The sequence below is a fragment of the Sanguibacter massiliensis genome (genome assembly GCF_900240335.1).
Taxonomy (GTDB): Bacteria; Actinomycetota; Actinomycetes; order Actinomycetales; family Cellulomonadaceae; genus Flavimobilis; species Flavimobilis massiliensis.
On record NZ_LT964979.1, the window covers coordinates 978,055 to 1,035,725 of the forward strand.

A 57,671-nucleotide genomic window follows, 5' to 3' on the forward strand; every position below is an offset into this window, starting at 1 on the left:
GCGGCGGCGAGGGCCGCCTCGACGCCTGCGGCGTCAAGAGGCGACAGGGGCGACGTGTCGGAGGTGGACATCCAGACCTTCCAGGGACGAACGGACGGCCGGACGCCAAGTTACGGCCCGGCCACCCGGACAGTCTAGTGACCGCGGACGGCCGCTCGTGCGGCCGTCCGCGCGCACACGACGCTCAGAGCGCCGCGATCCCCCACGTCACCGTGTGCGACGCGCCAGGCTTGAGGACGACGAGGTCTGTGCCGTCGTTGAACGCGCCCGGAGGGCACGTCATCGGCTCGACCGCGAGACCTGCACGGAAGTCCCCGGGGGCGAGATCGAGCCCCGCTGGCGTGTGGATCTGGACCCACGGGCTCGCCGCGTCGAACGTCATGACGACGCCCGTGCCCTCGGGGGCGCGCACCTCGACACGCGCGATCCCGTCCGCGCCGCGGGCCAGGCCGGTGTAGGCGTGGTCGATGAACGTCTCGCCGAGTGTCCGCTCCTCGCGGAAGTCGAGCGCGCCGCCGTCGTACGCCTCGACGTCCCGCACCGCGACCGGCACGAGCCGGTCGGGCGTCACCTCGAGCACCCGCGACGCCGGGAGCGTGAGGGCCCAGTCCCTGAGCGTGCCCTCGCCTGCGACGAGGTACGGGTGCGGGCCCGTGCCGTAAGGAGCGTCGCCGTCGCCGGTGTTCCTCGTCGTGATCGTCCACGCGAGGCCCGCGTCCGTGAGCGTGTACGTCGCGCGTGTGACGACGCGCCACGGGTAGCCGGCCTGCGGTGCGATCTCCGTCTCGAGCGTCACGGAGGACCCGGAACGCTCGACGAGCGTCCACACGGCCCAGACGGCAAGCCCGTGGAGCGCGTGCGACCGCGCCGGCTCGGTGAGCGCGAGCTGGTGGGCGCGGCCACCGAACTCGTAGCGGCCGTCCGTCACACGGTTGGGCCACGGCGTGAGCACCGCGCCACGGTAGTGCGGGCGCACGTCGTCGGCGTCGAAGGGGACGACGAGCGCGCGGCCGTCGTGCTCGAGGACCCTGAGGGTCGCACCGACGTCGGCGACGACCGCGCGGTAGGGGCCGTGCTCGATCTCGTACTGCGTGCCGGAGGCTGGGATGTTCACGTTCCCACGATAGGCGGTCGGCACGTCCTCAACGCGCACCGACGGGCCCGGGTCGGACGGCCGCGCCCGATGGTGCCCGACGACGTCCGTCGACCAGACCTACGGTCGTGGCACGGCGCGGTCGCGCTGCGCCCGTGCGCTGCCGTAGAGGCACACGGTGGCAGCCATCGCGAGGTTGAGCGACTCGGCGCGGCCCCGCAGCGGAGCGCGCACCACATGGTCGGCAAGCGCACGCTGCTCGTCCGTGAGACCGCGGGCCTCGTTCCCGAAGACCCACGCGGTCGGGGCCGAGAGGTCCGGGGTGCCCACAGGTGCGGCACCCACGACGTCGAGCAGGTCGTCAAGGTCGTGCTCCCCCGCGCCGTCGGCCGCGAGGACCTGCAACCCCGCGGCACGCAGCCGTGCGACGACCGCCGCGACCTCGCGTGCGTCGTCGCCCGCGACGACGGGGACGTGAAAGAGCGACCCGGCGGTCGACCGCACGACCTTGGGATTGTGGGGGTCCACGCTGCTGCCGGCGAGCACGACACCGTCGCCGCCCGCGGCGTCGACGGCGCGCACGACTGTCCCGGCGTTGCCGGGGTCTCGCGCCTCGACGAGGACCGCGACGAGCCGCGGACCCGCGGCCACGAGCTCGTCGAGCGACGTCGGGCGCGGCTCGAGGACCGCGAGGACGCCCTGCGCGTCGGGGCTCATCGCGTCGAGGACGTCCGGGGTCCCGGTTCGCAGCCAGAGCCCGTCGCACGCCGCGACGATCTCCGGGTAGCGCTCCGCAGCCGCCTCGGTGAGATACACCTCGCGGACAGCCTCGCGCGCGTGGACGACCGCCTCACGGACGCTCTGGGGGCCTTCGACGACGTAGCGTCCGGCCCGGAGACGCGCAGGACGCCCGGACAACGCCCGGATCCCTCGGACCCGCTCGGCGCGGGGGTTGGAGAGATCAGGCATCGTCCGGGCGTCCTTCAGATCAAGGGCTGCTCAGGGAGCAGGTGCTCTCAGGCAGCGTCCTTGGGCGCGTTGATGTCGGCCGGGAGGGCCTTCTTCGCGACCTCAACGAGCGCCTTGAAGGCGTTCGCGTCGGTGACGGCGAGGTCCGCGAGGACGCGACGGTCGACCTCGACACCCGCGGCCTTGAGGCCCTGGATGAAGCGGTTGTACGTCATGTCCTCGGCGCGGACCGCGGCGTTGATGCGCGTGATCCAGAGCTGACGGAAGTCGCCCTTGCGCTTCTTGCGGTCACGGTAGGCGTAGACGCCCGAGTGCGTGACCTGCTCCTTGGCCTTGCGGTACAGGCGCGAGCGCTGACCACGGTAGCCGCTCGCCTGCTCGAGGACGGAACGACGCTTCTTCTGGGCGTTGACTGCCCGCTTCACGCGTGCCACGTGATGCTCCTTGTGGGTAGGGGGCTCACAAGCTCACCTCGGGACGCAGATGCGTCCCACGAGGGTCACTTGCCGAGCAGCTTCTTGATCTTGGGGGTGTCGGCGGCCGAGACGACCTGGTCGGAGCTCAGGCGGCGCGTGCGGCGGCTCGACTTGTGCTCGAGCAGGTGGCGCTTGTTGGCCTGCTCACGCATGACCTTGCCGGAACCGGTGATGCGGAACCGCTTCTTGGCACCGGAGTGCGTCTTGTTCTTCGGCATGGCTGCCGTTCTCCTCGTGGTCGGTCGTCCACCGGGTGATGGACGACGTGGGCGGGACGGGACCGTTCACGCTGGTCGTCGCCCCTGCGTCAGGGCGTGCGGGTCACTCGCTCTTCTTCGGCCGCGGAGCGGCCGGCTTCGGAGCAGGCTTGGGGGCGGCGGGGCGCGCTGCCGGCTTCGGCGTCGCGACCGGCTTGGGTGCGGGCTTCGGCGTTGCGGCAGGCTTGGGCGCGGCCGCAGGCTTCACGGCGGCGGGCTCCGGCGTCGCGGCTGGCTTGGGCGCGGCTGCGGGCCTGGCGGCCGCTGCCTTCGGGGCCGTGGCGGGCTTCGGCGTCGCTGTGGGGGCAGGGGCGGCGACCGGGGCTGCAGCCTCGGGAGCCGCGACCGGCGCCGCAACGGCTTCGGCCACGGGCGCCTCGGCGACGTCCTCGAGAGGAACGTCGACGACGTCCCGCTCGGGGCGCGGCTCGCGGCGACGGCGGACCTCGCCCTTGACCTCGGACTTCTTCTTCGTCGGGCCGAGGACCATCGTCATGTTGCGACCGTCCTGCTTCGGCATCGACTCGACGAAGCCGAGCTCGGCGACGTCGTCGGCCAGACGCTGGAGCAGGCGCACGCCCATCTCCGGGCGCGACTGCTCGCGGCCTCGGAACATGATCATGACCTTGACCTTGTCGCCCGCGGACAGGAAGCGCTCGACGTGGCCCTTCTTGGTGCCGTAGTCGTGGGGGTCGATCTTCAGGCGGAAGCGGATCTCCTTGAGGACGGTGTTGGCCTGGTTGCGCCGGGCCTCACGCGCCTTCATGTCTGCCTCGTACTTGAACTTCCCGTAGTCCATGAGCTTGCACACGGGGGGACGCGCGTCGGGCGCGACCTCGACGAGGTCGAGGTCTGCCTCCTGGGCAAGGCGCAGGGCGTCCTCCACGCGGACGATGCCCACCTGCTCGCCCTGGGGGCCGACCAGGCGGACCTCGGGGACGCGGATCCGCTCGTTGATGCGGGGCTCGCTGATGTGAGTCTCCTCAGATCGTCAAACTGTCGGGTCCGGGAACGGAGAAGGCCTCCGACCCGGGATGCAGGTGGAGGCCTCACAGTCCGACGGCACGCACGACGAGCGCACATACCCGCCCGAGGGCGAATGTCGGACCAGACCTGTCTCCTGTCGGCACGAGGCCAGTCGGTGATCAGGTGGGAGGGAGCTCCGCTTGCGCGCCATGAGGATCTGCGATCTTCACGGCGGTCCAGCAGGAAACGATAGCACAGGCACGAGGCCCCCCTAGAACGACCGGACGTGCGTCGCGTCACCCCGAGCGACATGGCGTAGCACGAGGGACGGTCTGTAACGAACCCATTATTGGACTGGTTCCAGAAAGTGTGCAACACTGCAGGTCATGGCCATCGAGCAGGACGTCCCGAGCACGCAGGACGACGAGGCGCTGCTGCGCTCCGTCGGCCTCCGCGTCACAGCGCCCCGCCTCGCGACGCTCGCCGCGCTCACCGCGCGGCCCCACGCGAGCGCCGACCAGCTCGTCGCCGACGTCCGCGCACGGCTCGGCAGCGTCTCCGTCCAGGCCGTCTACGACGTCCTCCACGCGCTCAACTCGCGCGGGCTCGTCCAGCACATCGAGCCCGCCGGACACCCGGCACGGTACGAGCGTCGCCACGGCGACAACCACCACCACGTCGTGTGCCGCACGTGCGGCGCCGTTGGGGACGTCGACTGCGCGACCGGCCACGCCCCCTGCCTCATTCCCTCGAACGACCACGGCTTCACGATCGACACCGCCGAGGTCCTCTACTGGGGCACCTGTCCGTCATGCCGCACCGCCGGCTGACATCCACCCGCGGCGGGCCCGCACCCGTCACCCACCACCGCCGCGCACCGCGGCTCAGCACCACGCACGAGGAGAACCTGTGACCCAGCAGTTCACCACCAGCCAGAGCGGCGCCCCGATCCCGAGCGAGCAGCACTCGCTCACGACGGGCCCGGACGGCATCACCGCGCTCCACGACCACCACCTCGTCGAGAAGATCGCGTCGTTCAACCGCGAGCGCGTCCCGGAGCGCAACCCCCACGCCAAGGGCGGCGGCGCCTTCGGCCGCTTCGTCGTCACCGACGACGTCTCGCGCTTCACGAAGGCCGCGGTGTTCCAGCCGGGCTCCGAGGTCGAGACTCTCCTGCGCTTTTCCTCCGTGGCGGGCGAGCAGGGCTCCCCCGACACGTGGCGCGACGTCCGCGGCTTCGCGCTGCGCTTCTACACGCCCGAGGGCAACTACGACATCGTCGGCAACAACACGCCGGTGTTCTTCATCCGCGACGCCATCAAGTTCCCCGACTTCATCCACTCCCAGAAGCGCCTCGGCGCGTCGGGACTGCGCGACGCGGACATGCAGTGGGACTTCTGGACCCTCTCGCCCGAGTCCGCCCACCAGGTGACGTACCTCATGGGCGACCGCGGCCTGCCGCGCTCGTGGCGCCACATGAACGGCTACGGCTCGCACACCTACTCGTGGCAGAACGGCGAGGGCGAGAAGTTCTGGGTCCAGTACCACTTCAAGTCGCGCCAGGGTGTCGAGGGCATGTCGAACGAGGAGGCCGAGAAGCTCGCCGGCTCCGACGCCGACCACTACCGCCGCGACCTCTTCGAGGCCATCGCCCGCGAGGAGTACCCGGTGTGGGACCTCTTCGTCCAGGTCATGCCGTACGAGGAGGGTAAGACCTACCGCTTCAACCCGTTCGACATCACGAAGACCTGGTCGCACGCTGACTACCCGCTCATCAAGGTCGGCGAGCTCACGCTCGACCGCAACCCGCAGAACTTCTTCGGGGAGATCGAGCAGGCCGCGTTCTCGCCGTCGAACCTCGTCCCCGGCATCGGGCTCTCCCCCGACAAGATGCTCATGGGCCGCGTCTTCGCCTACCCGGACGCTCAGCGCTACCGTATCGGCGCGAACTACAACCAGCTCCCCGTCAACCAGCCACACGCGGCCACGGTCGTCAACTACCAGCACGAGGGGCAGATGCGGTACCACTACGCCGACGCCTCGATGCCGGTCCACGGCACGAACTCCTTCGGCGGCCCGGCGGCCGACGCGTCCCGCGCCGGCGAGGTCACGTGGGAGACGGACGGCGAGCTCGTGCGCGCCGCCCAGACGCTCCGCTCGGAGGACTCCGACTTCGGCCAGGCCGGCACGCTCTACCGCGACGTCTTCGACGCCGAGGCCAAGGCGCGCTTCGTCGCGACCCTCACCGGCCAGGGCCGTGGTATCACGATCCCCGAGGTCCGCGAGCGCTTCTTCTGGTACTGGGGTCAGGTCGACGCCGACCTCGGTGCGCAGCTCCGCGCCGCGCTCGAGGGCTGACGCCAGCCGCACACCGCCCCGTCCCCGGTCCGTCCGGGGGCGGGGCGGTCCGCGTCCCGGCCCCGTGCGGTCCGTACGGCGAGCATGCAGGATGATGGACCTATGAGCACCGAGCACACGCACGACGACGACGTCACCCATCAGGCCGTCCGCGACATCGCCGAGGTCAACGCGGTCGAGGTCATCACGACCGCCGCTGTCCACCTCATGAGCGCGGCCGCGGTCAAGCTCGGCCTCGCCGAGGGCGAGGAGCACCTCACCGACCTCGACGAGGCACGCAAGCTCATCACCGCGCTCGCCGGTCTCGTCGTGACGTCGGCACCCGACATCGGCAACCAGCACGCGCGCTCGCTGCGCGACGGGCTGCGCACCCTCCAGCTCGCGTTCCGTGAGGCGAGCATCATCCCCGACGCCCCCGGCGAGGGCCCCGGCGAGAAGCTCACGGGCCACGTCTCCTGACGTTCCGCACCACTGACGGTACGACGCCTCCCACCGCTCAGCGGTGGGAGGCGTCGTCGTCCGCGGCGGCCTCAGGCCTTGCCGATACGGATCTCGAGCGAGTCGACACGCTCGGAGATCACCGAGCTCGCGGCAAGTGCCTTGTTGATCCACGCGAGCACGCGGTCAAGACCCGCACGGTCGAGACCCGCGTCGATGCCGAGGACCACCGCGACCTCCGCGGTGCGTCCCGGCTCCGCGTCGGCCCGCACGACGTGCTGCGCCGGCAGGCACGCGGCCCGCACCGCCTCACGCACCTCGTCGTCGACCGTGCCGTCGACGACAGCAGGACGCCACGGCTTGCCCTGCGCGAGCGCCCACACCGCGGGCCTCGGCACGAGGACGGTCACCGGACCGCCGGGGTCGACGACGAGCAGCGCCCAGTCCTCCTGGACGGCGGAGAGCGCCGCGCGGTTCGCGAAGCCCGGCACGGGACGGGCGTCGGCGCGCCACGCCGTCATCGTCGCGACCGACGAGAACACGGGCAGGGCACGTCGACCGTCGGGGGCCTGGAGTGCGACGACACCGGCCGAGGCCTCCTTGTCCTCCTCGACGCCGTGCTCGGACGTGACGCCCGCCTCGAGCTCTGCGAGGACCGGCACGAGCACTCGTGCCGCGCCGAGCGCCGCGACGACCGCCTGCATCGTCTGCGACGACGGCGACGCGCCGTGCGCGTCGAGGGCCGCACCGAGCGCCGGGTCGACGGAGCCGTCGTCGCCCGCGAACGGGTTCGCGCGCAGCTCGCGGCCGCCCCACGGGACGCCCGCGGAGTCCGACGGGCCGTCGGCCCCGTCGCGCACCGACGCGACCTGCTCGGGGACCGCCCGCTGGTGACCGTGAGCGTCGAGGTCGCGGACGACACCGTCGCCGAGCGGCCTCTCGGCGCGCACTGGGCCCTCGTGGCCCGTGGTCACGGCCGACCTGCCACGTCGAGCGCCTCCGGCAACGTGAACGCTCCGTCGTAGAGGGCCTTGCCGACGATCGCCTGGTCGACGCCCGCGGGGACGAGCTCGCGCAGCGCGCGCAGGTCGTCGAGGCTCGAGATGCCGCCCGACGCGACGACGGGCGCGGCCGCGCGTCGCGCAACCTCGGCGAGCAGCTCGACGTTGGGCCCCTGGAGCATGCCGTCCTTCGTGACGTCCGTGACGACGTAGCGCGAGCAGCCGGCCGCGTCGAGCCGAGCGAGCACCTCCCAGAGGTCGCCGCCGTCCTCCGTCCAGCCGCGCGTCGCGACCGTCGTGCCACGGACGTCGAGGCCGACCGCGACTCGGTCGCCGTGCTCGCCGAGCACGCGCGCCGTCCACTCGGGCTTCTCGATCGCGGCAGTGCCAAGGTTGACGCGCGCCGCGCCCGTCCCGAGCGCGCGCTCGAGCGATTCGTCGTCGCGGATACCGCCCGTGAGCTCGACCTGGATGTCGAGACGCCCGACGACCTCGCGCAGCAGGTCGGCGTTCGAGCCGCGCCCGAACGCCGCGTCGAGATCGACGAGATGCAGCCACTCCGCGCCCCCGGCCTGCCACTCGAGCGCTGCCTCGAGCGGGCTGCCGTAGCTCTTCTCCGTCCCGGCAACCCCCTGCGTGAGGCGGACGGCCTGACCGTCGACGACGTCGACGGCGGGCAGGAGGACGAGGCGGTCAGACATGGGTGCTCCGTGGGTCGAGGGTGCGGCGGGGCCGCGGGTCGTGGCGGGGCTCAGCGCAGGGTTCCGAGCCAGTTGGTGAGGAGCTGGGCGCCGGCGTCGCCCGACTTCTCGGGGTGGAACTGCGTCGCGGTGAGCGGGCCGTTCTCGACGGCCGCGACGAAGCGGCCACCGTGGTCGGCCCACGTGACGAGCGGCGGCGCGAAGACGGTGTCCGCGGGCTCGTCCGTGCCGAGCGTGAACGTCTGCGCCGCGTAGGAGTGGACGAAGTAGAAGCGCTCGTCGGCGATGCCCTCGAAGAGCCGCGAGCCCGCGGGCGCGTCGACCGTGTTCCATCCCATGTGTGGGACGACGGGTGCCGCGAGCCGCTCGACGACGCCCGGCCACTGGCCGAGGCCCTCGGTGCTCACGCCGTGCTCGACGCCCTCGTCGAACATCACCTGGAGGCCCACGCAGATGCCGAGGACGGGCAGCCCGCCAGCAAGACGACGCTCGACGATCCAGTCGCCACGCACTCCGCGCAGACCCGTCATGACAGCTGCGTACGCGCCGACGCCCGGCACGACGAGCCCGTCCGCGGCCATCGCTGTCTCGCGGTCCGAGGTGAGCTCGACCTGCGCGCCGACACGCTCGAGGGCGCGCACGGCCGAGCGCACGTTGCCGAAGCCGTAGTCGAGGACGACGACGGAGGGAGCGCTCACCGCTCCTTCCGCATCTTCTTCGCGATCTTCTTGAGGGCTCGCACCGCCCCGAGGCGGGACATCGCGGTCGAGTCCGCGACGCCCGCGAGGTCAGCGACCGTCTTCTCGCCGAGAATGAGGTCCTCGAGGTCCTGGGGCGCCGAGTCGAGGAGGAGGCCCGCGGGGATGTCCGCACCGCGCTCGCCGCCCTCATAGCGGGTCGCGCTCAGCTGCGATCCAGCACGTGTGACGAGGACGACCTCGGAGCCCGTGAGGAGCGCGGAGACGGCAGCGGCCGCCTCGGCGGGAGCCGTGCCCGCACGCTCGCGGAGCACCGCGATCGCACCGATCCTGCTCGCGACGACGTCCGCGGCGACCTGCGCGAGAGCGCACACCGCGACGAGCGGCTCCGAGCCCGCGACCTGCGTGAGCAGGAGCGCGAGCGTCGGCTCCGTCCCGCCGCCGACCGCGTCGAGGCCCGAGAGGTCGTCCGGGATCTCGAACGAGAGGTCGTCAGGGAGGTCGTCGGACATCAGAGCGCGCCCTTCGTCGACGGGATGCCGTCGACGCGCGGGTCGAGCGCGACCGCCGCGCGGAGCGCGCGGGCGAGCGCCTTGAACTGCGCCTCGACGATGTGGTGCGGGTCGCGGCCCGAGAGCAGCGACACGTGGAGGCAGATGTTCGCGTGGTGCGCGATCGACTCGAGGACGTGGCGCGTGAGCGAACCCGTGAAGTGCCCCCCGATGAGGTGGTACTCCTGGCCCGCCGGCTCACCGTCGTGGACGAGGTAGGGACGGCCCGAGACGTCGACGACCGCGCGCGCGAGCGCCTCATCGAGCGGGACGAGCGCATCGCCGAAGCGTGCGATGCCACGCTTGTCGCCGAGCGCGACCTTGAGCGCCTCGCCGAGGCAGATCGCGACGTCCTCAACCGTGTGGTGCGCGTCGATGTGCGTGTCGCCCTCGGCGCGGACCGTGAGGTCGATGAGCGAGTGCTTGCCGAGCGCGGTGAGCATGTGGTCGTAGAACGGCACGCCCGTCGAGATCTCGGTGCGTCCCGTGCCGTCGAGGTCGATCTCGACGAGGACGCTCGACTCCGACGTCGTGCGCTCGATGCGCGCCGTGCGCCTGGTTGCGGTCACAGTCCTGCTACCTCCACGAGGGCGTCCTTGAACGCCGTCATCTCCTCGCGCGTGCCGATCGACACGCGCAGCCACCCCTCCGGGCCAGTCTCCCGGATGAGCACACCCCGATCCAGCAGGCCCTGCCACACGGCGTGCCTGTCGGGGAACGTCCCGAAGAGGACGAAGTTCGAGTCCGACTCCGCGACGTCGAGCGGACGTCCGTCGACAGTCTGCTCGCGGAGCCACGCGACCGTCGCGTCACGCTCCTCGCGGAGCTCGGCCACCTTGCCGAGCAGCGACGGCGCGTGCGCGAGCGCGGCCCGCGCGACGGCCTGGGTCACCGCGGAGAGGTGGTATGGAAGCCTGACGACGCGCAGCGCGTCGACGATCGCGGTCCGTGCCGCGAGGTAGCCGAGGCGTGCGCCCGCGAGCGCGAACGCCTTCGACATGGTGCGGCTCACGGCGAGGTTGGGGTACTCCGCGAGAAGCTCGAGCGCGCTCGGCACGCCGGCGCGCCGGAACTCCGCGTAGGCCTCGTCGACGACGACGACCGCCGGCGCCCCGTCGACGTCGACCTCGAGCGCGGCGTCGAGCACCGCACGGACCGTCGCGAGCGGCAGCGCCGTGCCCGTCGGGTTGTTGGGGCTCGTGAGGATGATGACCGACGGCTGCTCGGCCCGGACGACCTCGACCGCGTGCGCCGGGTCGAGCGTGAAGTCGGTTTCGCGACGGCCGACGATGTAGCGCGAGTGCGTGTCACGCGCGTACTCGGGGTACATCGAGTAGGTCGGCGCGAACGAGACGACCGTGCGTCCCGGCCCCGCGAATGCCTGCAGGACGTGGAGCATGACCTCGTTCGAGCCGTTCGCGGCCCACAGCTGCTCCGCGGCGAGGCTCACGCCCGACTCGGCGCCGAGGTACGCGGCGAGGTCGCTGCGCAGGCCGAGGAAGTCACGGTCCGGGTAGCGGTTGAGGCCCGACGCGGCCTCGGCGACAGCCTCCGCGATGCTCGCGACGACCTCGGGAGCCGGTGCGTACGGGTTCTCGTTGACGTTGAGGAGGACCGGGACGTCAAGCTGCGGGGCGCCGTAGGGCACCTCGTCGGCAAGCTCGGGGCGGATCGGCAGCCTCAGGGCGCGGTTGGGGGTCGTCACCCCGTGATCCTAGGACGCAGAGGTGGGACGACGGGACGTGATTCCACGCTCTGGGCCGCCCGCGGCGCACCGCGGGCGACGGCTGGCGCGGCGAGGCCTGACCACAGCGGCCTCGCGCAGCGGGGCGTCCACCGGGAGGGGTCGCAGGTCCGCGCATGTCGGTGACGGTCCGTAGGCTGGGAACCATGTCCGACGACCCGCAGCTTCCCGACGGCGCACCCCACGATCCCTCGCCCACACGGGACGACGGCACGCCCGAGCCCCCGCGGGGGACGCCCGGCCGTTGGGGCGTCGAGCCCGACTGGTCGCTCCTCGAGGGCAAGCCGCGTCGGCACGTCGAGGACACGGGCCCCGGCTGGGGCGCGAGCTCGCTCGACGCCCGGACGCTCGCCGACCGTGCGGGAACCGACGAGCCGTCGTGGTCGGCGGGCTCGACGCTCGCGCCCGACCCGGTGGTGCCGGCGGCAGTCGCCCCCGCCGTGACGCCGGCGGTCGTGAGTCCTGCGCCCGAGGCCGAGCAGGTCCTTCCTCACCCGGCACCCCCCGCTGCCGACGGCGACCCTGACGCCGCGGCGTGGGACGACGACGGCATCCCGTTCGCGGAGCCCCCGGCCGACTGGGACGAGATGCCCCCTCCGCCCGAGGACGCATGGGCCGCCCCCACGNCTACTGTGATGTTTCAGCTACGACCAGGCCCCCCCACGAGACCCCACCGAGGGGCGTCGTCGGCAGCGCCAGAGGTGTATAGGAGCCAGCAGGTGCAGCCTGCAGCACCGCGCGAGCGGCGCGCGAGCCTCGACGGCGCCGTCGGCCGCGACGCCGCCGAGACCGTCCTGCGCAGGCTCGTTGGCCGCGACGACGCACGCCTGCGCGAGGACCAGTGGACCGCGATCGAGGCGCTCGTCGCGCACCAGCGGCGTGTCCTCGTCGTCCAGCGCACCGGGTGGGGCAAGTCCGCCGTCTACTTCGTCGCGACCGCGCTCCTGCGCGAGGCGGGCGAGGGCCCGACCGTCATCGTCTCGCCGCTCCTCGCGCTCATGCGCGACCAGGTCGCGGCGGCCGAGCGTGCGGGCATCCGCGCGGTGACGATCAACTCCTCGAACGTCACCGAGTGGGACGACATCCACGAGCAGATTGCGGCGGGCGAGGTCGACGTCCTCCTGTGCTCTCCCGAGCGGCTCAACAACCCCGACTTCCGCGACACCGTGCTCCCCCGCCTCGCGGCGGACGCGGGCCTCGTCGTCGTCGACGAGGCGCACTGCATCTCCGACTGGGGTCACGACTTCCGGCCTGACTACCGGCGCATCCGCGACCTCGTCGCGAACCTCCCCGCAGGCATCCCCGTGCTCGCGACGACCGCGACCGCGAACGAGCGCGTCACGCACGACGTCGCCGAGCAGCTCGCTGTCCACGCGAGCGCGCCCGAGGGTGAGGACGTCCTCGTGCTGCGCGGCGCGCTCGACCGCGCCTCACTCCACCTCGCCGTCCTGCCCGTCACCGACCAGCCGACGCGCGTCGCCTGGCTCACCGACTCGCTGCGTGCGCTGCCGGGCTCGGGCATCGTCTACTGCCTCACCGTCTCGGCGGCCGAGCAGGTCGCCGAGCAGCTGCGCGCCGCAGGCCACGAGGTCCGCGCCTACACCGGCCGCACCGACACCGCCGAGCGCGAGCAGCTCGAGGCAGACCTCAAGGCCGACCGCGTCAAGGCGCTCGTCGCGACGAGCGCGCTCGGCATGGGCTTCGACAAGCCCGACCTCGGTTTCGTCATCCACCTCGGCGCGCCGAGCTCACCCATCGCGTACTACCAGCAGGTGGGACGCGCCGGGCGTGGCGTCGACCGCGCAACCGTCGTCCTCGTCCCGGGCGAGGAGGACCAGCGGATCTGGGAGTACTTCGGCTCGCTCGCCTTCCCGTCCGAGCAGCAGGTCCGCACGGTCATCGACACGCTCGCGCAGAACGGCACGATGTCGCTGCCGCAGCTCGAGACGCACGTCGACCTCAAGCGCGCACGGCTCGAGACGATGCTCAAGGTCCTCGACGTCGACGGCGCGGTCAAGCGCGTCCGTGGCGGATGGACCTCGACCGGCGAGCCGTGGGCGTACGACGCCGAGCGCTACCGGCGCGTCGACGAGGCCCGGCTGCGCGAGCAGCGCGCGATGCTCGACTACCAGCGCACCGACGGCTGCCGCATGGCGTTCCTTCGCGCCCAGCTCGACGACCCTGAGCTCGAGGCCGGCTGGCGCTGCGGCCGGTGCGACCGCTGCGGCACCGTGACGCTCCCCCCGCTGCCCGACCGCGCTGCGATCACGACGGCCCGCGAGCGCATGGACCGTCCCGGCATCGAGATCTCGGCCCGGCGCCAGTGGCCGAGCGGCATGGCGAACCTCGGCATCGAGCTGGCCGGGCGCCTGCCCGCCGACGAGCTCGCCGAGCCCGGACGCGCCGTCGCGCGCCTCGACGGCCTCGGCTGGTCGGCTCCCCTGCGTGAGCTCTTCGCGCCGACGACCGTCGACGGCGAGGTGCCGCGCGCGCTGCGCACGGCCGCCGCGCGGGCGCTCGACGAGTGGCCCGCGGCCCGCACGATCGACGGCATCGTCCTCGTGGCGTCCGCGACCCGGCCCCAGCTCGTCAGCCACCTCGCGCACGGTCTCGGCCGGTACCTCGGCAAGCCCGTCGTCGGCGAGATCGCACCCGCGCCCGGGACTCCTGCCGGACGGCACGACGTCAACTCGGCGCTCCGGCTCGCGAGTGTCGTCCAGCGGCTCCAGCCGCGCCTCAGCGAGGCTGCCCTCGCGGGCCTGCCCGGTCGGTCCGTGCTCCTCGTCGACGACTTCACGGAGTCCGGCTGGACGCTCACGGTCGCCGCGCGCATGCTCCGCCAGGTCGGGGCGGCATCGGTCCTGCCGTTCGTCCTCGCCCAGGCCTGACGTCGCGCGCGGACGTCGCGCGTCCGCGCGGGCTGCCGGCTCTCCGAGCTCACCGGCGGCCCGCGCAGCGTGCGCGGTCGTCCGCGCCACGGGCTTTCTCACGGCCTGCCCCGTGCTCCGCCCGTGCGTGCGCGCTACCGTCGGACCATGCCAGCACCCAAACTCGCCGCCGACGATGTCCGCCTCGCCGCGCTGCTGCGCGGCGTCAACGTCGGAGGCCGCAACATCCCGATGTACGAGCTGCGCGACGCCGTCGGGACCCTCGACGTCCGCAACGTCCGCACGGTCCTCGCGAGCGGGAACGTCCTGCTCGACGCGTCCGCGCAGACACCCGTCACCACGACCCGCGCACGGCTCGAGTCAACGATCGGTGAGCGCTTCGGCTACGAGGCGCTCGTCGCACTCGTACCGCTCACACTCGTCGGCGAGCTCGTCGCCGGTGCGCCCTGGCCCGACGACGCCCTGTGGCACACATACGTCGCGTTCTCGACGACGCCCGGTCTGCTGCGCGACGCGACGACCGCGACCGAGGAGAAGGTCACGGCCGACGCAGCTGCGGCCGATGCCGCTGGTGCGGCCGAAGCACCGCAAGCGTCGACCGATGACACACCGACCGTCAACGCCCCTGCCGCGGACACTGTCTCTAGCGCGTCCGCCGACGCTCCTTCGTCCGCCAACACCTCAGCCGACGACGCACCTGCGGGCACCCGACTCGCGGAGGTCCGCGCCCGCGCCGCGACCCGCAGGACGCTCTCCGAGCAGCTCGCCGCGAACGAGGAGGCGGCCGCACGCGTCACCGAGCTGCGCGAGCGCACCGGACGCACCGAGGTGTGCTCGGTCGTCGCCGCGAGCTTCCTCGTCGGCGGGGCCGAGCGCGACGCCGAGCGCGGCGACCTCGTCGAGAGCTGGCAGCACCCGGACGCGGCCCTCGCGGCCCGAATTGCCGAGGTCGGCCTCGACGCGCTGTGGTGGCGCTGCCCGCGCGGCTCGTCGCTCACGACCCCGCTCGCCCGCACGCTCGCCCGCGCGCGCTTCTCGGCGACGACCACCCGGAACGTGCGGACTCTGCGCCGCCTGTCCTGAGGTAGCTCAGGCGTCGGCGACCTCGGGTGGCCAGACGACCGTGAACCGCTCGGCGAGCACGACGCTGCTCCCGTCGAACGCGACCCCGGTGCGTGCGCTCACGCGCTCCCAGTAGGCGCGGTGACCCGCGCGCCACGCCACGAGGGAACCGTCGTCCTCGCCCTCGGCCCGTGCGAAGTCCTCGTCGACGGCGTCGAAGCGGACCGCGTCGACCGAGGTGGTCCTCAGGACGCAACGGGGGGCGCCCGCGCCGTCGCACATCACCCAGTGGTCCCCCACCGCCGGAGGCGCCTCGTCCGCGAGCTCGAGCTCGGCCACGAGGGTCGCCGTCGCGCGCTTGCGGCCCGCGAGCACGAGTGCGATGAGCTCGTCGGCGAGCGCCGGCCCGTCGCCGAACGCCTCGACACCGACGGGCAGCGTGCCTGCGGGCACTGCGCCGGCCGCGACGTACGCGTCCCACATCGCGCGGGCAGCGACGTCGTCGACGACCATCTCAGCGACCGAAGCGTGCGGTGATCGCCTCGCCGTGGGCCGGGAGGTCCTCGGCGTTCGCGAACGTGACGATCTGGCCCGCGATCTGCTCGAGGGCGTCGCGCGAGTACTCGACGACCTGGACGGCCCGCACGAACGAGTGGACGCCGAGCCCGCTCGAGTAGTGCGCGCACCCGCCCGTCGGCAGGACGTGGTTGGAGCCGGCCATGTAGTCGCCGAGCGGCACGGGCGAGTAGGCGCCGACGAAGATCGCGCCCGCGCTCGTCACACGGTCCGCGAGCGCGGCGGCGTCCGCCGTCTGGATCTCGAGGTGCTCGGCGCCGTACGCGTTGACGACCGCGAGGCCCGCCTCGAGGTCGTCGACGAGGACCGTCGCGGACTGGGGCCCGGCGAGCGCGGTCGCGACACGCTCGGTGTGCTTCGTCGCGGCAGCACGCCGGGCGAGCGCCGCGTCGACCGCGTCCGCGAGCGCAACCGAGTCGGTGACGAGCACCGAGGCCGCCATGGGGTCGTGCTCGGCCTGACTGAGGAGGTCCGCAGCGACGTGCTCGGCGTCCGCGGTCTCGTCGGCGAGCACAGCGATCTCGGTGGGCCCGGCCTCCGCGTCGATGCCGACGACCCCGCGCACGAGGCGCTTGGCGGCGGCGACGAAGACGTTGCCGGGCCCCGTGATGACGTCGACGGGCTCGGCGAGGACGTCGCCGTCCTGGGGCTCGGAGCCCACGGCACCGTAGGCGAACATCGCGACGGCCTGCGCGCCGCCGACCGCGTAGACCTCGTCGACGCCGAGGAGTGCGCACGCCGCAAGGATCGTCGCGTTCGGCAGCCCCTGCTCGTCCGCCTGCGGCGGGCTCGCGATCGCGAGCGACGCGACGCCTGCCTCCTGGGCCGCGACGACGTTCATGATGACGGACGACGGGTAGACAGCGAGCCCGCCGGGCACGTAGAGCCCGACGCGCTGCACGGGGATCCACCGCTGCCGCACCGTCGCGCCCGGGGCGACGGACACCGTGAAGTCGGCGGGACGCTGCGCCGCGTGGACGGCGCGCACGCGCGTGATGGTCTCCTCGAGCGCGGCGCGCAGACCAGGCTCGAGGCCCTCGAGCGCGGCGGTGATGACGTCGGTCGGGACCCGCAGGTGCTCGGGGCGCACGTGGTCGAACTTCTCGGCATAGTCGCGCAGCGCCGCGGCGCCGCGTGCGCGGACGTCCTCGACGACGGGGGCGACAAGCCGGCTCGCGTCCTCGACGCCCACCTCGGGGCGCGGGAGGACAGCGGAGAGCTCACGGGCGGACAGGGAGCGACCACGCAGGTCCAGACGGTTGATCACTCTCCGAGGGTAGCGGCGGCAGTGCGCAGCACGCAGGGAATTATCGCTGGGCGGACGCCCGCCCGGCGACGGTGCGGCGTCCGTCGACGCCGTGCGCCGTGAGGATCGCGCAATCGCATCGACGCTTTCCTGCATCTGCTCGGGAGCCGGAGTGCGGAACCACGTCACGGCTCCGACAGAGTTGCAGTCCGCGTAGAAGTCCGGGTTCGGCAGGTGCTCCTCGAACCACTTCAGCCGTCGTGCACGACGCGCGCCGCGCGGCGTCCGCCTGGGTGCGACACGACGACGACGTCGCCGGGGACGAGCTGGCGGCCGCGGCGCGTGTCGACCTCGCCGTTGACGGTGACCTCCCCGTCCGTGACGAGGTCGCGCGCCTCGGCGCCGGACTCGGCAAGGTCGGCGAGCTTGAGAAACTGGCCCAGGCGGATGGACTCGTCGCGGATCGTCACGTCGTGCATGACGCCATTCTCGCAGGCGTCGGCCCTGGCCGAGCGCGTCAGCGGGTCATGTAGCCCGAGCCGAGCACGCGGTCGGGCCTGACGTGGAGGACGACGCGCTCGGGCTTGGGCTCGAGCGGTCGGTACCGCACGGCGTAGCGACGCACGGCCTCGGCGACGTCGTCGGGGTCGTCCGAGACGGTCGCCGTGCCCTCGAACGTCAGCCAGCGGCCTCCGTCGACCTGGCACACGGCGACGCGCGCCCCGCCGCTGGCTGCGCCCGTGACGACGTTGCGTGCCTTAACGCTCGTCCGCTCCGTCGTGATGCGGACGAGCTGTGCGTCGGCGTCCCACGTGAACGCGACGGGCACGACATGCGGCGTGCCGTCGGCACGCAGCGTCGTAAGCGTGGCGAGGTGACGTTCGGTGACGAACACGGTCTGCTCAGGGGTGAGGGGACGCACGGGACGCTCCTGGGTCGAGACAGGGTCAGCCGAGGCAGCTGGGGCCGAAGAGGACCTTGAGGTCCCCGAAGAGCGCGGGCGTCCGGTCGACACGGAAGCGGTCGGCCGCACGCAGGAGCGTCGACCGTCCAGGACGCGTCACCCGGATGTGGACCTCGGAGGACCCCGGGTGCGCCCGCAGGATGTCGCGGAGTTTCTCGATGTCGCCCTGCGTGCATCGCGACTCGGGCACGATGACACGCACGGGGGCCTCGGGCCCAGCCGAGAGGTCGGGCAACGAGAGCTCCATCGCCTGGAGCGACATCGACTCGTCGCGCCGCCTCACGCGTCCGCGCAGGACGACGATCTGATCCTCCGCGAGCACCGTCGAGTACGCGGTGTACGTCTCGCCGAAGAACATCACCTCGATCGACCCCTCAAGGTCCTCGATCGTCACGGCCGCCCACGGGTTGCCGTTCTTTGACATCTTGCGCTGCAAGCTCGTGATGAGCCCCGCAATGACCACGGTCGAGCCGTCGGGCCGCGCCTCGTCCGCGAGGAGGTTCGCGACCGACGTCTCCGCGGCACGCTCGAGCACGTGCTCGAGACCCGACAGGGGGTGGTCGGAGACGTAGAGGCCGAGCATGTCCCGCTCGAACGCGAGCAGTTGCTTCTTGTCCCAGTCCGGCAGGTCCGGTACCTCGACGGAGAAGCCGACCGCGTCGTCCTCCTCACCGCCGAAGCCAGCGAAGAGGTCGAACTGGCCCTCGGCCTCCTTGCGCTTGACGCCGATGACGGCGTCGACCGCCTGCTCGTGCACCATGACGAGCGCGCGGCGCGTGTGCCCGAGCGAGTCGAAGGCCCCGCCCTTGATGAGCGACTCGATGGTCCGCTTGTTGCAGACGACCGCCGGCACCTTGTCGAGGAAGTCGGTGAACGACGTGAAGTCGCCCTTCTCCTCGCGCGTGCGGACGATCGCGTCGACGACGTTCGCGCCGACGTTGCGGATCGCGGTGAGGCCGAAGCGGATGTCCGGGCCGACGGCCGTGAAGTTCGCGGCCGACGAGTTGACGTCGGGCGGCAGCACCGTGATGCCCATGCGGCGGCACTCGCCGAGGTAGAGCGCGGACTTGTCCTTGTCGTCCTTGACGGACGTGAGAAGGCCCGCCATGTACTCGCCCGGGTAGTGCGCCTTGAGGTACGCGGTCCAGTACGAGACGAGCCCGTAGGCCGCGGTGTGCGCCTTGTTGAAGGCGTAGTCGGCGAAGGACTCGAGGACGTTCCACAGCGCGTGCTGCGCGTCCTTCGTGTAACCGTGCTTCGTCATGCCCTCGAAGAAGTCGGCCTGCTGCTTGTCGAGCTCGGACTTCTTCTTCTTGCCCATCGCGCGACGCAGGACGTCGGCCTGTCCGAGCGAGAAGCCTGCGACCTTCTGGGCCGCGGCCATCACCTGCTCCTGGTAGACGATGAGGCCGTACGTCCCGCCGAGGATCTCGCTGAGCGGCTCCTCGAGCTCAGGGTGGATCGGCGTGATCTCCTGGAGCCCGTTCTTGCGCAGCGCGTAGTTCGTGTGCGAGTTCACGCCCATGGGGCCGGGGCGGTAGAGCGCGAGGACGGCCGAGATGTCCTCGAAGTTGTCGGGCTTCATGAGTCGCAGCAGCGAGCGCATGGGGCCGCCGTCGAGCTGGAAGACGCCGAGAGTGTCGCCGCGTGCGAGCAGCTCGTAGCTGCCGACGTCGTCGAGCGGGAGATCCTCGAGGACGAGCGGCTCCTTGCCGTTCATGACGATGTTCTCGAGCGCGTCGTCGAGGATCGTGAGGTTGCGCAGCCCGAGGAAGTCCATCTTGATGAGGCCGAGGCCCTCGGACGTCGGGTAGTCGAACTGCGTGATGATCGCGCCGTCCTGGGGGCGACGCATGATGGGGATGATGTCGATGAGCGGGTGGTTCGACATGATGACGCCCGCGGCATGGACGCCCCACTGGCGCTTGAGGCCCTCGATGCCGCGGGCGAGCTCGACGACACGCTGCGCGTCGGGGTCGGCGTCGTGGAGCGCCCGGAACTCGGAGGCCTCCGCGTAGCGCTTGTGCTGGGGGTCGAAGATCCCCGAGAGCGGGATGTCCTTGCCCATGACGGCGGGCGGCATGGCCTTCGTGAGTTTCTCGCCCATCGCGAAGGGGAAGCCGAGCAAGCGCGAGGAGTCCTTGAGCGCCTGCTTCGCCTTGATCGTGCCGTACGTGACGATCTGCGCGACGTGGTCCTCGCCGTACTTCTCGGTGACGTACCTGATGACCTCGCCGCGCCGACGCTCGTCAAAGTCGACGTCGAAGTCGGGCATCGAGACACGCTCGGGATTGAGGAAGCGCTCAAAGATGAGGCCGTGCTCGAGCGGGTCGAGGTCCGTGATCCGCATCGCGTACGCCGCCATCGAACCGGCGCCCGAGCCACGACCCGGTCCGACGCGGATGCCCTGGGACTTCGCCCAGTTGATGAAGTCCGCGACGACGAGGAAGTACCCCGGGAAGCCCATCTGGACGATGACGTCGGTCTCGTACTTCGCCTGCGCCCGCGACGCCTCGGGGACGCCGCCCGGGTAACGGGCGGCGAGCCCGGTCTCGACCTCCTTGATGAACCACGAGGTCTCGTCCTCCCCCGCCGGGACGGGGAAGTTCGGCATGTAGTTGGCGTTCGTGTCGAAGGACACCTCGCACTGCTCGGCGACGAGCAGCGTGTTGTCGCACGCCTCGGGATAGTCCTTGAAGAGCCGGCGCATCTCGGCGGCCGTCTTCACGTAGTAGCCCGTGCCCTGGAACGCGAAACGGTTGCCGCCCTGCTCGTACGTCGGCTCGGTGAGCGCCGAGCCCGAGTTGATCGCGAGCAGCGCCTCCTGGCTCGCCGCGTCCTCCTCGCGCACGTAGTGGAGGTCGTTCGTCGCGAGCAGCGGGGCCCCGATCGCCTTGGAGAGCTCGATGAGCTGGGAGTAGACACGCGTCTCGATGTCGAGCCCGTGGTCCATGAGCTCGACGTAGAAGAACTCCTTGCCGAAGATATCCTGGAGCTCGCCCGCGACCCGCACGGCCTCGTCGTACTGACCGAGGCGCAGGCGCGTCTGGACCTCTCCCGACGGGCAGCCGGTCGACGCGATCATGCCGCCCGAGTAGCGCTCGAGCAGGTCGCGGTCCATGCGCGGCCACTTGCCCATCTGGCCCTCAAGAGACGCGTACGACGACGCCCGGAAGAGGTTGTGGAGGCCCTCGTTGTTGCGCGCCCACATCGTCATGTGCGTGTACGCGCCGCGTGCCGAGACGTCGTCGGACTCCTGGCCCTGCTCACCGAAGCGCACGCGCGTCTGGTCGAAGCGGCTCGTCCCCGGGGTGACGTACGCCTCGACGCCGAGGATTGGCTTGATGCCCGCGCGCGTCGCCTGCTGCCAGAAGTCGAAGGCCCCGAAGAGGTAGCCGTGGTCGGTCGTCGCGATGGCCTTCTGCTCCTGCCGTGCGACCTCCTCCATGAGGTCCCCGACGCGCGCCGCACCGTCGAGCATCGAGTACTCCGTGTGGACGTGAAGGTGGACGAAGTCCTCAGCAGTGCTCGGCATGCCCCCGAGTCTAGGCCGAGCAACGGACGTCCCGGGCCGCGCGCGGCACGACGCCACGACCTCGTCCGGCCTCAGCGCACGAGGTCGACGAACGCGTCCTTGTGCTCGATCCCCGCGTCAAGGTAGAAGTCCCCGACGACTGTGTAACCGAGCGACTCGTAGAAGCCGAAGGCCTGCCGCTGCGCCGAGAGAACCGATCGCACGCGCCCGTCGACCGCGTGGTCGTCGAGCGCGACGGCGTGCGCCGCACGCATGAGCACGCGGCCGACGCCCGCGCCGCGCGCGACCGCGCGCACCGCGACCCGCCCGACGTGAACCTCCCCCGGGTGCTCCGGGTCCGCGAGGACCCGTGCCGTGCCGAGCACCTCGCCGTCCGTGCCGAGCGCAAGCAGGTGCGTCGTCGTCGGGGCATCGTCGAGCGCGTCGATCTCCTCGGCGAGAGGAACCTTCTGCTCGTCGACGAAGACCTCGAGCCGCACCGCGAGGCAGTCCCCGCGCCGGGTCCCGTCGTCGAGCCGCACGACCGTGACGCTGCCCTCGACGAGGACGGGGCTCGTGCCGTCCGCGCTCACCGGTAGCCCTCGGCGACGACCTCGAGCGCGTGCGCGAGGTCCGCGGGGTACTCTGACGTCACCTCGACCCAGCGCCCGTCCGACGGGTGCGCGACCCCGAGCCGCATCGCGTGCAACCACTGGCGCGTCAGCCCCGTGCGCTCCGCGAGCCGCGGGTCCGCGCCGTACATCGGGTCACCAACGCACGGGTGACGCAGCGCCGAGAAGTGCACGCGGATCTGGTGCGTGCGGCCCGTCTCGAGGTGCACCTCGACGAGGCTCGCCGACGGGAACATCTCGAGCACCTCGTAGTGCGTCACCGACGGCTTGCCGTCGGCGACGACCGCGAACTTCCTGTCCGACGACGGGTGCCGACCGATCGGCGCGTCGATCGTCCCGACCGAGGGGTCGGGGTAGCCCTGGACGAGCGCGTGGTAGACCTTCTCGACCGTGCGCTCCTTGAACGCGCGCTTGAGGACGGTGTACGCGTGCTCGCTCTTCGCGACGACCATGAGTCCACTCGTGCCCGCGTCGAGGCGGTGGACGATGCCCTGGCGCTCGGCGGCGCCCGACGTCGAGATCCGGTAGCCGGCCGCGGCGAGCGCGCCGACGACCGTCGGCCCCGTCCAGCCGGGCGACGGGTGAGCCGCGACGCCGACGGGCTTGTCGATGACGACGACGTCGTCGTCGTCGTACCGGATGATCATGCCGGGAACCGGCTCCGGCGGCGCCGCCACCGTCGCGTTCGGGTCCGGGAGCTCGACCTCGAGGCACGAGCCGGGCGTGAGCCGGTCGGACTTGCCGACGGTCCGGCCGTCGAGCTGGACGCCCCCGGACTCGGCGATCTCCGCCGCCCGCGAGCGTGAGAGACCGAGCAGGCGCGCGAGTCCCGCGTCGACGCGCTCCCCCGCGAGGCCATCGGGGACAGGCAGGGTGCGCGAGGTCACGGCTGCGCGCCCTTGTCGGTCGCGGTCCCAGTCGCGTCCTCACGTCCGGGAGCCACATCCCCGCCGGCAACGCCGTCCGGCGCGTCGCCGGACACGGCACCGGCGGGCTCCTCGTCGCCGAACGGCACGCCGCGGAACGACAGCCAGACGACGACGACCGCGGCGCCGACGATCGCGATGTCGGCGACGTTCCCAACGAAGAATCCCGCGTAGTTGATGAAGTCAACGACGTGACCGTGCCCGAAGCTCGGCTCGCGGAGGAGCCGGTCGACGAGGTTGCCGACGGCACCGCCGAGGATGAGCGCGAGCGCGAACGCCCACGGGCGGGACGTGATGCGGCGCGACCCGACGACGATGACGACCGTGACGCCCACCGCGAGGAGCGTGAGCACCCACGTGAAGCCCTCGCCCATCGACAGGGCAGCGCCGGGGTTGAAGACGAGCTTCCAGCCGAGGAACTCCGCGAGGAACCAGTCGGTGGCGGCTCCCGGCTCGAGCCGTGCGAGCGCTAGCTCCTTCGTCGCCTGATCGATCCCGACGACGACGAGCGCGCCGAGGAGGATCGGCCACAGCAGACGGCGTGGGCGGGCGGGTGCCGCAGCACCCTCGGGCGTCATGGCCCCGGAGGGCGTCGTGTCGTCAGTCATGGCCGGACCAGTCTGCCACGGTCGCGGCCGTGCCCTGCGTGCCGCCGGTCAGCGCCGCTCGGCGAGCTGCTTGCAGCGGACGCACATCGCGGCGCGCGGGAACGCCTCGAGGCGCGCCTTGCCGATCGGGCCGCCGCACACCTCGCACGTGCCGTACGTGCCGTCCGCGATGCGCGCGAGCGCGCTGCGGTTCTGCTCGAGCAGATCCCGGGTGTTGTTGACGAGGGTGAGCTCCTGCTCCCGCTCGAGCGCGCTCGAGCCCGAGTCCGCCTGGTCGTCGCCCGCACCCTCACCCGAGTTGCGGAGCAGCTCCGTGAGATCCGCGTCAGCGGCCTCGAGCTCGATCTCGAGACGCTCCGACTCGGCGATGAGGCCGAGGGCAAGCGCCTTGACCTCCTTGGTCGTCCACGGGTCCTCGCCCTCGCGCACCTGGAGATGCTTGACGTCCTTCGCGAGCCGCGGGAAGCGCTCGGCGAAGGTGGGGGCGGGCGTAGCGTCCTGGATCGACATCGGCGAGCCTCTCTTCACGGCGGAAATGCTGAGGATAGACGTCGTGATCGGGACGGACAACTGCGCAGGAGTGCTGCAGCGTCCGTCCCGACCACGACGGGGATGCCCGCTCAGGCAGGCGGGGGCCGTCAGATGGAGCGGCCGGAGTCCTTGTCGCCGCCCGGCATGACCGCGCCACGGTTGTTGAGGTCCCCGAGAAGGTTCTCGAGGTAGCTCTGCAGACGCATGCGGTAGTCACGCTCGAACTGGCGGAGCTCGTCGATCTTCCGCTCGAGGAGACCACGCTCCTGCTCGAGCTGGCCGAGCGTACGCGCGGAGGTCTCCTGCGCCTCGCGGACGATGCGCTCGCCCTCGGTGCGCGCCTCGGTGACGAGCCGGTCGCCCTCCTCCTGACCGGAGCGGACGTAGTCGTCGTGGAGCTTCTGCGCGAGCTGGAGCATGCCCGTGGCTGACTCGGGCTCCGAGAGACGGGCGGGAGCCACCGGGGCAGGCGCGCGCTCGGGCTCGGGCGCCGGGGCCGGGGCCGGCTCAGGCGTGGGGGCCGGTGCCGGCGCAGCGGCAGCCGCCGCGGCCTGCGCAGCGTTCTGACGGGTGAGCTCGGCGACGCGGCGCTCCGCAGCGGCGAGCTTGCTCTTGAGGTCGCCGTTCTCGCCCTCGTACGCACGGAGCGTGTTGAGCACCTCGTCGAGGAAGTCGTCCACCTCGACGATGTCGTAGCCCTCGCGGAACTTCGTCGCCGTGAACTTCTTGTTCAGGATGTCGTCCGTGGTCAGCAGTTCCATCGGGTCACCTCTGTTGCAGTCGTTGCGGATCCTGACGGACCTGACGTCAGGTACGCCGAGGATCACGCTAGCGGAAAAAAGCGGGTCGGTCGTCATCGACCCCGTCGGTCAGGCTGCTCTCATCATGGACTGGATCATGGCCAGCACGTTCATGAGGAACGAGCAGGCAAGGAACAGGACGATGAACGACAGGTCGATCTGGACCCGACCCAGGCGCAGCGGCGGGATGAAGCGTCGCAGGAGCTTGAGCGGGGGGTCCGTGAGGGTGAAGACGAGCTCGCACAGAACGAGCACGGCGCCTCGAGGACGCCAGTCGCGCGCGAAGACCTGGATCCAGTCGATGATGACGCGCCCCAGGAGGACGAGAAGGTAGAGCCAGAGGACGAGCGTGAGGAGCGTCAGGACGAGATCCACGGAGGCGACGGCTCAGCTCTGGTTGAAGATGCCGGCGCGAGCGTTCTCGCCGCGGTCCTCGCCCGCGATCTCCACGTTCTCGGGAGAGAGGAGGAAGACCTTGTTCGTCACGCGCTCGATCGAGCCGCGGAGCCCGAAGATCAGCCCGGCCGAGAAGTCGACGAGACGCTTGGCGTCCGAATCGTCCATGTCGGAGAGGTTGATGATGACGGGCGTACCGGCACGGAACGCCTCACCGATCTGCCGGGCGTCGTTGTACGAGCGCGGGTGGACCGTCGTGATGCGTCGCAGCTCGGGCGCCGGCGCGACCGGCTGCACACCGCGGCTGATGGGGGTCACCTGCGCGTGCGTCTCGCTCACGGTCTCCACCTCGGGCTCGAAGTCCTGGTAGTCCTCGACGTACTCGTCGTGGTACTCCTCGGCATACTCCTGGCCGCCGCGGTCGTCCGCGAGGCCCAGGTACAGCATCGTCTTGCGCAGCGCTCCGGCCATCGCCATGCTCCTCCGTCGTCGTCCAGTGCACCCATGAGGGTGGATCCACGCTAACCGTCGCCCGCCGACGGATCTTGCAGCGACACGCCCGACGCGCTGGGTACACGCACCCGCTCGAGCAGTGTCACCGTGACACGTGTGCGAGGTGGACGACACCCGCGAGGCGGCCGGTCGTGCCGGGCCCCTCGTCCGCGGTCGCCCGCCGGTGCGAGAAGAGCGACGGGTCCTCGATCGTGCAGCGGGCGTCCCGCGCGACGTGCCCGACCCCGAGGGCGCGCAGGCGCGCGTCGACGGCTCCGGGCAGGTCGAGCGCCGCCGTCCCCCACGATGTCGTCGAGGAGGCCCCAGGCGCGCGTGCCGCGACCTCGTCGCGCATCGCGACGGGGACCTCGTAGCAGCGTCCGCACGCGCTCGGGCCGACGACCGCGCGCACGTCCGCCGTGGACGCGCCGAGCGTCCGCATCGCGGCGAGCACCGCGCCGACGACGTCGAGCTCGACGCCGCGCCGACCGGCGTGCGCGACGCCGACGACACGGGCGACGGGGTCCGCGAGGAGGACAGGGACGCAGTCGGCGACGAGGACAGCGAGCGCGAGGCCCGGCACGGTCGTCACGAGCCCGTCGGCCTCACCGACGGAGTCGAGGGTCGCCGCGGCCGGGTCGCCAACGTCGATGACGTCGGCGCCGTGCACCTGCGTCGCGTAGACGACCGGGACGCCGAGCGCCTCGGCGAGGAGCGCGCGGTTCGCGCGCACCCGTCCGGCGTCGTCGCCCACGTTGAGACCGAGGTCAAGGCCGGGGCCGTCGGGCGCGGCCCACGGGGCGGGCGAGAGACCTCCTGAGGACTCGGTGAGGACGCCGCGGACCCCGGCACCGAGCGCAAACTCGGTGAGCCGGGGTCCGCGTGGCGATCCGTTCACCGTGTCACTTGAGGAAGTCGGGGATGTCGAGGTCGTCGTGGCGACGCCTCGGTGCCTCCTCCTCGAAGACACGCGGGACCTCGAGCTGTCCGGTGGCCTGCGGCCCGTCGGCGTCGCCGAGGAACGCGGGCACCTGCTCGCCGGGTCCCGTCGTCGCGTAGGGCGAGGCGGGCCGGACGGGCTGCGGTGCGACCGGCTCGACGGGCTGCGGCTGGACGGCGCGCTGCCATGACGGGCGCTCGGCGTCGTCCTCGATCGGGAGGATCGGACGCACCTGCGAGTGCGCACCCGTCTGCGCCGAGGGCTCGCGGCGCACGGGAGCCACCGGGGCCTCGGCCGGGCGTCCGGCCGCGGGCTCGACCTGACCGAGCCCGCGTCCGTCCTTGCGCGGGAGCGGCGCACCGCCGTCGAAGCCGGCGGCGATGACGGTGACGCGCACCTCGTCGCCGAGGGCGTCATCGATGACGGTACCGAAGATGATGTTCGCCTCGGGGTGGGCGGCCTCGTGGACGAGGCGTGCGGCCTCGTTGATCTCCTGGAGCCCAAGGTCGGAGCCACCCTGGATCGAGATGAGCACGCCGTGCGCGCCGTCGATCGAGGCTTCGAGGAGCGGGGAGGAGATCGCGAGCTCGGCGGCCTGGACGGCGCGGTCCTCGCCGCGGGCGGAGCCGATGCCCATGAGCGCGGAGCCTGCGCCCTGCATGACGGACTTCACGTCGGCGAAGTCGAGGTTGATGAGGCCCGGGGTCGTGATGAGGTCGGTGATGCCCTGGACGCCCGAAAGCAGCACCTGGTCGGCCTGGTGGAACGCGCTGAGCGCGGAGACCGAGCGGTCCGCCATCGAGAGCAGCCGGTCGTTGGGGATGACGATGAGGGTGTCGACCTCATTGCGCAGCGCCTCGATGCCGGCCTCGGCCTGGTTGGCGCGCCGACGGCCCTCGAACGAGAACGGTCGCGTGACGACCCCGACGGTGAGCGCACCGAGCGAACGGGCGATGCGGGCGACGACGGGCGCGCCGCCCGTGCCGGTGCCGCCGCCCTCGCCTGCGGTGACGAAAACCATGTCGGCGCCGCGCAGGACGTCCTCGATCTCCTCCGCGTGGTCCTCGGCGGCCTTCTTGCCGACCTCGGGGTCGGCGCCCGCGCCAAGGCCACGGGTGAGCTCGCGGCCGACGTCGAGCTTGACGTCGGCGTCCGACATGAGGAGCGCCTGCGCGTCGGTGTTGATCGCGATGAACTCGACGCCCTTGAGCTCGACCTCGATCATGCGGTTGACGGCGTTGACGCCACCGCCACCGATGCCCACCACCTTGATGACGGCCAGGTAGTTCTGCGGTGTTGCCACGGGAGGTGCCTCTCGGTCGGTCGCAACCTTCACCCTCAGGTAGAGGGTTAGAGTTATGTCAGGTTCTGCTACGTCGAAGGTAGGTCGCACCGACGCGTGGACCAAGCACCTCGACGTCGCGTGTCGCGCGTGTCGACCGACGCGCCCGGCGCGTCCCGCCCCCGGGCACCCGCACGACCCCGGGTCAACGCGTGATCGGCGCCGTCGGGGCCGAGACGTCGAAGACCTTCGAGCCCTTCGTCTTCTTCGCCGACCGCAGGACCTCGACCACCCGCACCTTGAGCGCCGCGTCCGACTTGCCGCCCCAGAGAATCGTCGCTCCCCCGCGGAGCGTCATCCGCACGTCGTCCGGGCTCTCCGCCGAGATCGTCGCGATCTCCGCCGCGAGCCCCTCGGGCAGCGCATTGAGGAGGATGAGCGCGGACTCGAGGGTCCGGCGCCCCTCGTCCGCGATGTCGAACGTCATCGTCGGAAGCCCCTCGGGAGCAGCGTCCGCACGCCCGACCTGGACCCCCTCGTCGTCGAGCAGGACGACTCCCCCGCCCTGCGGGACCGCCGCGACCGGCTCGCGCGAGACGAGCTCAACCGTGAGACCCCGCGGCCAGTCGCGCGTGAGACGCACGTCCCGCACCCCGGGCACGTCGAGGATCCGTCCGCGCAGCGCCACCGTGTCCAGCCGCGGCAGCGGCACGTCGACGACCCCGTCGACGACCGCGACGACGTCGCCCGGCTCGATGACGGTCCCCTCCCCCGAGATGACGACCTCGTCCGCGTCGAGCGCGAACAGGGGCGAGAAGAACACACCCCAGACGAGCGCACCCAGGACGACGAACCCGGCCGCGACCCACGCACCCCGCACCCACCACCGACGACGACGCTGCGCGTCCCGTTCGGCGAGCCGCGCCGCAAGCCCCGTCGAGACCACCTGGCGCCGCTGGCCCGGGACGAGCGGCACGGCGTCCGTCTCCGGCACGACGAACGCGCTCGCCCCCGGGGGGCGGCCGCCGGCCCCGGCCGTCCCCTCGCCCGACGTCCGCGCGTGCCCCGCCGTGCGCGGGTGCACCGACGTCCCTGCGGCCGACGGGATCGACGGTGACGACGCCACGTGGCGGTCCACCCCCGCCGCGCTGCGCGACGTGGTGCCACGTCGCGCCGCACCGCGCTCGTCGCCACCCCCCGAAGCGCCCGGAGCCGGCACGTCACGCCCACGCGGAGCCGCCGCACGCGGAGCAGCTGGCGAGACGCGCGGTGCGGCCCGTCGACCCCGGCGGCCTGCCGGCTCCTCGTGAGCCTCCTCGGTGGCCCGCGACGGCGCGTCCGGACGCGCCGGCCGCGGCGCCCCGGGGCGCTGCGGCGGCGTCGGACGCGGACGCGCGGGAGGCTTCACGAACGGACCGCGAGGCTCTCGAGCACGACGGGCGCCAACTGCGTGACGTCGCCCGCACCCACGGTGAGGACGAGGTCCCCCGGGCGGGCGAGCGCCGCGATCGCGTGCGCCGCCTCGACACGGCCCGCGACGTGACGCCCACGCCCCGCCATGAGGTCCGTGATCGTCGCGCCCGTCACCGTCGGGTCGTCGTCCTCGCGCGCCGCATAGACGTCCGTGACGACGACCTCGTCCGCGAGCACGAGCGCGTCCGCGAACTCGCGCGCAAACGTGCGCGTCCGGGAGAAAAGGTGAGGTTGGAAGAGCACGAGCACGCGGCCGCCCGCGGCAGCCGGCCGCGCCGCGCGCAGGAGCGCCGCAACCTCCGTGGGGTGGTGCGCGTAGTCGTCGACGACACGCACGCCGCCGGCCGTGCCCCGCTCCTCGAAGCGCCGTCCAGTGCCGAAGAACTGCCCGACACCCGCGACCGCCGCATCCGCGTCGACGCCGAGTCGCAGCGCCACGACGAGCGCCGCGGCCGCGTCGAGCGCATTGTGGACGCCAGGGACCTCGAGGACGACGTCGAGCGTGCGGTCAGCCGGCACGAGGCCCGTCGCGGCCGGCACCTCAAGCGTGAAGCGCCCACCGTCGCCCTCGGCGACGTGGTCGCGGACCACGACGTCGGCGCCCGGCCCGCCGTACGTGAGCGCAGCACCGCCTGCGGCCCGGTGCGCACTGACGAGCGCCGCAGCACCCGCGTCGTCAGCGCACGCAACGAGCAGACCGCCCGCCCTGACGCGGCCCGCGAACTCGACGAAGGCAGCCTCGAACGCCGCGGCACTGCCGTAATGGTCGAGATGGTCGGGCTCGACGTTCGTGACGACCGCGATCTCGGGCCGGTAGTTGAGGAACGAGCCGTCGGACTCGTCGGCCTCCGCGACGAGCACGTCCCCCGCGCCGAGGTGCCCGCCCGGCACCGCTCCCGCAGGGGTGCGCACCGAGCCGCCGATCGCGAACGACGGATCCCGCCCCGCCTCGGCCAGGACGACCGCGATCATCGCGGACGTCGTCGTCTTGCCGTGCGCACCCGCGACCGCGACGGCGCGCGTCCCGTCCATGAGCAGGGCGAGCGCCTCGGACCGGTGGAGGACGCGCAGTCCGCGCGCACGCGCGGCCGCGAGCTCGGGGTTGGTCTCGCGCACCGCCGTCGAGACGACGAGGGTGTCCGCGTCGGCGACGTGGGCAGCGTCGTGACCCACCCAGACGGTGAGCCCCTCGGCGCGCAGCGCGTCGACGACGTCGGATGCGTGCGCGTCAGAGCCCTGGACCTGGACCCCGCGCGCAGCGAGGAGCCGCGCGACGACCGAGACGCCCGCGCCCCCGATCCCGACGAGGTGCGTGCGGCCGAGGTCGGCGAGCGTGCCTGCGGCAGTCATCGTGCACCTCCGGCCGCAGCGAGGACGAGATCGACGACCGCGGCCGTCGCCTCGGGACGGCCGACGCGCGTCGCGGCCGCAGCCATCTCCTCGCGCCGGGCACGGTCCCCGAGCAGCGGCAGGAGTGTCGACCCCACCCACGCGGGCGAGAGCAACCGGTCCTCGACGAGGAGGCCACCCCCCGCGTCGACCGCAGGCTGCGCGTTGAGCCGCTGCTCACCGTTGCCGATGGGCAGCGGCACATACGCCGCGGGGATGCCGAGCGCCGTGAGCTCGGCGACCGTGCCTGCCCCGGCACGGCACAGGACGAGGTCAGCGACCGCGAGCGCGCGCTCCATCTCGAGGAGGTACTCCGCGACGACATAGTCGCCGTCGAGGCCCGCCGCACCGACCGCTGCGCGCACGTCGGCGTCCTTGCCGCGACCCGTGAGGTGGAGGACCTGCGGCCGTCCTGGGCCGAGGTCCGCGAGCGCCGCGGCCGCACCGGCCATCGCAGTGTTGAGGCTCTGCGCGCCGAGGGAGCCCCCTGTGACGACGAGAATGGTGCGGTCCGGGTCGAGCCCGAGCGTCGCGGCCGCCTCGCGGCGCGCCGCGAGCGCGTCGGCGCGCCGGGCAAGCGCGAGCGTCGCGATCTCGCGGCGCAGCGGCAGCCCCGTGAGGCGCGCGCCACGCAGCGGGGTGCCCGGGAAGGTCACCGCGACGGCCGCGGCCCGGCGCGCGCCGAGCCTGTTGGCGAGGCCCGGGCGCGCGTTCTGCTCGTGGACGACGACAGGCACCCCCCGACGTCGTGCCGCGAGGTACGCAGGCGTCGAGACGTAGCCGCCGAACCCGACGACGACGCGCGCCTCGGCCTCCACGATCGCGTCCTCCGCGGCGCGCACCGCGGCACGCAACCTCGACGGCACCGAGAGCATCTCGGCCGACGGTCGCCGCGGCAGCGGGACGCGTGGCACGTGGACGAGCGTGTGCCCGCGTGCCGGCACCAGATCTGCCTCGAGGCCCTCGGCGGTGCCGAGCACGGTGATGCGGGTCGACGCATCCCGCGCCCGCAGCTCGTCGGCGACCGCGAGCAGCGGGTTGACGTGGCCGGCGGTGCCGCCGCCGGCGAGCAGGACGGACTCAGGCACGGGTGGATCTCCCCTTCCGGGAACGACGGACGGACCCGCCGACGACGGCGAGCGAGCGGCGGACGACGCCGGTGCGCGCTGCGAAGGCCTCGCGCGCGCCGGGCTCGTCGCGCGCAAACGAGAGGACGACACCCATCGCAGCCATCGTCATGATGAGCGCCGAGCCTCCCGCGGACACGAGCGGCAACGGGATGCCGATGACGGGCAGGGCGCCGATGACGACGCCGATGTTGACGAGGGCCTGGCCGATGATCCAGCACATGATCGCCCCCGTCGCGATCTTCACGAACGGGTCGGGGTGGCGCACGACGACGCGTGACATCGCCCAGGCGAGCGCTCCGAAGAGCAGGAGCATGAGAATCGTGCCCTGCAAGCCCAGCTCCTCGCCGACGACCGCGAAGATGAAGTCGTTGTGGGCCTCGGGCAGGTAGTGCCACTTCTCCCGGCCCGCGCCGAGCCCGACGCCGGTCCACCCGCCCGTGCCGAGCGCCCACAGGCCGTGCTTCGTCTGGTAGCACGCGTCGCCCACGCCGCAGTCACGGCCGAGCCACGCGTCGATCCGGCCGAGGCGGTTGTCGCTCACCTTGATCATCACGAGGCTGCCCGCCGTCATGAGCGCGCCGCCGAGCGCGAACATCCGTGCGGGGACGCCCGCGACCCACAGCGCCCCCGCGACGATGAGCATGAGGATGATCGCGGTGCCGAGGTCGTTCCCCGAGAGCACGAGGAGGATCGCGGCTGCCGCGACCGGCACGGCGGGCACGATGACGTGCCCCCACCTGCTGAGCAGCTCGCTCTTGCGCGCGAGGACCGCGGCGAGCCACAGCGCGAGCGCGAGCTTGACGATCTCTGACGGCTGGATCGTGAAGGTCGTGCCGGGGATCTTGATCCAGTTGGTGTTGCCGAGCGCGGACACCGACAGCGACGGGACGAAGATGAGCGCCTGGAGCGCGAACGAGCCCAGGAGGATCACCCACGCGAGCTTCTTGTAGACCACGGGACGCAGACTCGCGGTCACCCCGAGAGCGACGACACCGAGAACGGCGTAGACGGCCTGTCCGAGGAAGATCGAGTACGCGTTGCCCTCCCGCGCGATCGACCGGACGGACGAGGCGGAGAGCACCATCGCGAGACCGAAGACGACGAGGAGCACCGTAAGCCCGAGGATGAGGTAGTAGCTCGTCACCGGGGTGTCCCAGGACCCGAGGAGGGACCTGCGTCGGGTCGGCGGAGCGTCGCTGCGCCCCACCGTCTCGTTCGCCGTCATGCCGCTCCCCCTCAGTCGTCCTCCATGGTCCTTCCCGCGACCGCACGTGCGGCTGCGGCGAACTCGTCGCCGCGCTGCGCGTAGCTGCGGAACTGGTCCATCGATGCGCTCGCCGGCGCGAGGAGCACGGTGTCACCCGGGTGGGCGAGCGCCGTCGCAGCCTCGACCGCGCGCGTCATCACCGTCCCAGTGTCGGCCGGATCGATGCGGACGACGGGGATCTGGGGCGCGTGTCGCGCGAACGCGCCGAGGATCTCGGTCGCGTCGGTCCCGATGACGACGGCGGCACGCACGCGATCGGCGCGTCGCACGACGAGGTCGTCGAACGTCGCGCCCTTGGCGAGACCGCCGACGACCCAGACGACGGTTCCCGCGTCGAACGCGGCAAGCGACGCGGACGCAGCGTGGCCGTTCGTCGCCTTAGAGTCGTCGACGAAACGGACCGTCCCGCCTGTGACCTGCGCAGTCGCGACGGTCTCGATCCGATGGTGGCCTCCGGTGAAGGCGCGCAGGCCCGCGCGGACGTCGTCCGCCGACACGCCGTGGGCGCGGGCGAGCGCTGCTGCCGCGAGTGCGTTCGCGACCACGTGCGGCGGAACGCCCGCGTCTCCCCCGAGGTGGGCGAGGTCGCCGAGCGTCGCGAGCTCGTCGGCGCCCTCGTGCCGCGACGGGTCGTCCGCTGCGGTGTGGAACGCGCGGTCGACGAGCAGGTCGTCGACGACGCCGAGTTCCGCGCGCCCAGGGGCGCCGAGCGAGAACCCGACGGCCCGGCAGCCCTCGACGACGTCCGCGTCCTCGACGAGCCGACGCGTCACGGGGTCAGCGACGTTATAGACGCACGCACGCTGCGCGTGCGTGAAGATGCGGCCCTTATCGACCGCGTACCGCTCGAGCGAGCCGTGCCAGTCGAGGTGGTCGGGGGCCACGTTAAGGACCGCGGCGGCCTCGAGCGACGTCGTGCGCGTGAAGCGCAGCTGGAAGCTCGAGAGCTCGACCGCGAGGACGTCGACGGCCGGGTCAAGCGCAGCCTCGACGACCGGGGTGCCGACGTTGCCGACCTCCGCGACCCGCTCCCCCGCCGCCGCCAGGATCGACGTGAGCATGCCGACGGTCGTCGTCTTGCCGTTCGTGCCGGTGACGCCGAGCCACGGCGCGGGTCCGCGCCCGCCCGCGCGGTCCACGCGCAGCCGCCACGCGAGCTCGACCTCGCTCCAGACGGGAATGCCCGCGGCCAGCGCACCTGCGAGCAGCGGGTGGTCGGGGCGCCAGCCGGGCGACGTCACGACGAGGTCGACGTCCGTGAGGTCGACGAGGCGGCCGTCGGCGACGTCCGCGTCGGGCGCCGCGGCGTCGACCGTCGTCACGCGCGCCGTGCGACCCGCGAGAGCCGTGACGACCGCGCGTCCCGTGACGCCGAGCCCGGCGACGACGACGTGCGCCGACGCAAGCGGCACCGCGGGCTCGACGGCCTCGGGTGCCGCGGTCATGCTCCCGCCACCCACTCCGCGTAGAAAATGCCGAGGCCCACGGCCGCGGAGATCATCGCGATGATCCAGAAGCGGATGACGATCGTCACCTCGCCCCAGCCCGAGAGCTCGAAGTGGTGGTGGAGCGGCGCCATCTTGAACACGCGCTTGCCCGTGAGCTTGAACCCGCCGATCTGGATGACGTCGGAGAGCACGATGAGGACGAAGAGGCCGCCGATGATCGCGGCGAGCACCTCGGTGCGCGAGAGGATCGAGAGGCCGGCGAGCGCCCCGCCGAGCGCGAGCGAGCCCGTGTCGCCCATGAAGATCTTCGCAGGCGACGCGTTCCACCAGAGGAAGCCGAAGCACGCGCCCGTGATCGCGGCCGCAACGATCGCGAGGTCCCACGGGTCGCGCACGTCGTAGCACGCGGGGCCTGCCGACGCCGCCGCCGAGCAGCGCTGGTTCCACTGCCAGATCCCGACGAACGTGTACGCCCCAAACACCGCGAGCGAGACGCCGGTCGCGAGCCCGTCGAGGCCGTCGGTGAGGTTGACGGCGTTCGACCACGCCGTGATGAGGAAGTTCGCCCAGAGGACGAAGAGCACGAGGCCCACGGTGACCCCCGCGAACGCGAGGTCGATGCCCGTGTCACGAATGAACGAGATCTTCGTCGAGGCGGGCGTGCGGAAACCCTCGTCCGGGAACTGCAGCGCGAGCACCGCGAACGTGATCCCGACGAGGCCCTGACCGACGATCTTCCCGGCGGCCGAGAGACCGAGGCTCCGCTGCCGCGAGATCTTCGTGAAGTCGTCCGCGAAGCCGACGAGACCGAGGCCCGTCATGAGGAACAGCACGAGCAGCGCCGAGACGCTCGGCAGCCTCCCCGCGACGAGGCTTCCCGCACCGACCGCGAGGAGCGTCGCTCCGATGATGACGACGCCGCCCATCGTCGGCGTGCCACGCTTCATGAGGTGGGAGGTCGGGCCGTCCTGGCGGATGAACTGGCCGTACTGACGCTTCTCGAGGAAGCGGATGAAGAGCGGGGTCGCGAGAAGCGCGACGACGAGCGACGTCCCGCCCGCGACGAGGAGCGCGATCACGCGTCCACCTCCGTCGCTGCGAGCTCGTCACCGAGCCGCCACAGGCCCGTGCCATGGGAGGCCTTGACGAGGACGACGTCCCCGGCGCGCACCTCGTCCGCGAGGACGGCGCGTGCGGCGTCGACGTCGGCGACGTGGATGACCTCGTCGCCCCACGACCCCTCCATCATCGCGCCCTCACGGATCGCCCACGCCCCGTCGCCGACGACGACGGTGAGACGCACGTTGAGCCGGACCGCCAACCGCCCGACCTCGTCGTGCCGCTCGCGCGAGTCCTCACCGAGCTCGAGCATCTCGCCGAGCACCGCGATCGAGCGACGGTCGCGTCCCGCGACGACGGCCAGGGCGCGCAGCGCGGCACGCATCGAGTCCGGGTTGGCGTTGTAGGAGTCGTCGATGATCGTCACGCCGTCGGGGCGCTCGGTCACCTGCATGCGGTGCGGGCTCACGGCGCGCGCGGCGGAGAGCCGCTCGGCGACGACCTCGGGCGCGAGGCCGAGCCGGAGCGCGACCGTGGCCGCGGCGAGCGCGTTCGTCACGTGGTGCTCGCCGACGAGGCGCAGCGCGACCTCGGCCGTCATCTCCCCCGCGACGAGCGTGAACGTCGCACGGCCGGCACGGTCGATGCGCACGTCCTGCGCCCGCACGTCGACGCCGGTCACCGTGCCGAACGTCACGACAGGCCCGTGGGCCGCAGCGGCCATCGCCACGACCCGCAGGTCGTCGCCGTTGAGGATCGCGGTGCCCCCCGCGCGCACGCCCGCGACGAGCTCGGCCTTGGCCTGCGCGATCGCCTCGACTCCACCGAACTCGCCGAGGTGCGCCGAGCCGACGACGAGCACGACCGCGACGTCCGGCGCCGCGATGCCCGTGAGGTACGTGACGTGGCCGATACCGCTCGCCCCCATCTCGAGGACGAGGTAGCGCGTCGAGGCATCGGCCTCGAGGACCGTGAGCGGCAGACCGATCTCGTTGTTGAACGACCCCCGCGGCACGACCGTCGGGGCCTCGGCCGCGAGCAACTGGCCGACGAGGTCCTTCGTCGTCGTTTTGCCGACCGAGCCCGTGATGCCGACGACCTCGAGCGGCCCTGCAGCCCGCAGCCGCGCGAGAACCTCGCGGGCGAGGGCGCCGAGCGCCGCCTGGACGTCGTCGACGACGACCGCTGCCGGAGCGTCGACCTCGTGCGCGACGAGGACGGCCGCGGCGCCTGCTGCGACTGCCGTCGCGACGAAGTCGTGCCCGTCGACGTGCTCACCGCGGAGCGCGACGAACAGCGCGCCAGGGACGACGAGCCGGGAGTCGATGACGACAGGTCCCGTGACACGGGCCCCGGCGTCCCCGAGGACGCGCCCCGCCGTCGCGTCGGCGATCTCGTCGATGCCGAGCTCGATCATGTGGTTACCGTTCTCCCGTTCGTCCGCGCCGAGCGCGCGTGCATGCCAGTCAGTCGTGTGCGGCCGTCAGTCGGCTCGCGCGGCGAGCGCCGCTCGGGCCTCGACCCGGTCGTCGAGAGCGATGTCGACACCGCCGACATCCTGGACGGTCTCGTGCCCGCGCCCCGCGACGAGCACCGTGTCCTCCGGGGCGGCCTCGAGGACCGCCCGGCGCACAGCCTCCGCCCGGGGCGCGACCTCCAGTATCGCAGGCCGAGCCTCGGGAGCGCGCGCCAGGACGGCCTCGTGCGCCCCCGCGAGCACCGCAGCGCGGATCGGCGCAGGGTCCTCGCCGTGCGGGTCGTCGTCCGTGACGACGACGATGTCCGCGCCACGCGCCGCGACCGCGCCCATGACCGGGCGCTTGCCCGTGTCACGCTCCCCCGTCGCCCCGAAGACGACGACAAGTCGGCCGGGCGTCGTCGGGCGGAGCGTCGCGAGCGCGAGCCCGAGCGCATCTGCGTTGTGCGCGAAGTCGACGACGACGCGCGGGGCCGTCGCGAGCACCTCCATGCGTCCGGGCACTGTCGCGTCGAGCCCGTCCCGCGCGAGCGCCCCGGCGACGTCCGTGACGCTCACACCGGACGCAACGACCATAACGATCGCGAGGGCCGCGTTCGCGACGTTGAAGTCGCCCGGCATCGTCACGCGGGCGTCGAGCCGCTCCCCGGCGGGACCGACGAGCGTGAACCGTGAGCCCCCGACGCCAGCGACGTGGTCGACGACGTGCCAGTCGGCGTCCGTGCCGCGCATCGTCACCGTCGTCACGGGAACCTCCGAGCGCTCGGCGAGACGCCGGCCCGCGTCATCGTCGACGACGACGACCCCGCGCCGTGCCCGCGCCGGTGTGAAGAGCGACGCCTTGACGTCGAAGTACTCCTCGAGAGTGCCGTGGAAGTCGAGATGGTCCTGGCTGAGGTTCGTGAAGCCGACGACGTCGTAGACGACGCCGTCGACCCGGTGCAGCGCGAGCGCGTGCGACGAGACCTCCATCGCGAGCGCGTCGACCCCGGCCTCCGCCATCGCGGCGATCCAGCCCTGGAGCTCGGGGGCCTCCGGGGTCGTCAGGCGGCTCGGCACGTCGCGGCCCGCATACCGTGAGACGACCGTCCCGACGAGCCCGGGCCGCCGTCCGAGCTCGCCGAGGAGCCGTTCGAGCAGGAAGGTCGTCGTGGTCTTGCCGTTCGTCCCCGTGACGCCGAACGTCGTCATGCGCGTTGCGGGCTCGTCGTGCACGAGCGCCGCGAGACGGCCGAGGACGCCGCGCGGGTCCGCGTCGACGAGCAGCGGGACACCGGCATCCGCCAGCTCGGCAGCCCCCGTGACGTCCGTGAGGACGGCGCGGGCGCCTCGCCCGACAGCCGCGGGCGCGAACCGCGCACCGTGGGCGCGAGCGCCTGGGAGCGCCGCGAAGAGGTCCCCGGGGACAGCGCGCCGGTCGTCGAGGACGACCGACGAGACGACGACGCCCGGGTCGCCGCGGAGTTCGAGGCCGAGAAGCTCGGCGAGCCGTCCGACGGTGACCTCGGTGAGAAGGGAGGGCAGCGTGCGTGGGTCGTTCACGGGTGAGAACCTACCGGTCCCCCGGGGCCCGTCTTCTCGACCTGGGCCGTGGGGCACGTGAGAGGATCGTGCAGGCTCACCACTCGGTCGGGATCTTCGTCGCCTTCGAGCCGCTCGGCTCGACCCCGAGGTGCTGCAGCGCGAACGCCGTGACGTCCGCGAAGACGGGGGCCGCGGCCTCACCACCGTAGAGGAGCTTGTCGGAGTAGAGCGACACCGAGACCGCGATCCGCGGATCGTCGGCGGGTGCAATGCCGTTGAACGACGCCACGAAGTGGTCGTACGTGCCCGTGAGAGGGTTCGGGGCCTGGGCCGTACCGGTCTTCCCGGCGATCCGGTACCCCGGGACGGCAGCCTTCTTGCCCGTGCCGTCGGAGACGACCGTCTCCATCATCTGGAGCACGGTGTCGGCGGTCTCCTTCGAGACGACCTGCGTCGTCTCGGCCGGCTTGACGGCCTCGTACGTGCCGTCCTCGGACCGGTAGCCCTTGATGATGCGCGGAGTGTTGCGGACCCCGCCGTTGGCGATCGTCGCGAACACCTCGTTGCTCTGGATCGCCGTTACGGCGACGCCCTGGCCGAAGAGCACGTTCCAGCGCGTGCGTCCGTCCCACTTCTCGACCGGATGGAGGATGCCGGCGGACTCGCCCGGCAGGCCGATCCCCGTCTTCTGGCCGAAGCCGAACTTCGAGAGGTAGTCGTAGCGCACCTGCATCGGGATCTTCTCGCCGATCATCACGGTGCCCGTGTTCGACGACTCCGCGAAGACGCCCGCAAGGGTGAGCTGCTGGGGCACGTGCGCGTGCGAGTCCCGGATCGTCTGCCCGTTGTCCGTCACGTACGTGTCGGGCACCGTGAACTTCGACGTCGGTGTCCACGCCCCCGTCTCGAGAGCCGCGGCCATCGTGATGACCTTCGCGGTCGAGCCGGGCTCGAAGACGTTGGAGATGGCCCGGGAGCCCCAGTTCGCGGGGTCACTGCTCGCGAGGTCCGCCGGGTCGACCGTGCTCGTCTCGGCGAGCGCGAGGATCTGCCCCGTCCGCGTGTCGGACACGACGATGTTGCCGTACGTCGCGCCGTACGCGCGTGCCGCCTTCTCAATCGCGTCCTGCGCCTTCCACTGCAGGTCGGACTTCACCGTGAGCTCGACGTCACGACCGTCGACCGCCTCGACGCGCTCCTTCTCACCCGTCGGGATGAGCGCGCCGCGCGGGTCCTGCTCGAGGAGGTAGGAGCCGTTGGTGCCGCGCAGCTGCGTCTCCTGCGACTGCTCGACCCCGGCGGAGCCGACGCCCTCGGAGTTGACGAACCCCAGGATGTTGCCCGCGACGTTGCCGTTCGGGTACTTGCGCTCGGACGTCTCCTCCGCGCTGATGAACGCGATACGGAGCGCCTTGATCGCGCTCCACGTCTCGGGGAGCACGCCGCGCGAGATGTACTTGCCGCGGCGGTCGCCGACGAGGTCGGCCGCGAGTTCCGCGACTGGACGGTCGAGGATCGGCGCGAGGACCTCGGCGAGCGCCTCGGCGCCCTGGCCGAGGAGACGTCCGTCCTCGTAGCGCTTCCAATCCGGCACGAGAGTCTGGTCGACGAGGATGTCGTACCGGGTCACCGACATGGCCATAACCTTGCCGTCGGCGTCGAGGATGTCGCCGCGCTGCGGTACGAGTTCACCCGAGACGAGCCGGCCCCGAAGCGCCTCGGCGGCGAGGTCCGGCCCCTCGACGGCCTGGACGTAGACGAGACGCCCGGCGAAGACCCCGAGGATCGCGAGGACCCCGATGAGGAGCGCACGCTGACGGGCGTGCGGCGACCCGGTGCGTGCCGCGAACCACGCGGGCATGACGAGCGTGGGCGCCCCGGAGAACGCGGGGCGCACGTGGCGGTCGGCCGCGCCGCGGTCGACGGGACGACGACCGACGGTGCTGCGGTCGACGGGGTGACCGTCGGCGCGCGTCCGTGCTGCGGGCTGACGGGCCGACGCCCGTGGCACCACGCCACCGGAACGAGCCGCAGTCGTGCGGGCAGGACGCCGGGCTGTACCCAGGGGACTGCCGACACGGGTCGCGGCGCCAGCGCGGTTCGCGGAGGCCCCACGCGGCGCTGAGCTTGCACGTGTCCGGGCCTGCCGCGACGACGACCGTGCGGCCTGCTGAGGGTCCGCCGTCCGGGAGGGCGCGGGACGTCCGGCGGACCGCTGACCACCCGCCGCAGCAGCGCGAGGCATCCGCGAGGACGTCGCGGCGCGGGGTTCAGTGACACGCCGTTCAGAGGTGCGCGGCTCCCGGCCACGGACGGGACGTTCGCCCGAGGGCTGCCTCGTCGTCGAACGCGGAGCGCCTCGGTCGGGACGCCGGTCGTCGCTCATGCCAGACCTCAGTTCTTCGCCTGCGCCGGGGTGACGTCGCCGATGACCTTGCCGTCCTCGAGCCGCACGAACGCAGGAGTCGAGTCTTGCACCATGCCCATCCGCGACGCGTGCTCGGCAAGCGCGTGCGGAGACGAGGCCGCGTCGATCTGCGTGAGGAGCGCCTGCTCGACCTGCGCGAGCTGGGAGATCTCACGCTGGAGGCTGCGCTGCTCGTACGAACCGTGGGCCATCGTCGTGTTGAGGAGGAGCACGCCCGCGAGCGCGGTCGCGAGGATCGCAATGCACAGCAGGATGAACGGGACGCGCGACCGCGAGACGGCGGGCGTCGTCACGAGACGGATACGGCTCGCCGGGACGGGCTGCGTCCGCGGTGCCGCGGGCGCGACGGGACGCGGCGCGTACGCGGCGGGGGCGTGCTGTGCGCTCATCGCGCGGCCTCTCGGTTCGGTCGCAGGTGGTCAGGGGTCGGGCGGGTGCGGCGCGCGGCGCGCAGCCGGACGGACTGGGCCCGGGGGTTGTCGTCGAGCTCGGCCCCGTCGGCCTCCTCGGCCCCGCGGGTGAGGAGCTCGAGGTAGGACTTGTGCGTCTCGGGCTCGACGGGGAGCCCGGGAGGTGCCGAAGACGTCGCACCGCGCTGGAAGACGCGTTTGACGAGCCGGTCCTCGAGCGAGTGATAGCTCTCAACGACGATCCGGCCGTCGACGGCCAGTGCCTCGACCGCGGCGGGGACGGCGCGGTCGAGCACCTCGAGCTCGCCGTTGACCTCGATGCGCAAGGCCTGGAACGTGCGCTTGGCCGGGTGTCCGCCCGTCCTGCGGGTCGCCGCCGGGATGCACGCGCGCACGAGGTCGACGAGCTCCGCGCTCGTCGACCAGGGTCGCTCCTCGCGGATCCGGACGATCGAGCGGGCGATCTTGCCGGCGAAGCGCTCCTCGCCGTACTCGCGCAGGATCCGGGCGAGCTCACGCTCGTCATAGGTGTTGAGGACGTCGGCCGCGGTCTGGCCCGTCGTCGGGTCCATGCGCATGTCGAGCGGGGCGTCGTGGGCGTACGCGAACCCGCGGTCGACCTCGTCGAGCTGGAGTGAGGACACGCCGAGGTCCATGAGGACTCCCTGGACGCCGTCGAGCCCGAGGTCCGCGACGACGTCGCCAATCTCGTCGTACACCGCGTGGACCGCCGTGAAGCGGTCGCCGAAGCGAGCGAGCCTCTCGCTCGCGAGGGCGATCGCCTGCGGGTCCCGGTCGATGCCGACGACGCGCGCCGTCGGAACCTGCTCGAGGACGGCCTCGGTGTGCCCGCCCATGCCGAGCGTGCAATCGACGAGGACCGAGCCCGGCGCCGCGAGCGCGGGGGCGAGGAGGTCGACGCACCGTTGGAGGAGGACGGGGCGGTGGCGGTCGGACGTCTCCCGCTCGGGCTCGTGCGTCATGCGGCGTCTCCTCTCGGGGCGATGGTGCGGTCTGGACCGGTCGTGCTGGCTGGCGCGGAGGTGGCAGGTCGGGAGGGCTCTGGGCTTCCGCCCGACCAGGTCTCCCACCGCGACCCCGCTGGCGCCGGGGAAGTGCGCCAGATGGGGCGGGAGGAGGCCTCGTCGTACGGACGTGGACCCTCGGGTCAGAACGGGAACGGGGGCAGCACCTCCTCCGCGGTGTCGGCGTAGCCGGACTCCTGCTCGGCGAGGTACGCCTCCCAGGTCGGGCCGTCCCAGATCTCGACGCGCGTGCCCATGCCGATGACGGCGAGGTCGCGGTCGAGGCTCGCGTACTCGCGCAGCGGCGCGGGGATCGAGATGCGTCCCTGCTTGTCGGGGATCTCGTCGCTCGCTCCCGAGAGGAGGACGCGGAGGTAGTCGCGCGACTGCTTGCTCGTCACGGGGGCGAGACGGATCTGCTCGTACATGCGCCGGAACTCCTCCATGGGCAGGAGGTAGAGGCAGCGCTCCTGGCCACGGGTCATGACGAGGCCGGAGGCGAGCTGCCCGCGGAACTTCGCGGGAAGGAGCAGCCGGCCCTTGTCGTCGAGGCGCGGCGTGTACGTGCCGAGCAGCAGGCTCGGTGCCCCCGCGATCGTCTCTGCCATCCGGATACACCTCCCCTCCGTCCCCGGTTGCCCCACTGTACTCCACTTCCCTCCACCAACAAGGCACGCGGGCAGATCTATCACCCGCAGCACGGGTGTATGCGCAGGTCAGACACGGTGGAGCGGAGTGGAGTGAAGAATGGGAAAACAGCTCACGCGCCCCACGACACCGCACTCCCGCACCCCCATTCCAGGACGGCAAGATCCGCAGGATCCCGCGGGCCAGCCCCACCCCCGCCCCGCGCNTATGTTCGCACCATCAATGGCTGTGTCAATACTGCGATCATAGCTGATGCTATTTATTTTTTAAGTGAGACGACAAGACGAGGAGAAGACACAGAGTGGTGCGTCGACAGTGTCAGATGTGTATAATATTCAGGAACAAGGGCGGCGCGAGCGCTAGCCGTACGGAGTCGTCGGCAGCGTCTCATGTGTATAAGAGACAGGTGGGGGAAGTGGTCAGCGCGCACCTCCCGCACCGGCACGACCCGATGACCCGCCCGTCCCGCGCCCGGGACAGAGGTGATCCGGACCACTCCCGTCGTCTACGCTGCGACTCACGACCGAGGAGGACCCGTGAGGACGACACCGCCGACGCCCGTCGAGCTCGACGAGATCACCAGCACCTGCGACGCGATCCGCGACCGGCTCGCGCACGTGCTCTCGGGCAAGCCCCAGGTCGTCATGACGACGATCGCCGTGCTCCTCGCCGAGGGACACCTCCTCGTCGAGGACGTCCCCGGCGTCGGGAAGACCACGCTCGCCCGCGCCCTCGCCCGGACCATCCGGGGCACCGTCGGCCGCGTGCAGTTCACGCCCGACCTCCTGCCCGGCGACCTCACCGGCATGACGATCTACCGCACCCACGACGGCACGTTCGAGTTCCGCCCCGGACCGATCTTCGCGAACGTCGTCATCGGCGACGAGATCAACCGAGCCTCCCCCAAGACCCAGTCCGCGCTCCTCCAGTGCATGGAGGAACGTCAGGCGACCGTCGACGGCACGACCCACGAGCTCCCCCGGCCCTTCCTCGTCGTCGCGACGCAGAACCCCGTCGAGATGGAGGGCACCTACCCCCTCCCGGAGGCTCAGCGCGACCGCTTCACCGCATGCATCTCCGTCGGGTACCCGTCGGCCGACGCCGAGCTCGAGATGCTCGAGCGCCGCGAGACCACCGACCCGCTCGACGAGATCGAACCCGTCACCGACGTCGCGACGCTCGGACGCTTCATCGACGTCGTCCACCGCGTGTTCGCCGCCGAGGCCGTCAAGCGCTACGCGATCGACCTCGTCCGCGCGACCCGCGAGGACCCCGACGTCCGACTCGGGGCGTCTCCCCGCGCCTCCGTCCAGCTGCTCCGTGTCGCACGCGCCGTCGCCGCGCTCAGCGGCCGCGAGTACGTGACGCCCGACGACGTCCAGCGGCTCGCCGCACCCGTCCTCGCCCACCGGCTCGTCGTCAACCCGTCCGCCCGGGCCTCGGGCCGCAGCGCCACCGACATCGTCGACAGCGTCCTCGCACGCGTCCCCGTCCCCACGCCCGCCCGCCGATGACGGCACGCCCCGTCACCCGCACCGCCCGCCTCACCCACCGTGGGACCGGGCTGCTGCTCACCGGGGTCGTCCTCGTCCTGTCCGGGTTCGTCGCCGCGCTCACCCCGGTCGTCCTCCTCGGGCTGCTCCTGTGCATCCCCGTCGCCGCGACGACGATCGTCCTCGTCGCCCTCCACCCGTCCGGACGGTTCACCGTCACCCGCAGTCTGCGGCCAGCCCCCGCCCACGTCGGCGACGAGGTCACCGTGACGACACGCGTCGCTCCGCGCCACCTCACCGCGTGGTCCTCCGACCTCCTCCACGGCTTCGGCCTCGCCGAGGAGGTCCCGCCAGCGCTGAGGTCCGGCACCCCCCTCCGTGCGCTCGTCCGCGCACGCTACGAGGACGTCCACCTTGACTACGTGCTCCTCCCCACCGTCCGCGGCCGCTGGCCGCTCGGCCCCCTCGAGGTCACCCGGGTCGGCCCGCTCGGGCTCTGCCGCGCCACGTCGACGCTCGGCGAGGCGACCGCCGTCGCCGTCCGCCCCCGGCTCCTGCCGATGACGGGCAGTTCCGCGCTCGCCCAAGCCGGCATCTCCCCCATGCAGGCCGGCGCGAACGAACCGAGCGACGAGGACGCGTCGCTGCGACGCTACGTGCCCGGCGACGACCTGCGCCGCGTGCACTGGAAGAGCGCCGCCCGCCACCGAGAGCTTCACGTCCGCGTCGACGAGGGCGCGAGCCTCACCCCCGCGACCGTCGTCGTCGACCTCCCCGCAGCTCGAAGGACGGCGCACGACATCGTCCTCGAACGCATCATCTCCGTCGGCGCGACCCTCGCGACCCACCTCGTCGAGACCGGGCACGCGGTGCGCCTCGTCGCCGTCGGCGACGCGGGCCCCGCCTCCCCCTCTGCCGGTGCCCGGGTCGTCGCGACCGACGACGCCGCCCGCGCGCGCATCCTCGACCCGACGATCGACCTCACCCCCATGCCCGTCGGCGCCGCGCGCACCGCCGCCCGCGCCGCCCGCCTCACCGAGGTCGTCGGCGGACGTCGCGGCGCCGAGCAGATCGTCGTCGTCCTCGGCGGTGACACCGAGGCCGCCGATATCGAGCTCGCCGCGTACGGCGACGAGGCCGCGACCTCCGCGACCCGCACCGCCGTCGTCGTCACCCGGACCGGCGGCCCGAACCCCGTCGCGAACCGTCTGCGCGACCACGGGTGGCGCACCGTCGTGCTCGCCGACGACAACCTCGACGACGCGTGGCAGCAGCTCCTGGGGGTCCGCGCGTGAACGGCTCGGCAGAGTACCTGCCCTCCCCCGGACGCATCATCGCCTCGGGTGCGCTCCTCGCGACCGCCGTGAGCGCCTCCGCATTCGGCCTCTCCGCCGTCATCACCCCCGGCGCGTGGCGCGCCGAGGTCATGAGCCTCGTCCTCCTCGTCAGCGCCGTCGTCGTGCTCGCGCGGCTCTCGTTGCGCGCATGGCGCGGCCCCGACGTCGGGACGTTCGCCGCCCTCGCCCCGACGTTCCTCGGTGCGGCCGTGAGCACGTGGCTCGTCCTCGGCCGCTTCGGGACGGCGACCGCGACCGCGACGACTGCGACTCCGTTCGACCCCGCCGTCGGCCCGTCCGACGCCCGCAACGTGCTCGACCTCCTCCGCACGATCACCGACCTCCTCGCCGCGCACGCCGCACCGGCCGACCCCTTCGAGCCGATCGTGCTCCTCGTCGTCCTCGGGGCGCTCGGCGTCCTCGCGCTCGCCGACGTCGTCGTCGCGGTCCGCGTGCCCGCGCTCGCCGGCGTCGCCGTCGTCCTCCTCTGGCTCCCGCCGCTGCTCATCGTCCAGGACATGTCGGCCGGGCCCGTCATCGTCGCCGGCCTCGCGCTCCTCGGTCTCCTCGCCGTCGACGACCCGCACGCGATCGTCCGCCGTTACCCCGCACCGCGCGGGAACCGGTGGGCCCAAGACCGCGAGCGGGCCCTGCGCACGTACGGCCCGCGGGCCGTCCGCTGGGGCTCGCTCACCGCCGTCACGGTCGTCGGGACGCTCGGGCTCAGCACGGCTCTCCCCCACGTCCCCGGCTGGGGCACCGTCGAGGCTCCCAACGTCCGCACGGGCGTCGGGCAGGTCGGCGAGAACCTCGACCTCGCACGCAGCCTCGGCGAACGGTCGCAGCGCAAGGCGTTCAGCTACACGATCACGTCACCCGCGGAGCGCGGCCCCCTCCGCACCGGCACGCTCTACGACTTCGACGGACGCACGTGGTCGTCGCAGCGCTCGCGCGCGACCGCGGTCACCGACGGCTCCGTGCTGTGGCCCGGAACGTTCACGGGCGCGCTCCGCTCTCCCGTGACGATCAACCTGCGCACCGAGGAGATGCGCGGCGGAACCCTTCCCGTGCCGCTCGACCCGCGCACTGTCGCCCGCGCCGGTGCGACGAGCGCGTACGACGGAACGCGGGACGTCGTGACGACGAGCCCGGACCTCTCCTCGGGCGACGTGGCCGCTCTCACCTTCCACCCGCGCGACCTCTCCGCCGACGCACTGCGGGCGGCATCGGCCCCTCGTCGGGGCGACGAGATCCCCGAGAGCGACGCACCAGCCGTCAAGTCGTCGTTCGACCTCCCCGAGACACCGGGCGCCGACGAGATCGCCGCGATCGCGTCCGACATCGTCGCCGAGGCCCCGACCGACTACGACCGCGCTGTCGCGCTCCAGGACCACCTGCGCAACGGCCCGCAGTTCCGCTACACGCTCGAGATTCCGGAGGGGACGAGCAGCGACGCAGTCCTCGACTTCCTCGAGGACGGACGCGGGTACTGCGTCCAGTTCGCGACCGCGATGACCGCGATGGCACGCTCGCTGGGCATGCCTGCCCGGCTCGCGGTCGGCTACCTCCCCGGACGCTCCGAGGGCGGCCGGTACGTGGTGCGGGGCCGGGACGCGCACGCGTGGCCCGAGATCTACTTCTCCGGGCTCGGTTGGGTGAGGTTCGAGCCGACTCCCGGAACGCAGTCCGGTCTCGCCCCCACCTACACGGCTCCCGAGCCCGACGAGACCGCAGCTCCGACCGAGGAACCGACCGTCGCAACGGCGACGCCCGGTGCGACCCCGACCGGCGCCACCGACAGGCCGAACGCCACGGCCACCGCATCCGCGCCCACGAGCACGACGTCCGACGGTGCCACACCGTGGCTCATCGGGGGCGTCGGGACACTCATCCTCGTCACGCTCGGCATCGCCGGCCTGTGGGTGCGGCGGCGCGCCGAGGCGCACCGCGACGTCGAGGCGGCCTGGCGTGCCACCCTCGGTGCGGCGCGGCGTGCTGGGCTCGTCCCGGGGTCGAGCGAGACGACACGTGCGTTCGCCGACAGGGTCGGCCGAGACGACGGCGGGCTCGTCGAGCTGGCGCGTGCGGTCGAGCGCGCACGCTACGCACCCGGCGCTCCCGTCCCGGACCCCGCCGCCGTCGCGCGCCTCGAACGGGAGGCGCTCGACGAGGTCGCGCGGCTCCGCGCCGAACGTTCGGGGAAGGTCACCGACGACGCGCCGGACGCAGCGACGGTCTCCGCTCTCGACGACGTCGACGCGCCGCGCCGCTGACAGCCGACCAGGTTCCGCCACGGTTCTGGTCCGATCCTGGGCGGTCCGGGGGCACTCCTTCCCTGTCCTGCCGGGGCGCTTTCCTTCCCTGCCCCTGCCCCTGCCCCTGCCGCTGCCGCTGCCGCTGCCGGGCACGCTGCCAGAGCTTGCTGCCGGGGCGCGGCGGCCGATGGCGGCCGGGGAGCGCGAGAGGCTCCGCGCGCAGTGCGCACGGAGCCTCTCGTCAAGATGGTGTGGTCGCCCCCGAGGGGCCGAGCCGCTGTCAGCGGCTCGTCGTCAGAGGCCGCCGTCCTTGCGCTTGTCCCAGCGGTCCTCCATGCGCTGCATGAAACTCTCGCCGCGTGCCTTGCCGCGGCCGCGCTGCCGCGCGTGGGGCGTGACGTGGCCGGAGTCGTTGACGACACCCTGGGGGCCGCTGCCCCCGGTGCCCGACGGTCCGAGAACCGCGTAGGTCACGCCGCCGAACATCACGAGGAAGCCAAAGATGCCGACGACGGCAATGCTCTGGACCACCCCGAGGACGAGGAGGAGCAGGCCGACGAGCACGCCGACCGTGGCGACGATGATCTTGCGTCCCGTGCGTCGGCGGGGCGTGGTGAGCGTCGTGGCGAGCTTCGGGTCGTCGGCGGAGAGCTGACGCTCCATCTGCTCGAGCACGCGCTGCTCGTACTCGGACAGTGGCATGGGCACCCCCGCTTCATCGATCGGGACAGGCGGTCAACTCTAGGATAGGTCGCTTCGCGCGGAAGTTGTACCCAGCGCCGACGTGACGGCCCGCACGGAGCGTGCCGAGCCCGGGGCCCCGGCGGGACGAGTGCCGGCGCGCGACGTCACCGGACGATCGGCGCAGCGCCCCGTTCGCTCCGCACAGCGCCCTGCTCGCCCCGCGCCGTGCCCTGCTCGCCCCGCGGCGCGAGCCGTGACGCACCCGGGCCGATCGCCGACGAGCCGAAGCGCTCCCGCACGAGGTCCATCGCGGCCTCGGCCTCACGCCGGCGTTCGACGGTCCCGTCCGCCGCTTCCTCGAGGGTCGTCTGGACGGCGGCTCCGTCGCGCACGACGAGCCCCTCGAGCCGGACACCGACGAGGCGGACCGGATGCCCCCGCAGGTCGACTCCGGCGAGCAGCTCGCGCGCGGCGAGGTAGATCTCGCGCCCGACGTCCGTCGGGGCGTCGAGCGTCCGGGACCTGCTGAGCGTTCGGAAGTCGCTCGTGCGGACCTTGAGCGCGACGACGCGACCCACCTGTCCGTGCTTCCTCAGGCGTGCGGCGACATGGTCGGCAAGCCCGAGGAGACGTGCCTCAACCTCCGTGAGGTCGGTGCGGTCGTGGTCGAACGTCGACTCGGCCCCGAGGCTCTTCTCGATGCGTGTCGGCTCGACGGGCCGAGGGTCTCGTCCCCAGGCGAGGTCATGGAGCCGCGCGCCTGCCGACCTGCCGACCGCGCCCCGGAGCACCTCAACCTCCGTGTCGGCCAGCTGCGCGACCGTCGTGATGCCGTAGCGGGCAAGACGCTCCTCGGTGCGCTCGCCCACGCCCCACAGCGCGCCGACCGGAAGGGAACGGAGGAACGGGATGGTCGCGCCACGTGGCACGAGGAGCAGGCCGTCGGGCTTCGCGTGGACCGACGCGAGCTTCGCGACGAACTTCGTCGACGCGATACCGACCGAGCACGTGATGCCGAGCGCGCGTGCAACCCGTTCGCGGATGCCTTCGGCGATGACGACCGGGGGCCCGAGACGGCGCCGTGCACCCCGGACGTCGAGGAATGCCTCGTCCACGCTCAGCTGCTCGACGAGGCTCGTGACGTCGCGGAGGATCGACATGACCTCGTGCGACACCTCACGGTAGAGACCGTGCTCGGGACGCACGACGACAGCCTGCGGGCAGAGCCGCAGAGCTGCGGCCATCGGCATGGCCGACCGCACGCCGAACGCGCGCGCCTCGTACGTCGCGGACAGCACGACGCCACGCTCGGCACCCCCGACGATGACGGGTCGGCCACGCAGCTCCGGCCGCCGAGCCAGCTCGACGAGCGCGAAGAAGGCGTCCATGTCGACGTGGAGGACGTTGCACCCATCGTCGTCGTCGCCCCACGAGCGGCCGCGAAGATCGGCCCGTGGACCCCGACTCATGAGCGTTCCCGCCCCGTCATGACGCACGCACGGCACGGAGCGCACGCGCTCCTCCGGCGGTGTCCCCGGTCGTGTCCTCGACGAGCGCGTCGATCGTGTCACGGAAGTCCTCGGCGTCCTCGAGCGCACGGTCCGCACGCACGTCGTCGACGAGGTCAACCCGCCCACCTTCCACCGAGGCGCGCACCCGAGCGGCGTCGGCGAAGACGGCGGCCCAGCCCGCGAGCTCGGGCACGCGGTCCGCAAGCTGCTCCCACGCCGACCGGTCACGGCCGCGGCCGCGCGGCGGCACGACCGCTGCCAACACCGCACCCGCAGCACGCAGCGCGGCGAAGTGCGCGTGGAGGAAGCGGTCGACCGGGTCCTGCGAGAGTTGCGCCGCGAGGATCTCGGCGTCGGAGCGCCGCATGAGCGTCGACTCCTGGACACCACGGAGCGCGAGCTGTCCCTCGACCGCGCGGCTCCTGCGCGGGGTCATCGTCGTCACTGTCATCTCCGCCACCTCCTCGCTCCATCATCGAACATCTGTTCGAGACCGTCAAGCCCTCCGGGGCCGTCTACGGTGGTCCCCATGGCCCGCCGCACCTCCCGACGTCGATCGAACACCGAGCCACCGACATTCGCGCTCCCGAACGGCCCCGTCGAGATCACGACCGGCACCGCAGAAGCGATCGTCGACCGCGACGACCCCCGCGGGGTCACCGTGCTCGTCAACGGGGTCCCGAGCTCCTACGTCCACGAAGACCCGAGCGTCCTCGCGTTCGAGTACATGGAGCACATGGCCGCCCTCCTCGACGCGGTCACCCCCGGGCCCGTGCGCGCCATGCACGTCGGGGCTGCTGGATGCACCCTGCCCCGCTGGATCGAGGCCCGGCGGCCGGGGTCGCGCCAGGTCGCGATCGATCCCGACCCGACGCTTCTCGAGCTCGTCCGCACCTGGTTTGACCTGCCACGCTCACCCGTCCTACGCCTGCGCGCGGAGGACGGACGAGCCGCCCTCGCGACGTCAGCCCCGGCCAGCGCCGACGTCGTCATCCGTGACGCGTTCGCCGGCGACACGACGCCCGCACATCTCACGACCACGGGCTGGGCCGACGACGTGTGCAGGGTACTGCGCCCCGGCGGCCTCTACCTCGCGAACATCGCCGACCGCGCGCCGCTGCGCCTCGCCCGTGCCGAGGTCGCCACCCTTCTCGAGGGGCTCGTCCCCGCGCCGGACGCAGGACCCGAGCCGACCCGCTGGACCTCCGTTGCCCTCGTCGCCGAGCCCGCAGTCCTCAAGGGACGCCGCTACGGCAACCTCGTGCTTGCCGCAGTCCGCGCAGGCGCGCCCGGCCCCGACCTCGGCGGGGCGCACGTCGAGCGCGCGCTTCGGCGGCTCGCCGTCCCCGCATCCCTCGTCGACGGGGACGCGCTCACCCGCTTCGCGGCCGGGGCGGCACCCCGTGAGGACCCCGCGCGGTGCGCCAGGCGCGGCGCCGACGAGCCCGTCACGAGCGAACCCGCGCTCGCCGAGCCTCGCGTGGAGGAGCCGGGCGACGTCTGACCGGCCGACGGTCCTCCGAGGTCAGCCCTCGTCGGGCCGCTGCCCGTCGTCGGGCGTGTCCTGCGCCGCGAGGAACTCCTCGAACGCCGCCCCGATCTCGTCGGCCGACGGGATCGCGACAGGCTCGGCGAGCAGGTTCGTCCCGCCGTTCGCCGCGACGAACGCGTCGTAGCGCCGCTCGAGGTCGGCGACGACCTCACGCACCTCGTCCGACCCCGACGCACGCTCCGCGATCTCCTCGGCGGCCTCGTGCGCGGCTTCCTCGAGGTCGTGCGCCCGCAGCGAGAGACCCGTGACGTGCTCGACCCGGCGGACCGCCTCGAGCGCCGCAGGCGCGAAGTGCCCCTGTGCGAGGTAGTGCGGCACGTGCATCGTCAGGCCGACAGCGTCGTGCCCGGACTCCCCCAGCCGACGCTCGAACATCGCGCCGAAGCTCGCCGGAACCCGGACCTTGCCGAAGATCCGCGGCTGGACGCCCGCGAGCTCCGGGCGGGTCGCGCTCACGCTCGCGCCCACCGGACGCGTGTGAGGCGTCGCCATGGGGATGCCCTGGACACCGACGACGAGCGAGACGCCGAAACGGTCGACGACCTGCTGCAGCCCGGTCGCGACACGCTCCCAGCGCAGGTCCGGCTCGGAGCCGTGGAGGACGAGGAAGGCCGTCCCCTCGGCGTCCCGTGCGACGTCGACGACGAGCCGCGGCGCCGCGTACGACGTCCAGCGGTCCTCGTCGTAGTCCATGAGCGGGCGCCGTCCGCGGTAGTCGTGGAGCTCGTCGGCGTCGAAGGTCACGAGCCGCTCCGTCTCGAACGCGTCGACGAGGTGGTCCGAGACGAGCTCGGCGGTCCGGCCCGCGTCGACGAAGCCTTCGAGCGCGTGCAGAAGGACCGGCCCGGTGCCGCCCTCGTGCGCACCGAGACGCGCCGCAACGCTCTCGTCGATCTCGTACAGGTCCGTCGGGTCGAGCACCGGTCCTCCTTCGTCCGTCCGGGCCCCGTCCAGGGCCTCACGCGTGACAACGCACGTCGCGCTCAGAGCATTCCCGTCCGTGCCGTGCGGCCACCTGCCGGAACCCGGGACTCCCGCAAGGGACCATAATGGATGGCCACGTGCGCGCAGGTCGCGCCGTCCCCGACCCAGGAGGCCCGGTGTCAACGTCCCGTTCGTCCGAGATCCTCTCCGAGCAGGAGGTCGTCGACCGGCTGTACGCCCGGCTCGACACCCTGCGGGCGCAGACCCGCGGCCGGCTCGCGAAGGTCCGCCGCTCGGGACCGTCGGGGTCGCCGCAGAACAGGTCGGAGCGCGACGCCTTCGCGACGCTCTACGAGGACCGCATCGCCCAGCTCGAGGCCGTCGAGGACCGCCTGTGCTTCGGCCGCCTCGACCTCACCGACGGCGAGGTCCGGCACATCGGCCGCATCGGGCTCACCGACGACGAGCACAGCTCGATCCTCACGGACTGGCGAGCGCCTGCGGCCCAGGCGTTCTACCGCGCGACCGCCGTCCACCCCGACGGGGTGCTGCGCCGCCGTCACCTCGTGACGCGCGCCCGGCAGGTCGTCTCGCTCGAGGACGAGGTCCTCGACCTCGACGCGCTCGGCGACGAGCAGGTCCATCTCTCGGGCGAGGGAGCACTCTTCGCCGCGATGGCTGCGCAGCGCACGGGGCGCATGAACGACATTGTCGCGACGATCCAGGCCGAGCAGGACCGCATCATCCGCTCGGACCTCGCGGGCGCGCTCGTCGTCCAGGGCGGCCCGGGCACGGGCAAGACCGCGGTCGCGCTGCACCGCGCCGCCTCCCTCCTCTACGCGCACCGCCGAGTCCTCGAACGCTCGGGCGTCCTCCTCGTCGGCCCGTCCTCGGCGTTCCTGCGGTACATCGACCAGGTGCTGCCGTCGCTCGGCGAGACGGGGGTCGTCGCAACCACCATGGGTGACCTCCTGCCGGGCGTCTCAGCGCGCGCCGAGGAACCGACGGACCTCGCGGCCCGGCTCAAGGGCGACGCGTCGATGGCACGCGTCGTCGCGCGTGCCGTTCGCGCCCGGCAGCGCATCCCGGAGCACGACGTCCCGTTCCGGCTCGAGGGCGTCGACCTCGTCCTCCGTCGCGACGACGTGCGGGAGGCCGCCGCGCGCGCTCGCCGCACGAACAAGCCGCACAACGTCGCCCGCGTGACGTTCGTCAAGGAGATGCTCTCGCGGCTCGCGACGCAGTACGGGCGAGCGACGGGCGTCGAGCTCGAGCAGGAGGACCGCCGCATGGTCCTCGACGACCTGCGCGCCCACCGCGACGTGCGGGTGACGCTCAACCTCGCCTGGTTCCCCCTCACCCCGCAGCGGCTCGTCGAGGACCTGTGGGCGAAGCCGCACCGGCTCGCCGAGGCCGCGCCGCACCTCTCCGAGGCTCAGCGCGCAGCGCTCGCGCGCGAGCCGGGCTCCCCGTGGACCGTCTCGGACGTCCCGCTGCTCGACGAGGCCGCCGAGCTGCTCGGCGAGGACGACCAGGCGGAGCGCGCCCAGGCGAAGGCCGACGCAGCGGCACGGGCCCGGGACCTCGAGTACGCGCAGGAGGTCCTCAAGGGCACGGGCACCGGGGCTCTCGTCTCGGCCGAGGTCCTTGCGGACCGTTTCGCCGCGGGCGGCACGTCGCTCACGACCGCGGAGCGCGCCGCGGCCGACCGGACGTGGACGTACGGTCACGTCGTCGTCGACGAGGCGCAGGAGCTCACCGCCATGGCGTGGCGCTCGCTCCTGAGGCGCGTCCCGACCCGCTCCCTGACGATCGTCGGCGACGTCGCGCAGACGTCGGCCGCGGGCGGCGCGCGGTCGTGGCGCGCGATGCTCGACGGTCCCCTGCGTGGTGCCTGGCGCCTCGAGGAGCTCACGGTCAACTACCGGACGCCCGCGGTGGTCGCCGACGCAGCCCGTTCCGCCGCCCTCGCTGCGGATCTCCCGGTCTCTCCCATGACGTCGGCCCGCGAGGTCGACGACGCGCTCCACGTCCACTGGTCGAGGGACGTCGCGCACGAGGCAGCGCGCGTCGTCGCGGCTGAGGTCCGGTCCGGGACCACGGCCGACGGCGTCGGCCGTGTCGCCGTCGTCGCCGAGCCACGTCGGTCGGCGGCGCTCCGCGCCGCGTTGCGGGACGTCCTCCCCGACGCCGCGCTGCGGGCCGCGCGCGGTGACGACGAGCTCGACGCCCCGGTCTCCGTCGTCGACCCGCGGACGGTCAAGGGTCTCGAGTACGACGTCGTCGTGCTCGTCGAGCCCGACGAGCTCGCCCCGTCCGACCTCTACGTCGCGATGACACGCCCGACGCAGCGGCTCCACCTCGTGCACTCGCACGACCTTCCCGCTCGCATCGCGGAGGCTGTCGCTGCACCCTGACGGACCGCCGGGTCCATCGTGCGGACTGCGTTTGGTCCGACCCGCGGACGGGTCGATACTGGCCCCGTGCCTACCGCTCTTCTCCTCGAGAACCTTCATCCGCTCGCGACCCAGATCCTCACGTCTCATGGCATCGAGGTCGTCAACCGCACCGGCGCCCTCGACGAGGACGACCTCATCGCCGCCCTTGACGGCGTCGACATCCTCGGCATCCGCTCGAAGACCACGGTGACGCCGCGCGTGCTCGAGCACGCGCCGCAGCTCAGCGTCATCGGCGCGTTCTGCATCGGAACGAACCAGATCGACCTCGCCGGAGCCGCGACGCGCGGCATCGCGACCTTCAACGCGCCGTTCTCGAACACGCGCTCGGTCGTCGAGATCGCGATCGCCGACATCATCGCCCTCACGCGGCGCCTCACCGTCTTCAACGACGAGATGCACGCGGGCATCTGGAACAAGTCGGCGTCGGGGGCCCACGAGGTCCGCGGCCGCACCCTCGGCATCATCGGGTACGGCAACATCGGCACCCAGCTCTCGGTGCTCGCAGAGAACCTCGGCATGTCGGTCGTCTTCTACGACTCCGCCGAAAAGCTCGCGCTCGGCAATGCCCGGCGCATGGCCTCGCTCGAAGAGCTCCTCGAGGTGTCCGACATCGTCACGCTCCACGTCGACGGCCGCGCGGGCAACGCCGGCATGTTCACGGCGGAGCACTTCTCGCGGATGAAGCAGGGGTCGATCTTCCTCAACCTCTCGCGCGGCTTCGTCCCCGACTACGCGGCTCTCCGTGACGAGATCAACGCGGGTCGGATCGTCGGCGCCGCCGTCGACGTCTTCCCTCACGAGCCCAAGCGCAAGGGCGACCCGTTCGTCTCCGAGCTCCAGGGCCTTCCCAACGTCATCCTCACCCCGCACACGGGCGGCTCGACGGAGGAGGCCCAGGAGGCGATTGGCCAGTTCGTCGCGACGAAGATCCGCGACTACCTCACGACAGGTTCCACGACACTCTCCGTCAATCTGCCGAACCTTGCGCTCGAGAACACGGGTGCGAGCCGCATCGCGTACCTCCACCGCAACGTTCCCGGCGTCCTCGCGAAGGTCAACCAGATCCTCGCGGCGCACGACGTTAACATCGAGGGCCAGTTGCTCGGCACGCGTGGTGATATCGGCTACGTCGTCACCGACGCAGGATCGGACGTCTCGGCGGACGTCGTCGCCGAGCTCACGCAACTCGAGGCGACCGTGAGGCTCCGCGTCCTCGACTAGGACCCTGCGCCGGGGCTCCGGCGAACGTGCCTCAGACATGACCGGACCCGCGCCCCCTGGGGGCGCGGGTCCGGTCGCGTACGGGCGACGGCGCAGCACGCCCGCCCCGTCGAGGCGGTCGAGTGGAGCCGTGCCACGCGAGCAGGGCCGGGAGACTCAGCCCGACTTGCGGCGGAACGTGCGCTGCGTGCTGCCCGTGGTCTCGGACCCGTGGACGGAGCCGGTGTTCGCAGCCCCCTCGGCAGAGCGCTCGTTGCCCTTCTTCGCGGCGAGGGCCGCGCGGAACTTCTCCTTGACGTCCTCAGGGACGGAACGATCGTCGTGGTCAGCCATGGGCGCCTCCTCGTCAGGTGCCGCGGGTGCGGCACTCCACCTTCTCGCGTCCGCGAGCTGAGCGCCAACCCCTTTTGCGCGCGGTCGCGGGAAGTGGCGGCATGCGGACGCGCCCGCGTCGGGACCCCCAGCATCCCGTCAGTCCGTATCGCGTCGGAACGCGTCGCGTCAGTCTGCGTCGTGAAGGTACGCGTCGCGCCAGTGTGCGTCGCGTCGGTCCGCGTCGCGCCGGCCTGCGCCGCGTCAGTCTGCGGACGGTGCCGACACCGACGACCCGTCGGCTAGGTCCGTGCGAGCGGCGTCCTCCCGGTCGGCGCGCAGTGCGGTGATCGCAGCCTCGAAGTCCTCAAGCGAGCCGAAGTCCTGGTACACGCTCGCGAACCGGAGGTATGCGACCTCGTCGAGCTCGCGCAGCGGCCCGAGGATCGCGAGGCCGATCTCGTTGGCGTCGATCTCGGCGCTGCCGGCACCACGGATCGACTCCTCGACACGCTGCGAGAGCAGAGCGAGGTCGT

General features: G+C 72.4%; 55 protein-coding genes (2 of these 55 only partly in view). 11 read left to right on the plus strand and 44 right to left on the minus strand.

Annotated features, from left to right (window positions below; genetic code table 11):
* From pheS to infC, 6 genes are all read right to left on the minus strand, one after another.
* On the minus strand, positions 1-71 hold the 5' end (the start) of the coding sequence (pheS, locus tag C1729_RS04575) for a phenylalanine--tRNA ligase subunit alpha (RefSeq protein WP_102508898.1). It extends 997 nt beyond the left edge of the window; 71 of the gene's 1,068 nt are visible here — the first part of the coding sequence; its start codon is at positions 69-71; the stop codon falls past the left edge of the window.
* A 113-nt stretch (positions 72-184) separates the two neighbouring features.
* Complete coding sequence (locus C1729_RS04580; RefSeq protein WP_102508899.1) at positions 185-1,114, minus strand: aldose 1-epimerase family protein; 930 nt, start codon at positions 1,112-1,114, stop codon at positions 185-187.
* Between the two features lie 99 nt (positions 1,115-1,213).
* Positions 1,214-2,062: a TrmH family RNA methyltransferase gene (locus tag C1729_RS04585; protein ID WP_102508900.1), complete on the minus strand. Its 849-nt coding sequence runs from the start codon at positions 2,060-2,062 to the stop codon at positions 1,214-1,216.
* Between the two features lie 47 nt (positions 2,063-2,109).
* A complete protein-coding gene (gene rplT, locus C1729_RS04590; protein WP_102508901.1) occupies positions 2,110-2,496 on the minus strand; it encodes a 50S ribosomal protein L20 in 387 nt (128 codons plus the stop codon).
* Between the two features lie 65 nt (positions 2,497-2,561).
* A complete protein-coding gene (gene rpmI / locus C1729_RS04595; RefSeq protein ID WP_102508902.1) occupies positions 2,562-2,756 on the minus strand; it encodes a 50S ribosomal protein L35 in 195 nt (64 codons plus the stop codon).
* A gap of 103 nt (positions 2,757-2,859) precedes the next feature.
* The gene (infC, locus tag C1729_RS04600; protein WP_102508903.1) at positions 2,860-3,768 is read right to left on the minus strand and encodes a translation initiation factor IF-3; all 909 of its coding nucleotides are present in this window, start codon (positions 3,766-3,768) and stop codon (positions 2,860-2,862) included.
* Between the two features lie 379 nt (positions 3,769-4,147).
* On the opposite strand from infC, the gene C1729_RS04605 reads away from it, so the two are divergent.
* From C1729_RS04605 to C1729_RS04615, 3 genes are all read left to right on the plus strand, one after another.
* The gene (locus tag C1729_RS04605) at positions 4,148-4,591 is read left to right on the plus strand and encodes a Fur family transcriptional regulator (RefSeq protein WP_102508904.1); all 444 of its coding nucleotides are present in this window, start codon (positions 4,148-4,150) and stop codon (positions 4,589-4,591) included.
* A 79-nt stretch (positions 4,592-4,670) separates the two neighbouring features.
* Complete coding sequence (locus C1729_RS04610; protein ID WP_102508905.1) at positions 4,671-6,119, plus strand: catalase; 1,449 nt, start codon at positions 4,671-4,673, stop codon at positions 6,117-6,119.
* Positions 6,120-6,221: 102 nt separating this feature from the next.
* Positions 6,222-6,578: a DUF1844 domain-containing protein gene (locus tag C1729_RS04615; protein ID WP_207204562.1), complete on the plus strand. Its 357-nt coding sequence runs from the start codon at positions 6,222-6,224 to the stop codon at positions 6,576-6,578.
* 71 nt (positions 6,579-6,649) lie between these two features.
* Here the strand turns inward: C1729_RS04615 and C1729_RS04620 are convergent, their stop codons facing one another.
* The 6 genes from C1729_RS04620 to C1729_RS04645 form a co-directional block, all read right to left on the minus strand.
* Positions 6,650-7,357, minus strand: coding sequence for an SseB family protein (locus C1729_RS04620; protein ID WP_422917653.1), 708 nt, complete (start codon positions 7,355-7,357; stop codon positions 6,650-6,652).
* Between the two features lie 170 nt (positions 7,358-7,527).
* Entirely contained in the window at positions 7,528-8,259 is a 732-nt protein-coding gene (gene priA, locus C1729_RS04625) for a bifunctional 1-(5-phosphoribosyl)-5-((5-phosphoribosylamino)methylideneamino)imidazole-4-carboxamide isomerase/phosphoribosylanthranilate isomerase PriA (protein WP_102508907.1), read from the minus strand.
* A 50-nt stretch (positions 8,260-8,309) separates the two neighbouring features.
* The gene (gene hisH / locus C1729_RS04630) at positions 8,310-8,957 is read right to left on the minus strand and encodes an imidazole glycerol phosphate synthase subunit HisH (protein WP_102508908.1); all 648 of its coding nucleotides are present in this window, start codon (positions 8,955-8,957) and stop codon (positions 8,310-8,312) included.
* Positions 8,954-9,469, minus strand: a complete 516-nt coding sequence (locus C1729_RS04635) for a hypothetical protein (protein WP_102508909.1) — start codon at positions 9,467-9,469, stop codon at positions 8,954-8,956. The genes hisH and C1729_RS04635 overlap by 4 nt, the downstream gene beginning before the upstream one ends.
* Positions 9,469-10,077: an imidazoleglycerol-phosphate dehydratase HisB gene (gene hisB, locus C1729_RS04640; RefSeq protein WP_102508910.1), complete on the minus strand. Its 609-nt coding sequence runs from the start codon at positions 10,075-10,077 to the stop codon at positions 9,469-9,471. Before hisB ends, C1729_RS04635 begins: the two co-directional genes overlap by 1 nt.
* On the minus strand, positions 10,074-11,213 hold the full coding sequence (locus tag C1729_RS04645; RefSeq protein WP_102508911.1) for a histidinol-phosphate transaminase: 1,140 nt from the start codon (positions 11,211-11,213) through the stop codon (positions 10,074-10,076). The genes hisB and C1729_RS04645 overlap by 4 nt, the downstream gene beginning before the upstream one ends.
* A 674-nt stretch (positions 11,214-11,887) precedes the next feature.
* Between C1729_RS04645 and C1729_RS04650 the strand changes: the two genes are divergently transcribed.
* Together C1729_RS04650 and C1729_RS04655 are read left to right on the plus strand one after the other, a co-directional pair.
* Positions 11,888-14,140, plus strand: a complete 2,253-nt coding sequence (locus C1729_RS04650; RefSeq protein WP_102510519.1) for a RecQ family ATP-dependent DNA helicase — start codon at positions 11,888-11,890, stop codon at positions 14,138-14,140.
* A gap of 147 nt (positions 14,141-14,287) precedes the next feature.
* Entirely contained in the window at positions 14,288-15,223 is a 936-nt protein-coding gene (locus tag C1729_RS04655; RefSeq protein WP_102508912.1) for a DUF1697 domain-containing protein, read from the plus strand.
* 6 nt (positions 15,224-15,229) lie between these two features.
* Here the strand turns inward: C1729_RS04655 and C1729_RS04660 are convergent, their stop codons facing one another.
* The 26 genes from C1729_RS04660 to mraZ form a co-directional block, all read right to left on the minus strand.
* Positions 15,230-15,715 carry an ASCH domain-containing protein gene (locus C1729_RS04660; RefSeq protein ID WP_102508913.1) on the minus strand — a complete coding sequence of 162 codons (486 nt, stop codon included), beginning with the start codon at positions 15,713-15,715 and terminating at the stop codon, positions 15,230-15,232.
* A gap of 1 nt (position 15,716) precedes the next feature.
* Positions 15,717-17,045: a histidinol dehydrogenase gene (hisD, locus tag C1729_RS04665; RefSeq protein ID WP_102508914.1), complete on the minus strand. Its 1,329-nt coding sequence runs from the start codon at positions 17,043-17,045 to the stop codon at positions 15,717-15,719.
* 230 nt (positions 17,046-17,275) lie between these two features.
* A complete protein-coding gene (locus C1729_RS04670; protein WP_102508915.1) occupies positions 17,276-17,503 on the minus strand; it encodes an RNA-binding S4 domain-containing protein in 228 nt (75 codons plus the stop codon).
* Positions 17,504-17,541: 38 nt separating this feature from the next.
* Complete coding sequence (locus C1729_RS04675; RefSeq protein ID WP_102508916.1) at positions 17,542-17,946, minus strand: pyridoxamine 5'-phosphate oxidase family protein; 405 nt, start codon at positions 17,944-17,946, stop codon at positions 17,542-17,544.
* 25 nt (positions 17,947-17,971) lie between these two features.
* Positions 17,972-21,523, minus strand: a complete 3,552-nt coding sequence (gene dnaE / locus C1729_RS04680; protein WP_102508917.1) for a DNA polymerase III subunit alpha — start codon at positions 21,521-21,523, stop codon at positions 17,972-17,974.
* A gap of 71 nt (positions 21,524-21,594) precedes the next feature.
* Positions 21,595-22,095 (minus strand): GNAT family N-acetyltransferase, encoded by a 501-nt coding sequence (locus C1729_RS04685; RefSeq protein WP_242493711.1) that lies wholly within the window; start codon positions 22,093-22,095, stop codon positions 21,595-21,597.
* The gene (locus C1729_RS04690; protein WP_102508918.1) at positions 22,092-23,021 is read right to left on the minus strand and encodes an RluA family pseudouridine synthase; all 930 of its coding nucleotides are present in this window, start codon (positions 23,019-23,021) and stop codon (positions 22,092-22,094) included. The genes C1729_RS04685 and C1729_RS04690 overlap by 4 nt, the downstream gene beginning before the upstream one ends.
* Entirely contained in the window at positions 23,018-23,668 is a 651-nt protein-coding gene (gene lspA / locus C1729_RS04695) for a signal peptidase II (RefSeq protein ID WP_102508919.1), read from the minus strand. The genes C1729_RS04690 and lspA overlap by 4 nt, the downstream gene beginning before the upstream one ends.
* Positions 23,669-23,716: 48 nt before the next feature.
* Positions 23,717-24,178: a TraR/DksA family transcriptional regulator gene (locus C1729_RS04700; RefSeq protein WP_102510521.1), complete on the minus strand. Its 462-nt coding sequence runs from the start codon at positions 24,176-24,178 to the stop codon at positions 23,717-23,719.
* A 128-nt stretch (positions 24,179-24,306) separates the two neighbouring features.
* Positions 24,307-24,960 (minus strand): DivIVA domain-containing protein, encoded by a 654-nt coding sequence (locus C1729_RS04705; protein ID WP_102508920.1) that lies wholly within the window; start codon positions 24,958-24,960, stop codon positions 24,307-24,309.
* 108 nt (positions 24,961-25,068) lie between these two features.
* Entirely contained in the window at positions 25,069-25,374 is a 306-nt protein-coding gene (locus C1729_RS04710; protein WP_102508921.1) for a YggT family protein, read from the minus strand.
* Positions 25,375-25,386: 12 nt separating this feature from the next.
* Positions 25,387-25,866, minus strand: coding sequence for a cell division protein SepF (locus C1729_RS04715; RefSeq protein ID WP_102510522.1), 480 nt, complete (start codon positions 25,864-25,866; stop codon positions 25,387-25,389).
* Between the two features lie 124 nt (positions 25,867-25,990).
* Entirely contained in the window at positions 25,991-26,785 is a 795-nt protein-coding gene (gene pgeF / locus C1729_RS04720) for a peptidoglycan editing factor PgeF (protein WP_102508922.1), read from the minus strand.
* 4 nt (positions 26,786-26,789) lie between these two features.
* Positions 26,790-28,130: a cell division protein FtsZ gene (gene ftsZ / locus C1729_RS04725; protein ID WP_102508923.1), complete on the minus strand. Its 1,341-nt coding sequence runs from the start codon at positions 28,128-28,130 to the stop codon at positions 26,790-26,792.
* A 184-nt stretch (positions 28,131-28,314) separates the two neighbouring features.
* Positions 28,315-29,235 (minus strand): cell division protein FtsQ/DivIB, encoded by a 921-nt coding sequence (locus tag C1729_RS04730; protein ID WP_129590663.1) that lies wholly within the window; start codon positions 29,233-29,235, stop codon positions 28,315-28,317.
* Between the two features lie 278 nt (positions 29,236-29,513).
* Entirely contained in the window at positions 29,514-30,932 is a 1,419-nt protein-coding gene (murC, locus tag C1729_RS14520) for a UDP-N-acetylmuramate--L-alanine ligase (protein ID WP_165375415.1), read from the minus strand.
* Positions 30,929-32,059 carry an undecaprenyldiphospho-muramoylpentapeptide beta-N-acetylglucosaminyltransferase gene (murG, locus tag C1729_RS14525; RefSeq protein WP_242493712.1) on the minus strand — a complete coding sequence of 377 codons (1,131 nt, stop codon included), beginning with the start codon at positions 32,057-32,059 and terminating at the stop codon, positions 30,929-30,931. Before murG ends, murC begins: the two co-directional genes overlap by 4 nt.
* A complete protein-coding gene (ftsW, locus tag C1729_RS04740) occupies positions 32,052-33,326 on the minus strand; it encodes a putative lipid II flippase FtsW (protein ID WP_102508925.1) in 1,275 nt (424 codons plus the stop codon). The genes murG and ftsW overlap by 8 nt, the downstream gene beginning before the upstream one ends.
* 11 nt (positions 33,327-33,337) lie before the next feature.
* A complete protein-coding gene (gene murD / locus C1729_RS04745) occupies positions 33,338-34,813 on the minus strand; it encodes a UDP-N-acetylmuramoyl-L-alanine--D-glutamate ligase (RefSeq protein ID WP_102508926.1) in 1,476 nt (491 codons plus the stop codon).
* Entirely contained in the window at positions 34,810-35,895 is a 1,086-nt protein-coding gene (gene mraY / locus C1729_RS04750; protein ID WP_102508927.1) for a phospho-N-acetylmuramoyl-pentapeptide-transferase, read from the minus strand. Before mraY ends, murD begins: the two co-directional genes overlap by 4 nt.
* A complete protein-coding gene (locus C1729_RS04755; protein ID WP_102508928.1) occupies positions 35,892-37,292 on the minus strand; it encodes a UDP-N-acetylmuramoyl-tripeptide--D-alanyl-D-alanine ligase in 1,401 nt (466 codons plus the stop codon). The genes mraY and C1729_RS04755 overlap by 4 nt, the downstream gene beginning before the upstream one ends.
* Positions 37,293-37,358: 66 nt before the next feature.
* Complete coding sequence (locus C1729_RS04760) at positions 37,359-38,894, minus strand: UDP-N-acetylmuramoyl-L-alanyl-D-glutamate--2,6-diaminopimelate ligase (protein WP_102508929.1); 1,536 nt, start codon at positions 38,892-38,894, stop codon at positions 37,359-37,361.
* A 76-nt stretch (positions 38,895-38,970) separates the two neighbouring features.
* Complete coding sequence (locus tag C1729_RS04765) at positions 38,971-40,887, minus strand: peptidoglycan D,D-transpeptidase FtsI family protein (RefSeq protein ID WP_242493713.1); 1,917 nt, start codon at positions 40,885-40,887, stop codon at positions 38,971-38,973.
* A gap of 383 nt (positions 40,888-41,270) precedes the next feature.
* Complete coding sequence (gene ftsL, locus C1729_RS04770; RefSeq protein WP_102508931.1) at positions 41,271-41,693, minus strand: cell division protein FtsL; 423 nt, start codon at positions 41,691-41,693, stop codon at positions 41,271-41,273.
* A complete protein-coding gene (gene rsmH / locus C1729_RS04775) occupies positions 41,690-42,697 on the minus strand; it encodes a 16S rRNA (cytosine(1402)-N(4))-methyltransferase RsmH (RefSeq protein WP_102508932.1) in 1,008 nt (335 codons plus the stop codon). The genes ftsL and rsmH overlap by 4 nt, the downstream gene beginning before the upstream one ends.
* A gap of 185 nt (positions 42,698-42,882) precedes the next feature.
* Complete coding sequence (gene mraZ / locus C1729_RS04780) at positions 42,883-43,317, minus strand: division/cell wall cluster transcriptional repressor MraZ (RefSeq protein WP_102510523.1); 435 nt, start codon at positions 43,315-43,317, stop codon at positions 42,883-42,885.
* 606 nt (positions 43,318-43,923) lie between these two features.
* Between mraZ and C1729_RS04785 the strand changes: the two genes are divergently transcribed.
* Genes C1729_RS04785 through C1729_RS04795 form a run of 3 tightly spaced genes read left to right on the plus strand, consistent with a single transcriptional unit; the run spans position 43,924 to position 48,490 of the window.
* A complete protein-coding gene (locus C1729_RS04785) occupies positions 43,924-44,901 on the plus strand; it encodes an AAA family ATPase (protein ID WP_242493714.1) in 978 nt (325 codons plus the stop codon).
* Positions 44,898-46,175: a DUF58 domain-containing protein gene (locus C1729_RS04790; protein WP_102508933.1), complete on the plus strand. Its 1,278-nt coding sequence runs from the start codon at positions 44,898-44,900 to the stop codon at positions 46,173-46,175. The genes C1729_RS04785 and C1729_RS04790 overlap by 4 nt, the downstream gene beginning before the upstream one ends.
* Entirely contained in the window at positions 46,172-48,490 is a 2,319-nt protein-coding gene (locus C1729_RS04795; protein ID WP_165375416.1) for a transglutaminase TgpA family protein, read from the plus strand. The genes C1729_RS04790 and C1729_RS04795 overlap by 4 nt, the downstream gene beginning before the upstream one ends.
* Positions 48,491-48,766: 276 nt before the next feature.
* Here C1729_RS04795 and C1729_RS04800 read toward each other — a convergent pair whose 3' ends face one another.
* The 3 genes from C1729_RS04800 to C1729_RS04810 all read right to left on the minus strand — a co-directional run bounded on the left by C1729_RS04800 (position 48,767) and on the right by C1729_RS04810 (position 51,118).
* On the minus strand, positions 48,767-49,174 hold the full coding sequence (locus tag C1729_RS04800) for a DUF3040 domain-containing protein (RefSeq protein WP_102508935.1): 408 nt from the start codon (positions 49,172-49,174) through the stop codon (positions 48,767-48,769).
* A gap of 146 nt (positions 49,175-49,320) precedes the next feature.
* Entirely contained in the window at positions 49,321-50,625 is a 1,305-nt protein-coding gene (gene dinB, locus C1729_RS04805; protein WP_102510525.1) for a DNA polymerase IV, read from the minus strand.
* 16 nt (positions 50,626-50,641) lie between these two features.
* Positions 50,642-51,118, minus strand: a complete 477-nt coding sequence (locus tag C1729_RS04810) for an SAV_6107 family HEPN domain-containing protein (protein ID WP_129590665.1) — start codon at positions 51,116-51,118, stop codon at positions 50,642-50,644.
* 78 nt (positions 51,119-51,196) lie between these two features.
* Between C1729_RS04810 and C1729_RS04815 the strand changes: the two genes are divergently transcribed.
* Positions 51,197-52,171, plus strand: coding sequence for a spermidine synthase (locus tag C1729_RS04815; RefSeq protein ID WP_207204563.1), 975 nt, complete (start codon positions 51,197-51,199; stop codon positions 52,169-52,171).
* 21 nt (positions 52,172-52,192) lie between these two features.
* On the opposite strand, the gene C1729_RS04820 is transcribed toward C1729_RS04815, so the two are convergent.
* Complete coding sequence (locus C1729_RS04820; RefSeq protein ID WP_102508937.1) at positions 52,193-53,140, minus strand: PAC2 family protein; 948 nt, start codon at positions 53,138-53,140, stop codon at positions 52,193-52,195.
* Positions 53,141-53,268: 128 nt separating this feature from the next.
* On the opposite strand from C1729_RS04820, the gene C1729_RS04825 reads away from it, so the two are divergent.
* Together C1729_RS04825 and serA are read left to right on the plus strand one after the other, a co-directional pair.
* Positions 53,269-55,560, plus strand: coding sequence for a HelD family protein (locus C1729_RS04825; RefSeq protein WP_102508938.1), 2,292 nt, complete (start codon positions 53,269-53,271; stop codon positions 55,558-55,560).
* Positions 55,561-55,626: 66 nt separating this feature from the next.
* Entirely contained in the window at positions 55,627-56,823 is a 1,197-nt protein-coding gene (gene serA, locus C1729_RS04830; protein WP_102508939.1) for a phosphoglycerate dehydrogenase, read from the plus strand.
* 156 nt (positions 56,824-56,979) lie between these two features.
* Here the strand turns inward: serA and C1729_RS14530 are convergent, their stop codons facing one another.
* Together C1729_RS14530 and nrdR are read right to left on the minus strand one after the other, a co-directional pair.
* Positions 56,980-57,156: a DUF5302 domain-containing protein gene (locus C1729_RS14530; protein ID WP_165375417.1), complete on the minus strand. Its 177-nt coding sequence runs from the start codon at positions 57,154-57,156 to the stop codon at positions 56,980-56,982.
* Positions 57,157-57,399: 243 nt separating this feature from the next.
* Positions 57,400-57,671 carry the 3' portion of a transcriptional regulator NrdR gene (gene nrdR, locus C1729_RS04835; protein ID WP_102508940.1) on the minus strand. Its footprint extends 235 nt past the window's final position, so 272 of the gene's 507 nt are visible here — the last part of the coding sequence; its start codon lies beyond the right edge, outside the window; the stop codon is at positions 57,400-57,402.

Coding starts and splice junctions, on each gene's coding strand:
- murC (WP_165375415.1), bottom strand. CDS start 30,932: ATGACTGCCGCAGGCACGCTCGCCGACCTCGGCCGCACGCACCTCGTC.
- C1729_RS04825 (WP_102508938.1), top strand. CDS start 53,269: ATGGATGGCCACGTGCGCGCAGGTCGCGCCGTCCCCGACCCAGGAGGC.
- C1729_RS04755 (WP_102508928.1), bottom strand. CDS start 37,292: ATGATCGAGCTCGGCATCGACGAGATCGCCGACGCGACGGCGGGGCGC.
- C1729_RS04800 (WP_102508935.1), bottom strand. CDS start 49,174: ATGCCACTGTCCGAGTACGAGCAGCGCGTGCTCGAGCAGATGGAGCGT.
- C1729_RS04715 (WP_102510522.1), bottom strand. CDS start 25,866: ATGGCCGGAGCGCTGCGCAAGACGATGCTGTACCTGGGCCTCGCGGAC.
- priA (WP_102508907.1), bottom strand. CDS start 8,259: ATGTCTGACCGCCTCGTCCTCCTGCCCGCCGTCGACGTCGTCGACGGT.
- C1729_RS04615 (WP_207204562.1), top strand. CDS start 6,222: ATGAGCACCGAGCACACGCACGACGACGACGTCACCCATCAGGCCGTC.
- C1729_RS04810 (WP_129590665.1), bottom strand. CDS start 51,118: ATGACAGTGACGACGATGACCCCGCGCAGGAGCCGCGCGGTCGAGGGA.
- C1729_RS04790 (WP_102508933.1), top strand. CDS start 44,898: ATGACGGCACGCCCCGTCACCCGCACCGCCCGCCTCACCCACCGTGGG.
- C1729_RS04655 (WP_102508912.1), top strand. CDS start 14,288: ATGCCAGCACCCAAACTCGCCGCCGACGATGTCCGCCTCGCCGCGCTG.
- C1729_RS04635 (WP_102508909.1), bottom strand. CDS start 9,469: ATGTCCGACGACCTCCCTGACGACCTCTCGTTCGAGATCCCGGACGAC.
- C1729_RS04660 (WP_102508913.1), bottom strand. CDS start 15,715: ATGGTCGTCGACGACGTCGCTGCCCGCGCGATGTGGGACGCGTACGTC.
- C1729_RS04705 (WP_102508920.1), bottom strand. CDS start 24,960: ATGGAACTGCTGACCACGGACGACATCCTGAACAAGAAGTTCACGGCG.
- ftsW (WP_102508925.1), bottom strand. CDS start 33,326: ATGACGGCGAACGAGACGGTGGGGCGCAGCGACGCTCCGCCGACCCGA.
- C1729_RS04605 (WP_102508904.1), top strand. CDS start 4,148: ATGGCCATCGAGCAGGACGTCCCGAGCACGCAGGACGACGAGGCGCTG.
- C1729_RS04585 (WP_102508900.1), bottom strand. CDS start 2,062: ATGCCTGATCTCTCCAACCCCCGCGCCGAGCGGGTCCGAGGGATCCGG.
- rpmI (WP_102508902.1), bottom strand. CDS start 2,756: ATGCCGAAGAACAAGACGCACTCCGGTGCCAAGAAGCGGTTCCGCATC.
- lspA (WP_102508919.1), bottom strand. CDS start 23,668: ATGACTGACGACACGACGCCCTCCGGGGCCATGACGCCCGAGGGTGCT.
- C1729_RS04670 (WP_102508915.1), bottom strand. CDS start 17,503: ATGCACGACGTGACGATCCGCGACGAGTCCATCCGCCTGGGCCAGTTT.
- rsmH (WP_102508932.1), bottom strand. CDS start 42,697: ATGACGCACGAGCCCGAGCGGGAGACGTCCGACCGCCACCGCCCCGTC.
- C1729_RS04700 (WP_102510521.1), bottom strand. CDS start 24,178: ATGTCGATCCAGGACGCTACGCCCGCCCCCACCTTCGCCGAGCGCTTC.
- ftsL (WP_102508931.1), bottom strand. CDS start 41,693: ATGAGCGCACAGCACGCCCCCGCCGCGTACGCGCCGCGTCCCGTCGCG.
- dnaE (WP_102508917.1), bottom strand. CDS start 21,523: ATGCCGAGCACTGCTGAGGACTTCGTCCACCTTCACGTCCACACGGAG.
- C1729_RS14530 (WP_165375417.1), bottom strand. CDS start 57,156: ATGGCTGACCACGACGATCGTTCCGTCCCTGAGGACGTCAAGGAGAAG.
- C1729_RS04650 (WP_102510519.1), top strand. CDS start 11,888: ATGTTTCAGCTACGACCAGGCCCCCCCACGAGACCCCACCGAGGGGCG.
- murD (WP_102508926.1), bottom strand. CDS start 34,813: ATGACCGCGGCACCCGAGGCCGTCGAGCCCGCGGTGCCGCTTGCGTCG.
- C1729_RS04815 (WP_207204563.1), top strand. CDS start 51,197: ATGGCCCGCCGCACCTCCCGACGTCGATCGAACACCGAGCCACCGACA.
- dinB (WP_102510525.1), bottom strand. CDS start 50,625: ATGAGTCGGGGTCCACGGGCCGATCTTCGCGGCCGCTCGTGGGGCGAC.